44 protein-coding genes and 1 pseudogene are annotated in these 52,927 nt (G+C 41.3%); 12 read left to right on the top strand and 33 right to left on the bottom strand.

Features of this window, described 5'->3' with window-relative positions; genetic code table 11:
• Positions 1 to 158: 158 nt before the first annotated feature.
• On the bottom strand, positions 159 to 860 hold the full coding sequence (locus RMY32_RS11065) for an ATP-dependent Zn protease (protein WP_322715203.1): 702 nt from the start codon (positions 858 to 860) through the stop codon (positions 159 to 161).
• A gap of 224 nt (positions 861 to 1,084) precedes the next feature.
• Between RMY32_RS11065 and RMY32_RS11060 the strand changes: the two genes are divergently transcribed.
• Complete coding sequence (locus tag RMY32_RS11060) at positions 1,085 to 1,300, top strand: DUF2945 domain-containing protein (RefSeq protein ID WP_094348753.1); 216 nt, start codon at positions 1,085 to 1,087, stop codon at positions 1,298 to 1,300.
• 9 nt (positions 1,301 to 1,309) lie between these two features.
• Positions 1,310 to 1,564 (top strand): DUF3140 domain-containing protein, encoded by a 255-nt coding sequence (locus RMY32_RS11055; protein WP_322715202.1) that lies wholly within the window; start codon positions 1,310 to 1,312, stop codon positions 1,562 to 1,564.
• Positions 1,565 to 1,642: 78 nt separating this feature from the next.
• Here RMY32_RS11055 and RMY32_RS11050 read toward each other — a convergent pair whose 3' ends face one another.
• The 4 genes from RMY32_RS11050 to RMY32_RS11035 all read right to left on the bottom strand — a co-directional run bounded on the left by RMY32_RS11050 (position 1,643) and on the right by RMY32_RS11035 (position 7,122).
• Complete coding sequence (locus RMY32_RS11050) at positions 1,643 to 1,807, bottom strand: hypothetical protein (RefSeq protein WP_322715201.1); 165 nt, start codon at positions 1,805 to 1,807, stop codon at positions 1,643 to 1,645.
• Positions 1,808 to 1,997: 190 nt separating this feature from the next.
• Positions 1,998 to 2,129 (bottom strand): hypothetical protein, encoded by a 132-nt coding sequence (locus RMY32_RS11045; protein ID WP_409882730.1) that lies wholly within the window; start codon positions 2,127 to 2,129, stop codon positions 1,998 to 2,000.
• A gap of 52 nt (positions 2,130 to 2,181) precedes the next feature.
• Entirely contained in the window at positions 2,182 to 4,470 is a 2,289-nt protein-coding gene (locus tag RMY32_RS11040) for an FUSC family protein (protein WP_322715199.1), read from the bottom strand.
• A 108-nt stretch (positions 4,471 to 4,578) separates the two neighbouring features.
• A complete protein-coding gene (locus RMY32_RS11035) occupies positions 4,579 to 7,122 on the bottom strand; it encodes a dynamin family protein (protein ID WP_322715198.1) in 2,544 nt (847 codons plus the stop codon).
• Positions 7,123 to 7,163: 41 nt separating this feature from the next.
• Between RMY32_RS11035 and RMY32_RS11030 the strand changes: the two genes are divergently transcribed.
• Both RMY32_RS11030 and RMY32_RS11025 read left to right on the top strand, forming a co-directional pair.
• Complete coding sequence (locus RMY32_RS11030) at positions 7,164 to 7,634, top strand: hypothetical protein (RefSeq protein ID WP_322715197.1); 471 nt, start codon at positions 7,164 to 7,166, stop codon at positions 7,632 to 7,634.
• Between the two features lie 804 nt (positions 7,635 to 8,438).
• Entirely contained in the window at positions 8,439 to 11,969 is a 3,531-nt protein-coding gene (locus tag RMY32_RS11025; protein ID WP_322715195.1) for an NB-ARC domain-containing protein, read from the top strand.
• Between the two features lie 434 nt (positions 11,970 to 12,403).
• Here RMY32_RS11025 and hemL read toward each other — a convergent pair whose 3' ends face one another.
• From hemL to RMY32_RS10945, 16 genes and pseudogenes are all read right to left on the bottom strand, one after another.
• On the bottom strand, positions 12,404 to 13,702 hold the full coding sequence (gene hemL / locus RMY32_RS11020; RefSeq protein ID WP_409882726.1) for a glutamate-1-semialdehyde 2,1-aminomutase: 1,299 nt from the start codon (positions 13,700 to 13,702) through the stop codon (positions 12,404 to 12,406).
• A gap of 152 nt (positions 13,703 to 13,854) precedes the next feature.
• Complete coding sequence (locus tag RMY32_RS11015; protein ID WP_322715194.1) at positions 13,855 to 14,427, bottom strand: heme-binding protein; 573 nt, start codon at positions 14,425 to 14,427, stop codon at positions 13,855 to 13,857.
• A gap of 37 nt (positions 14,428 to 14,464) precedes the next feature.
• Entirely contained in the window at positions 14,465 to 15,208 is a 744-nt protein-coding gene (locus RMY32_RS11010) for a DevA family ABC transporter ATP-binding protein (protein ID WP_322715193.1), read from the bottom strand.
• Between the two features lie 84 nt (positions 15,209 to 15,292).
• Positions 15,293 to 16,468 carry an ABC transporter permease DevC gene (gene devC, locus RMY32_RS11005; RefSeq protein WP_322715192.1) on the bottom strand — a complete coding sequence of 392 codons (1,176 nt, stop codon included), beginning with the start codon at positions 16,466 to 16,468 and terminating at the stop codon, positions 15,293 to 15,295.
• 148 nt (positions 16,469 to 16,616) lie between these two features.
• Entirely contained in the window at positions 16,617 to 17,810 is a 1,194-nt protein-coding gene (locus tag RMY32_RS11000; RefSeq protein WP_322715191.1) for an ABC exporter membrane fusion protein, read from the bottom strand.
• 266 nt (positions 17,811 to 18,076) lie between these two features.
• Positions 18,077 to 19,114 (bottom strand): oxygen-dependent coproporphyrinogen oxidase, encoded by a 1,038-nt coding sequence (gene hemF, locus RMY32_RS10995; protein WP_322715190.1) that lies wholly within the window; start codon positions 19,112 to 19,114, stop codon positions 18,077 to 18,079.
• A 337-nt stretch (positions 19,115 to 19,451) separates the two neighbouring features.
• The gene (locus RMY32_RS10990; protein WP_322715189.1) at positions 19,452 to 20,363 is read right to left on the bottom strand and encodes an alpha/beta hydrolase; all 912 of its coding nucleotides are present in this window, start codon (positions 20,361 to 20,363) and stop codon (positions 19,452 to 19,454) included.
• A gap of 48 nt (positions 20,364 to 20,411) precedes the next feature.
• Positions 20,412 to 21,404, bottom strand: coding sequence for a porphobilinogen synthase (hemB, locus tag RMY32_RS10985; RefSeq protein WP_322715188.1), 993 nt, complete (start codon positions 21,402 to 21,404; stop codon positions 20,412 to 20,414).
• A 122-nt stretch (positions 21,405 to 21,526) separates the two neighbouring features.
• Positions 21,527 to 22,513 carry a hydroxymethylbilane synthase gene (hemC, locus tag RMY32_RS10980; RefSeq protein WP_322715186.1) on the bottom strand — a complete coding sequence of 329 codons (987 nt, stop codon included), beginning with the start codon at positions 22,511 to 22,513 and terminating at the stop codon, positions 21,527 to 21,529.
• A gap of 5 nt (positions 22,514 to 22,518) precedes the next feature.
• Positions 22,519 to 23,571 carry a uroporphyrinogen decarboxylase gene (hemE, locus tag RMY32_RS10975; RefSeq protein ID WP_322715185.1) on the bottom strand — a complete coding sequence of 351 codons (1,053 nt, stop codon included), beginning with the start codon at positions 23,569 to 23,571 and terminating at the stop codon, positions 22,519 to 22,521.
• A 242-nt stretch (positions 23,572 to 23,813) separates the two neighbouring features.
• Positions 23,814 to 24,878: an aromatic ring-hydroxylating dioxygenase subunit alpha gene (locus RMY32_RS10970; protein WP_322715183.1), complete on the bottom strand. Its 1,065-nt coding sequence runs from the start codon at positions 24,876 to 24,878 to the stop codon at positions 23,814 to 23,816.
• Between the two features lie 40 nt (positions 24,879 to 24,918).
• Positions 24,919 to 26,343 (bottom strand): glutamyl-tRNA reductase, encoded by a 1,425-nt coding sequence (locus tag RMY32_RS10965; protein WP_322715182.1) that lies wholly within the window; start codon positions 26,341 to 26,343, stop codon positions 24,919 to 24,921.
• A 97-nt stretch (positions 26,344 to 26,440) separates the two neighbouring features.
• Positions 26,441 to 27,874: an FAD-binding protein gene (locus tag RMY32_RS10960; RefSeq protein WP_322715181.1), complete on the bottom strand. Its 1,434-nt coding sequence runs from the start codon at positions 27,872 to 27,874 to the stop codon at positions 26,441 to 26,443.
• A gap of 5 nt (positions 27,875 to 27,879) precedes the next feature.
• Positions 27,880 to 28,506, bottom strand: a complete 627-nt coding sequence (locus RMY32_RS10955; RefSeq protein ID WP_322715180.1) for an L-2-amino-thiazoline-4-carboxylic acid hydrolase — start codon at positions 28,504 to 28,506, stop codon at positions 27,880 to 27,882.
• 788 nt (positions 28,507 to 29,294) lie between these two features.
• Positions 29,295 to 30,299, bottom strand: coding sequence for an oxygen-dependent coproporphyrinogen oxidase (hemF, locus tag RMY32_RS10950; protein ID WP_322715179.1), 1,005 nt, complete (start codon positions 30,297 to 30,299; stop codon positions 29,295 to 29,297).
• A 641-nt stretch (positions 30,300 to 30,940) separates the two neighbouring features.
• A pseudogene (locus RMY32_RS10945) lies at positions 30,941 to 31,630 on the bottom strand (ISAzo13-like element transposase-related protein); the annotation flags it as partial.
• Positions 31,631 to 31,929: 299 nt separating this feature from the next.
• Here RMY32_RS10945 and RMY32_RS10940 point away from each other — a divergent pair.
• The 4 genes from RMY32_RS10940 to RMY32_RS10925 all read left to right on the top strand — a co-directional run bounded on the left by RMY32_RS10940 (position 31,930) and on the right by RMY32_RS10925 (position 34,632).
• On the top strand, positions 31,930 to 32,247 hold the full coding sequence (locus RMY32_RS10940) for a hypothetical protein (protein WP_409882720.1): 318 nt from the start codon (positions 31,930 to 31,932) through the stop codon (positions 32,245 to 32,247).
• On the top strand, positions 32,244 to 33,077 hold the full coding sequence (locus RMY32_RS10935) for a hypothetical protein (protein ID WP_322715175.1): 834 nt from the start codon (positions 32,244 to 32,246) through the stop codon (positions 33,075 to 33,077). Before RMY32_RS10940 ends, RMY32_RS10935 begins: the two co-directional genes overlap by 4 nt.
• A gap of 193 nt (positions 33,078 to 33,270) precedes the next feature.
• On the top strand, positions 33,271 to 33,453 hold the full coding sequence (locus tag RMY32_RS10930; RefSeq protein WP_322715172.1) for a hypothetical protein: 183 nt from the start codon (positions 33,271 to 33,273) through the stop codon (positions 33,451 to 33,453).
• Positions 33,454 to 33,786: 333 nt separating this feature from the next.
• Positions 33,787 to 34,632, top strand: a complete 846-nt coding sequence (locus RMY32_RS10925; protein ID WP_322715170.1) for a DNA/RNA non-specific endonuclease — start codon at positions 33,787 to 33,789, stop codon at positions 34,630 to 34,632.
• A gap of 66 nt (positions 34,633 to 34,698) precedes the next feature.
• On the opposite strand, the gene RMY32_RS10920 is transcribed toward RMY32_RS10925, so the two are convergent.
• The 4 genes from RMY32_RS10920 to RMY32_RS10905 all read right to left on the bottom strand — a co-directional run bounded on the left by RMY32_RS10920 (position 34,699) and on the right by RMY32_RS10905 (position 38,599).
• Positions 34,699 to 35,100 carry a nuclease A inhibitor family protein gene (locus RMY32_RS10920; protein ID WP_322715169.1) on the bottom strand — a complete coding sequence of 134 codons (402 nt, stop codon included), beginning with the start codon at positions 35,098 to 35,100 and terminating at the stop codon, positions 34,699 to 34,701.
• 12 nt (positions 35,101 to 35,112) lie between these two features.
• Positions 35,113 to 35,967: a formyltetrahydrofolate deformylase gene (gene purU, locus RMY32_RS10915; RefSeq protein ID WP_322715168.1), complete on the bottom strand. Its 855-nt coding sequence runs from the start codon at positions 35,965 to 35,967 to the stop codon at positions 35,113 to 35,115.
• 96 nt (positions 35,968 to 36,063) lie between these two features.
• Positions 36,064 to 36,690, bottom strand: coding sequence for a DUF4340 domain-containing protein (locus tag RMY32_RS10910; RefSeq protein WP_322715167.1), 627 nt, complete (start codon positions 36,688 to 36,690; stop codon positions 36,064 to 36,066).
• Positions 36,691 to 36,811: 121 nt separating this feature from the next.
• A complete protein-coding gene (locus RMY32_RS10905; protein WP_322715204.1) occupies positions 36,812 to 38,599 on the bottom strand; it encodes a GldG family protein in 1,788 nt (595 codons plus the stop codon).
• A gap of 141 nt (positions 38,600 to 38,740) precedes the next feature.
• Here RMY32_RS10905 and RMY32_RS10900 point away from each other — a divergent pair, with 141 nt between their 5' ends.
• Complete coding sequence (locus RMY32_RS10900) at positions 38,741 to 39,115, top strand: four helix bundle protein (protein WP_322715165.1); 375 nt, start codon at positions 38,741 to 38,743, stop codon at positions 39,113 to 39,115.
• A 25-nt stretch (positions 39,116 to 39,140) separates the two neighbouring features.
• On the opposite strand, the gene RMY32_RS10895 is transcribed toward RMY32_RS10900, so the two are convergent.
• The 3 genes from RMY32_RS10895 to RMY32_RS10885 form a co-directional block, all read right to left on the bottom strand.
• Entirely contained in the window at positions 39,141 to 39,953 is an 813-nt protein-coding gene (locus tag RMY32_RS10895) for an ABC transporter permease (RefSeq protein ID WP_322715163.1), read from the bottom strand.
• Positions 39,954 to 40,958 (bottom strand): ABC transporter ATP-binding protein, encoded by a 1,005-nt coding sequence (locus RMY32_RS10890; RefSeq protein ID WP_322715162.1) that lies wholly within the window; start codon positions 40,956 to 40,958, stop codon positions 39,954 to 39,956.
• A gap of 374 nt (positions 40,959 to 41,332) precedes the next feature.
• Entirely contained in the window at positions 41,333 to 41,509 is a 177-nt protein-coding gene (locus RMY32_RS10885; protein WP_322715161.1) for a hypothetical protein, read from the bottom strand.
• A gap of 7 nt (positions 41,510 to 41,516) precedes the next feature.
• Between RMY32_RS10885 and RMY32_RS10880 the strand changes: the two genes are divergently transcribed.
• The 3 genes from RMY32_RS10880 to RMY32_RS10870 all read left to right on the top strand — a co-directional run bounded on the left by RMY32_RS10880 (position 41,517) and on the right by RMY32_RS10870 (position 47,339).
• Positions 41,517 to 41,720, top strand: coding sequence for an EAL domain-containing protein (locus RMY32_RS10880; RefSeq protein ID WP_322715160.1), 204 nt, complete (start codon positions 41,517 to 41,519; stop codon positions 41,718 to 41,720).
• Positions 41,721 to 42,055: 335 nt separating this feature from the next.
• Positions 42,056 to 46,294: a PAS domain S-box protein gene (locus tag RMY32_RS10875; RefSeq protein WP_322715159.1), complete on the top strand. Its 4,239-nt coding sequence runs from the start codon at positions 42,056 to 42,058 to the stop codon at positions 46,292 to 46,294.
• Between the two features lie 562 nt (positions 46,295 to 46,856).
• The gene (locus RMY32_RS10870; RefSeq protein ID WP_322715158.1) at positions 46,857 to 47,339 is read left to right on the top strand and encodes a cupin domain-containing protein; all 483 of its coding nucleotides are present in this window, start codon (positions 46,857 to 46,859) and stop codon (positions 47,337 to 47,339) included.
• A gap of 18 nt (positions 47,340 to 47,357) precedes the next feature.
• On the opposite strand, the gene RMY32_RS10865 is transcribed toward RMY32_RS10870, so the two are convergent.
• The 5 genes from RMY32_RS10865 to RMY32_RS10845 all read right to left on the bottom strand — a co-directional run.
• Positions 47,358 to 47,924 (bottom strand): GNAT family N-acetyltransferase, encoded by a 567-nt coding sequence (locus RMY32_RS10865; RefSeq protein WP_322715157.1) that lies wholly within the window; start codon positions 47,922 to 47,924, stop codon positions 47,358 to 47,360.
• Positions 47,925 to 48,274: 350 nt separating this feature from the next.
• Positions 48,275 to 48,520 (bottom strand): ChaB family protein, encoded by a 246-nt coding sequence (locus RMY32_RS10860; RefSeq protein WP_322715156.1) that lies wholly within the window; start codon positions 48,518 to 48,520, stop codon positions 48,275 to 48,277.
• Positions 48,521 to 48,634: 114 nt separating this feature from the next.
• A complete protein-coding gene (locus tag RMY32_RS10855; RefSeq protein WP_322715155.1) occupies positions 48,635 to 49,300 on the bottom strand; it encodes a DUF1345 domain-containing protein in 666 nt (221 codons plus the stop codon).
• Between the two features lie 268 nt (positions 49,301 to 49,568).
• Positions 49,569 to 49,958: a DUF1499 domain-containing protein gene (locus RMY32_RS10850; RefSeq protein ID WP_322715154.1), complete on the bottom strand. Its 390-nt coding sequence runs from the start codon at positions 49,956 to 49,958 to the stop codon at positions 49,569 to 49,571.
• A gap of 292 nt (positions 49,959 to 50,250) precedes the next feature.
• A partial coding sequence (locus RMY32_RS10845) for a putative Ig domain-containing protein (protein ID WP_322715153.1) occupies positions 50,251 to 52,927 on the bottom strand: 2,677 nt, incomplete at its 5' end.

Genomic DNA, 52,927 nt, shown 5'->3' with positions numbered 1-52,927 from the left:
ATTGTTAAAAAGCGTACTTCAGCCTCACCTAAAACAGCATAGAAATCTGCTTGATTTCTTACCTTTGACATTTTTGGCATTGGTTAAACTCAACTCAGCATCCCTGAGTCATTTTCTGCTTCTTAGTCTAAAGTACAGTTACTACAAACTCTTCATTACTAGCTTGATATAACTTCTTGCTTCCCACTCCCTACTCCTAACTCAGCATGACAATCTTCTACCGAAGTACGTTGTCGCATGGCACTAACTAAAGTCTCATAGCTAGACCAATTTTCTTGCAGTAGAGTTTTTGCCTGGAGAGCATGAAACCGCATTTTCTGTTGATAAACTGATTCAGAAAAGCCTAACATTGTCAAGACTCCTATCAGCTTGCTTTTATCATCAGTTCCACCCTCAGCATTATTAAAAACCAGGGTTTCAGCAGCAATACCCGCCATCCAAACAGTGCAGTAGCGGTCTAGCATTTGGGCGCTGATTTTACCTAGTTCTAATTGAGATGCTAATTCGCCATCATCAAAGCTGACACCGCCTTGGCCAGGTTGTCCCTGTTTCCACGCTTCCCAAGCGCTGAGTGTGTAGCCAGTAACGGGAATACCCAACAGGTAAGCAACTAAGAAATGTCCTGCTTCGTGGTGGACGATGCGATCGCGGTGTTCTTTTGAAAAACCAGCAATCCAATCTAAAAAGATAGTACCACCCTTGCCTTGCAAGCTGAAACTATCTAATGTCGCGATGCCTAAGATGGTGAAGGTAGCAAGTGCTGGTACTGTCGGAGATAAATTAAAGAATGGCCCTACCAATACCGATAGGGTCATGAGAAAGATAGATATTGCAACTAAATTTAGGCTAGTTTGGCTCATTGAGAGTTTTCTGACAATCTGCTTAATCTTTCTACATTATGAGACGAGCGCACAGCTTTTGTCTCAAGCTAGTTGTAGCGATCGCCTAATTTTTTCATCTTACACCTAATTAAATTACTGGCTTCAGAATGGATGTTTTCTTTATCACCAGAATGATGGCTGCTTTTCCAGTCGCAGACATAATGTGAGTTTAGTAGATATAAAACATCAAATAGGAAATGAATGTGGCTGAACAATTCAAAAAAGGCGATCGGGTTGAATGGAATACTTCACAAGGTAAGACAACTGGCAAAGTTGTAAAGAAGCTCACTTCTCCTACAGATATTAAAGAACACCATATTGCTGCAAGTGAAGATAACCCTGAATACTTAGTTGAAAGCGATAAGACAGGAAAACAAGCTGCTCACAAGCCTGATGCTCTGAAGAAAGTAGAGGAGTAATGCTTAGTCATGAGTAAAGATGTTAAAGCGGTGATTGACGAGTTTCATCAAGTTGTCAATATGACACCTAAAGGACTAGAGTCTTGGCTAGATACGGACGAGTCACAAACTGTCGGGCAAAAAGATAGCGGCGATGAGTCAATCGGTCATAAATCTGGACGGCGTATCATCCAGCTATTGCAGAAAAAGGATGATTACACCAACGACGATCTTTCGCACATGAAGAAAGTTATTAGTTACGTCCACCGTCATCTTGCACAATAGCCATCGGGTGATTTGGAAGATACACGCTGGTGCTATTCTTTGAAGAATTGGGGACACGACCCACTCAAGTAAAGTACCTCATAATCCGCCATTTAGGTGGGCAAATTCCCGCGATCGCCCTAAGTACAGTTTTGCGTAAAAGCATAGCATTTTTAATGTAAGGGGACGAATTGGCATTGCAGAGGGACGCATTGGCAAATTTGGCGTTGCATAAATGTGGGATGAATTGGCGGGTGAAACCATTGATAATTCGTTCTAAATTGGGCGAAATCATCCCATGATTCAGCAACGCCGCAAATTTAATTAGCTACGAATTAATGAAATGTTATATTAACCCAAGTTGCGGGTTATAAATCCTTGGGCGCATTGCTAAAGCAGCAATACTTGTCGGTTAAGGGGAAAAGGGGAAGGGGAAAAGGGAAAGAAAAAACCTTTAACCTTTACCCTTTAACCTTTTCCCCAAATCCAATTCCGAGTTGAAAATGCTTAACCGAGCAGTATTGGCTAAAGCAGCCAATCGTCCGTCGAAAATAGTGGCTGCGATCGCAGACTCACAAAAAATCAAGAGGTTAACACCCGCGCGGTGCGCAAAACGCAGCACCAGCGTGAAAAGAAAATTATTCTTGCAGACGAGCAATTACACAGTGCATAATTTTAATTTCATTCACAATTCGATCCAGTTCTGTAGAGAGTGGAGTTTGTTCTCGAACGGCTTGTAATGTGGGAGTTAAAGTGTTGGAATTGGTAGCAATCTCTGATAACCGAGCAGTATGTAGCTGTTGGATTTGGTTGTGAATTGCTTCGAGATCGCTATCTAGCGCTGGTAATGGTTGGGGTGACTGTTCCTGTCCAAGGGCATCTGCTAAGTTTTCCAAAACTTGGACAATGGTATCGGCAAGTTGCTTGAGTTCAGTAAATTGGTACTCACCGCTAAATTCCCGCAGATGTTCTGCCAAAGTTGTTACCGAACTGAAAAAGCCACGAATGTATGTCATCAGCGTCATTACAGGTTCGATTTCTCCCTGAATGTGACGAGGTTCGCTGAACAATCGTTGAGCTGCGGCGTTAGCGTTGACGTTCTCTAGTGCTGCTTGGTGGCGTAGCATATTGATAGAATCAGCGATCGCATTATGTTCTGGATGAAGATAGTTAGCTATTACTTGCTGAAAGTAAGCAAGATTAGCTCGAATTGTCTTTTCTAGTTGTGCAGGAAGTTGCTGTCGTTCCCAAGTAGGGAAAAGCAAATAACTACCAAGTAGTGCTAAGACACCCCCAGCAAAGCTATCGAAGATCCGCAATACTCCAACCTCCCAGCCACCTGCACTAATCATGTTGAGTAGCAATATGATGGCCGGAGTGAGCAGTATGATGAATATGCTGTAGCTTAATGATCGCACCGACATCGCCACAAATACTAGCAGCAGGAAACAAACTGCGATCGCCAATTGATTCTTAACTAGTAAAATCAGAGCAATGCCAATAATTCCACCTAAAATAGTACCGATGACTCTTTGGACTGTTGTCTGTGACGTTCCGCCAAAGTTGGGTTTGAGTGCAACTAAAGCTGTGAGCGTTATCCAGTAGCCTCTAGGTAGTTGGAATAGCGAGGCAATTAATTCAGCAAAAGTTACGATCAGTGCGAGGCGCAACGCATGACGAAAGAGGACTGAATCAAAAGTGAAGTTATTTCGCAGCGTATCAATGATTGTAGAACGTTCTGGTTGGGCTGGGGGGGAAATATCTCGTTGAGTAATGCTGTTACGCAGTTTGCCTTGGCTTAAATCTGTAACAATCTCTGCATCAGTATGAATTTGCTCTACTAGCTTTGTCAGACTGGCTGTAATTTTCCCAAGGTTGAGGAGATCGGAATAATCATCTGTTTGAGCATTGATAGTTTGATTGAGGACTTGCGAACGCAGAACTTGCCTTTGGTGTTCTAGTGCTTCAAGACTCCGATCGAGATCCCCTAAGTGAGGTGAGTTTTTTCCTTTGGCAATCGCTTCTGATAACATTTGCAGAGCAATTGCTGACTGTTGTATAACTTGCTGAATTTCTGGTTGTAACCGAGAAAATAATTGATGTTCGGATGCGATCGCTAATAGTTCGTTCAGTGCTACAACAGAATTAACAATTTGATTTACATCCTCGATTAATACGAGTAACTGATTTCCTCGTAAGTTAGCTCCTCTTTGCCTAGTCCAAATAGTTGTCCAGACGCTACGGGCAGATATCAAGTTTTGAATAACTGTATCCTGAGCTTGCAAAAATCGCTGTTCCCACTCCTGACGATCCTTTGGATTTAATGCTCTGTGGCCTATCAAGTCCACAAAATTGCTTAATGAGAAATAACAGTTAGCAACTATCTGCATTGCAGGTACATAAGGACGCACCACCCACAGTCCTAATGACAGGACAGTTGTCCATGTTCCACCAGCCAGACATAGCCCACAATGTTGAATAAGAGTAGGCAAATTAGAAAATGCAGCAAATCTAGCCAGCGCGATCACAAACATGATCGAAGTAATCAAGCTGACAGATGCAGCCACGTTGCCATAGAGATTCGCTAAACCTGCGATAAATATTACCAAGAACGTGGTCGGGACAGCTAACCAGAGATGACTGCTAACCAGACTTGCGATTAGGAACATCACAGTTACTCCAATCGTAGCTGCGATCGTAGCAATTGCTCGCTGACGGTAGGCTCCCTCAACATTTACCATCCCAACAAACCAAGCTGCCATAGTGGCGATCGCACTTTCAGCAGCATAACCTGTAAGGATTCCAATTCCAATCGGGACACCCAGTATAAAAAGGCTACGCAATCCAGAGGAAAGGGCGGGCTTACCTGGCTGGAGTTGAAACTGCTGCAACAACCAACCCAGAGGACGTTTATCTGTAAATGACATTATGAGACTGGCGACTATAACAAAGCGCGATCGCTTCTTAAAGCATTTTAGCCAGATATAACCGGGTGGAGGATGGCTGTAATATGTCTTTTGAGGTCATTGAGTTGTTTAATTTTTGCGTTGGCGAAGCCCGCCGAAGGCATCGCTGGTGCATTTACTGAGAATGACTTCCAGCCCATTCTGTACTTGCTCAAGTTCTTGGCGCTTTTGGTAAATCCACATCTTTTCAGCCTCACGTTGTTCCAGGGTTTCATTGTGAGCTTTTTCCTGCTGTTCGAGGAGATTTTCGTAAAGTGCGATCGCTTTCTCAATGGCTTCATTTACCATCTCAAGCCGTTCAGAAAATACTGAATCTATCATTTTGTCAAGTTGCTTAAAAATATCATCTACAGAATTGACAAACTGTTCACAACCTAAATTAAAAACCTTTTCCCTGACACTTTCCTCTATTATGGCTATTCCTCCACCACCAAGTAATCCAGCACCAAGACCAGCCATAATAGCTAAAATTGGCCCAGCCATAAATACTACTGGTAGTAACGCTGCACCGATCCCAATTGCTCCAAATCCACCCCAAAAACCTTGATTGCTAATTAAATTTAATTCCGTTTGATTTGTGCCTAAAAATGTCCAACTTTTACTGGAGTTATCTCTTAGATAACTCAAATTTTGTAATTCTAAATAAATTAATTCTAATTCTTGACGAATAGCATCATCTAAAATATCTAAATTTGGTTTTAAAATTGTTTGTTTCAGTTGCTCGTTTATCCAAATATCAAGCTCTACTGATAAATCTTTATTAAATTGACTAGCATAGTCTTGTACTAATTTATCTCTACTCCAAATTCCTGAGTGTTTAGAAGTCCATGAAGAAGATTTTAAGGCTAAACTTACCTCTAATTCTTCAATCCATGCATCCCAAGATTGATTAGCTTGCTCAATCACTTGTTCTACTAGTTGATCTGCCAATAGACGGATTCTGACATCGCGCCCACTGGCTTCTCCTATTTTTTCTAAAACTTTATGTTTTTCTGCTTCAGAAATTTGAATTTTTCCATCTAAAGTATTCTGGGATTGATATAGCCCATCTAAACCTTTTTCGATGACTCTATTTATTTGACTAATAGAGTGCTTAATTTTTACTCTTCCACTATCAAAAGTCAGAAACTTCTCAATAGACTCAGTAAAATTTTGGAAGGCTTTCAAATATTCATCTTCAGTTCCCTGCAAAATTGCATCTAGCGCAGCTTGAGCAGAAATAAAATGAACGCGGTTTTCACCTGCAACTATAGGATTTTGACCTTGTACAAATCTTTCGATCCTTTGTTGCACTTGCTCACGTCCTTTTTCGCTACGCACTAAATCTATAAAATTTCCTACTACAAAAAGATTGTTAGCAGGTTCATTTTCTTTACCATGATTTAATTGAGTTCTCACATCCTGGAGTAAATCGCGTTCTACCTGAGTTAGAGAACGGGAGGCATTAGTTAAGAATATAACTGCATCCGTGTCCTTCAGCAGTTTTTGAGTAATGGCAGTGCGGTCAGGGTGTTCGTTTAATCCTGGAGAATCTACAATTTCTACCCCACTACTACATAAGTCTAAATCAGGATGCTCAAAAACAATTTCATCAATTTCATCATGTGCTAGTTCATCACTGAGACATCCAAGTGCTGCATCTTCTGAAATTGTTGCTTTTAGTTGATATTGCTCAAAAGGAATTTCTTCTTCTTGCCCATCTTTATAACGACAGACTACCCGCTTTTGGCTTCCATATTTTAAAACTGTTACTATCCCACTACAAGGAATCTCTCTCGCAGGTTGAATTTCCTCACCTAGTAAGGCATTAAGTAAAGTTGATTTTCCTTGACTAAACTCGCCTAATACTGATAACCGAAAGCGCTGGGATTGTATTTTTTGAGATACTTTCCCTAACTCCTTCATCAAAGTGTGAGGTAAGAAGCCACGATTGGTACAGTCTTGGATTATCTGAAATAACTGATAACAACAATTGTCTATTTGTTTGCGATATTCTTGAAACTTTTTTAATTCTCCGTAAGATACATTTATGTGTGGTTTGGTTATTTTGTTTTTTGATTTAGTAGGTAAAGTGGCTAACATATCACTAGCAGCCTTAACAAATATAGTATCCAATTCTTGAAAACGAGCAGGATTGAGTAAAAAATGTACTTCATCTAAAGCAATAGGCTCCACATTTTCTTGATGAGTAAAACCAGCTTCTAAAATTGCTAAATGTTGTGATTGAATGCCTAAGTGCTTGGCAACTATCTCCAAATATTTTTTCTCGTGAGGATCAATTTCACCATCTGCTGCTGACATTTCGTAGCCAAAGCTAATTAACAACAGCTTTTCTGACTCTGAAAGTTGAGCCGCCAATGCTAATAAGCTATTAACTTGCTTATAAACTTGATTATCTTTTACTCCCTTAATTATCAAATGTGTTAACTTACGCACATCACTTTCTGGATTACTAAATCGATAAAGGGTTGTTAGTAAACGTTGCTTTTCTGACTCTGCTACTATGCCATCTACAAATATCACTCCCAGCAGCACCGTAACTAAATTTGCCAGAAATATTACAGGTGGTGTGAGATTCTTTTGAGTCAGTTTTTGTCCGGTAATCTGCGACAATAGCTCATCTTCAAGATAAAATCTATCAAGATGCTCTCACTGTGATTAATCGCTGTGAATCACATGATGAGCTTGATTTTCTCTTTCCCGAAATTATCCGCATTAAAAATCATTATTTAGCAGTATTGGATTCCTGGCAAAATCATGTTAATTGGATACAATCGCTTCCTTCATCAGAATTAAAACTTTTAAGTAGCGCTGATTTTAATAGTCCAGATACTTACAACTCTACAATCAATTTAGCAGAACCGCCAGAACAATTAGTATATGAGAGTTTAGCCGAAAAATCTCATTTCTATTCGCTTCGTGACCAGTTATTATTTCTATTCGAGCCTGAACTACGTCAAGAATACGAGTTTTATATTAGTGAACACGCTGCAATTACTGGTTATAAAACATTAGTTACATCTAATTTACAACAGGCATCAGACTTAACTATTGGTAATCTTTATTACTATTTTAAGGTGAGAGATAAATCGAAAAATGAGACAGAGTTAGTTTCAGCTAACTAAAACAGCTACAGCAATTCTTGAAATCAGTATTTTTCTAAAGTTCGCGTAGGCGGACTTTTTTATATAGCTGCGACTTTCAGCTACTTAAGCATTATTTACTCAAATACTAATATTATATTACCAATTTGCTCTTTTATTTTATTTTGTGATTAGGCAAATTTTGCTAAACCTGATTCAAGAATTTTTCGTTTTATTCCTGTATCTTGTTGTCCATCTACCCAATTTGTAAATTTATTTACACTAGATACAAATAGAGAACTATGGGGACTGGCAATGCAGATGGTTGAAAACAACTATACATATCGAGAAATACAAACAGTTTTCTCTCATTTATTTACTCTCAAACAGATGCTTGAGTTTTTAGATTAACTATTAAAATTAGCTCAAAAATAATTGAGAAAAGTTCATCTTTCATTAAGATTAAGTCATCATAGTCATCATTTTTATCCCCAGAGACTCGAACAAAAGAAAATCGCGCTCGTCAATTTATTTTTTCTAGCGATCGCATCTTTGCTAGTTTGTTAGTTCAAATGTACTACATTCTGCTCAAGTTTCGGGTGGGTGTCGATAAAATTTGATGTATATCAATCACCATAAAGGTTTGAAGTTTTGCACCGGGAACTAGTCTAAACTCCAGTATTGAGTGGAAAACGTTTTAGTCAATTTTGCGAAGTTTCGGTTAAAAAGAAAAAAGTCATTGTTGACACCATCAAAAAAAACCGAAAACAGTTATAAATATATCTTGGGTGAAAAAGTACTTAAGTTCTGTGCTAAATCTATCTTTGTCTGTAGAGGAATTTGGGTATGCCAAGACGCAAGCGCGGAGTTATACTCACTTCTGTTGGTTTACAGAAGTTTGAGGAAGCAAGGCACAAGTTTGAGTTTCGAGATAATTTTGGCAAGAGATTTACTCTTGAAGAGTTAAGCTACCGCACTAACTTAGATCCTCTAACAATTAGAAAAGTTTTGAATCGTAGGAAGGGAGTTGACAAGCGAACACTTGAGGCTCTCTTTCTTGGTTTTGATAGCTCTCTATGCGAAGGCTACTATTCAACCTCAGATTCCAATGGCCGTCAAGATTGGGGGGAAGCTGTTTCTGTCTTAGCATTTTACGGACGTACAGAAGAACTCAGTACTCTGGATGAGTGGCTGCTGAAGGATTCGTGTCGGTTAGTTACCATTCTCGGAATGGGTGGAGTAGGAAAAACTTCTCTGTCGATTAAATTGGCAGAACTAATGCAAGACAAATTTGATTGTATTGTCTGGCGATCGCTGTATGACGCTCCACCCATTGATACATTCTTGGGTAGCATCATTCAGTTTCTGTCTGACGAGCAAGAAACTGAGGTAGAATTGCCGGAAAGCGTTAGTGATAAGATTTCCCAGTTGCTTAACTACTTTAAGGAAATGCGCTGCTTGGTCGTATTCGATAATGTAGATGCTGTATTACGTGGTGGGAGTCGAGCAGGACAATATAGCCTTGGATACGAGCAGTATGGCGAACTCCTCAAACGAGTAGGTAAATCAGACCACCAGAGTTGCTTGCTACTGACAACGCGAGAAAAACCTAAAGAGATCGCCTCTCTAGAAGGAGAAGCCTTGCCAGTGCGAACTTTGCGATTGGGTGGACTAAAAGAAGGAGAGGGAGAGGAAATTCTTAAGAGTAAGAGGCTTAAGGGTTTAGAAACTCAATTCAGCGCACTGGTTACACGCTATGGAGGCAATGCCTTAGCCTTAAAAATTGTCGCAACTACAATTCAAGATTTATTTGATGGTTATATTTCTGAGTTTTTAAAGGAGGAAACCACCGTATTTGGCGATCTTCGCGACCTATTAGACCAGCAATTTGAGCGTTTATCTGATGAGGGAAAGCATGTAATGTACTGGCTAGCGATTAATCGGGAGCCAGTGAACCTCTCTAAGTTACGAGAAGATTTAGTATCGCCTTTTCCCCAACTGAATTTAGTTGAAACGCTGGAGTCTTTGGGACGGCGATCGCTCATTGAACGACATACAACTTGCTTCACCCTACAGCCTGTCGTGATGGAGTATGTGACAAGTCGCTTGGTTGAGCAAGTTTGTGAGGAGATTGCAAAGCAGGAGTTTTCACTTTTTAGAAGCCATGCTCTGATCAAAGCTACCGCCAAAGACTATATCAGAGAGACTCAAATTCGTCTGATTCTCTATCCCCTGATTAACCGATTAATTCCACTGTTGCAAGGTAAAAAAAACTTGGAATATGAACTGACTCAAATCTTACTCAAGCAGCGAGAGAAGTCACCCTTGGAGCCGGGATATGTAGCAGGTAATATTCTTAACTTACTCAATCAACTAGAAACTAATTTAACAGGCTATGATTTCTCTGGTTTAACCATTTGGCAAGCTGACCTCCGAGATGTAAATTTGCAAAATACGAATTTTGCTTATGCCAATCTAGCGAGGTGTACGTTTACTGAAACCTTTGGCGCTATTCATGCGGTAGCCTTTAGTCCTGATGGAGAACTTTTGGCGGTAGGTGACAGTAATGGAGAAATTCATCTGTACCAAGTTAGCGATGTGCAACCAGTCTTCATCTGCACGCGACACAAGAGTTGGGTAACATCACTGACGTTCAGCCCTGATGGTAAGATTCTCGCTAGCGGTAGCACAGATTACACCATAAAGCTATGGGATGTTAGTACTGGTCAATGCCTTCGCACCTTAGAAGGGCATACAAATGAGGTTTGGTCGGTTGCATTTAGCCAAGATAATTGCACATTAGCAAGTGGCAGCGATGACTGCACCGTGAAGCTATGGAATAGCAGCACTGGAGAATGCTTGAAAACACTCCAGGGACATCTTAGTTGGGTACTCTCTGTTGTCTTTAGGGGAAATACTCAACTGTTGAGTGGTAGTGACGATCGCACCGTTAAATTGTGGGATATCAACACTGGAAAGTGTATGCAAACGTTTGAAAAGCATCATAATAGTGGAATCCGGTCAATTACCCTCAGTCCAGATGGTCAAATACTGGCAACTGGCAGCGAGGATCAAACTATTAAGCTATGGAAGACTCAAACGGCTGAATGTCTCAAAACACTTATAGGGCATTCAAATCGAGTTTTTTCAGTGGACTTCAGTCCCGAAGGCGACATTTTGGCTAGCGGCGGGCACGATCATCATGTAAAGTTATGGGATGTCGATACGGGTGAATGTTTCAAAACGCTTCAAGGACATTTCAGTTGGGTGTTTGCAGTTGCCTTTAGTCCCCAAGGTAAACTTTTGGCTAGTGGCGGCCATGATCAAACCGTGAAGCTATGGAGCGCCGATACAGGTGAATGCCTCAAGACCCTACAAGGATATACCAATCAAATACTCTCTGTTAGCTTTAGTCCTGTTAGTGCTAGTTTGTCAAGCATTGGTCAAATTTTTGCTAGTAGCAGCCGCGATCGCACTGTGAGGTTATGGGATGCCGCAACTGGCGAATGCCTCCAAGTGTTAAAAGGACATTCCAACTCGGTTCATTCAGTTATCTTTAATCATCAAGGAAATATCCTAGTCAGCAGTAGTGTAGATAAAACACTAAAAATATGGGATGTTTCTTCAGGTCAAACCTTAAAAACTTTACAGGGACATCGCGCCGCAGTTTTATCGATTGCCTTTAGTCCCGACAGCCAGACGATCGCAAGTGGCAGTGAGGACTGTACTATAAAATTATGGGATGTTCGTTCGGGTCGAACCTTAAGAACCTTACAGGGACATAACGCTGCGGTTTGGTCAGTTGCCTTCATCTCTCAAGGCGAGATATTGGCAAGTGGCTCCTGGGATCAAACGGTCAAGTTATGGGATATTCACACGGGTAACTGCCTCAGAACGTTGGCAGGACACACGAGTTGGATTTGGGCAATTGCGATCGCCCCTGATGGTAATACCCTGGCAAGTGCTAGTCCAGATCGAACAATCAGGCTGTGGAATTCGCACACGGGTGACTGCCTCAACGTTTTGCAAGCAGACACAAACTGGTTGCAATCGATCGCCTTTAGCCCTGATGGCAGAATACTGGCTAGCACGAGTCACGATCTGACAATTAAGTTGTGGGATGTCTCTACAGGTGAGTGCCTGAAAGTTTTGCACGGACATACAGGCTTGGTTTGGTCAGTTGCTTTTAGTCCAGACAACCAAACCTTAGTTAGTGGCGGTGACGATGAAACGATTAGACTTTGGGATATCGTAGCAGGCAAATGCTTAAAAACCATGAGAGCAAGTAAGCCCTATGAACAAATGAATATTTTCGGAGTTAAAGGTTTAACTGAGGCGACAACTGCCACGTTGACCTCTTTAGGAGCAGTTATCTAAGTTCAAACCATTAGCCCAGTAGTCTGCCAACCCAAAAATGTTAGGTGGAGGTTGGGGAAAGGGTAAAGGGGAAAGGGAAAAGGGTAAGGGATAAAAAACCTTTCCCCCTTATACCGTTTCACTTTAAGATTGATACAAATAGGCAGCAGGGGAGCAGGGGGAAAGAATTAGAGATTGATTATTTGTATCAGACATTTCGTGAAATGGTATTAGCCTCGTTCCCAGCTTGGAGGCTGGGAATGTATTCCCAGAGGCTCTGCCTCTGGTCAAGAAAGAGGAGGCGAAGCCTCCCAGAATGGATTCCCAGCCTGGAGTCTGGGAACCAGTTAGGGCAAGGGCTGTGTCTTAACTTAGTGCCATTCGTTTTAAATCCCTTACCCTTTCCCCTTTCCCCAGCCCTCACCCAGCTTTCGTTGGCTTGCCAGACTACTAGCTCACTGAGACATGACTGTTTGGGCTGCTTGGAGGGTGCGATCAATGTCTGCTTCGGTATGAGCTAAAGAAGTAAATCCGGCTTCAAATTGAGATGGAGCTAAATAAATTCCATGTTCCAACATACCGCGATGGAAGCTAGCAAATTTACTTAAGTCAGACTTCTTAGCATCCTCATAATTGCGAATCGGGACTTCGTTAAAGAAGAAACCAAACATCCCGCTAATCTGACCGCCACAGACAGCATGACCTGTTTGTTTAGCAATTTCCAGTATCCCATTTGTGAGTCGCTTGGTAAGGCGATCGAGATACTCGTAAGTTCCAGGTTGTTGCAACAACTCTAGCGTCTTAATTCCTGCCGTCATTGCCAGTGGATTCCCCGAAAGCGTTCCGGCTTGATACACGTTTCCGGCTGGAGCAACCATCGACATAATTTCTTGGCGACCGCCATAAGCGCCTACGGGCAGACCGCCGCCGATAACCTTACCTAAAGTAGTCAAGTCAGGAATAACACCAAATTTCTCCTGCACCCCGCCGTAAGCGATGCGAAAGCCTGTCATCACTTCATCAAATATTAATAGCGCCCCATGCTCTTGTGTAAGTTTTCGCAAACCTTCAAGAAAACCCGCAGCAGGTGGAATAAAACCTGCATTTCCAACAACTGGTTCTAGAATTACACCAGCAATTTCATCAGGATTTTGCTCGAATAATACTTTTACTGCTTCTAAATCGTTGAAAGGAGCGGTCAGCGTATTGCTAGTTACGGATTTGGGTACGCCAGGAGAATCAGGCAAGCCGAGAGTGGCAATGCCTGAGCCAGCCTTAACGAGAAACATATCGGCGTGCCCGTGGTAACAGCCTTCAAACTTGATTACTTTCTCCCGCCCCGTAAAAGCTCGCATCAGACGAAGCACAGCCATACAAGCTTCCGTGCCGGAGTTGACAAAACGCACCATTTCGATACTGGGAACAGCATCGATTACCATCTGTGCCAGTACATTTTCTAGATAGCAGGGCGCACCAAAGCTAGTTCCTTTTTCCAAGGCATCGTGGAGAGCAGCAATGACTTCAGGATGAGCGTGACCGCAGATAGCAGGCCCCCAACTGCCGACATAATCGATATATTGATTGCCATCCACATCCCAGATGTAAGCATCCTTGACGCGATCGAATACAATCGGCTGTCCGCCAACAGATTTGAAAGCCCGCACGGGAGAACTGACTCCTCCTGGCATTAATTTTTGGGCAGCAGCAAAGATTTCCGCTGATTGGGTGGTTTTTAAGCGAGTCGTTGCAATCATAATTTTTTCTCCTGAGATTTTGACTTGGGTTCTAGAGTTATAGCAACACGCAAGGTGGTTAGGACATCAACAGACGATAAAACTTAGACACAAAAAGGCTTTTCACCCAGTCCCCAGTCCCTTGCTATAAAAGTTAGCTGAAACCAACCGTCTTATTTCAATTCGAGCATGACTTCATTGCGTCTGAATGCGGGCAAGATGAAGGGAGAATCATAGAAAGCATAAATCGGTTTACCTTTTGGCTCGATACCTTGCTGAACCAGAAAAGCAAATAATTTGGCTTCCTTTTCTTGCAATTGTTCATCCCCAGCCGAGCCGGAGAAACGAATTGCCGCAACTTTGTTGCTGGGAACTTCTTTGATAGTAATGCGAGAGTCTTTTGGTTTTGGCAGCGTTGCCAGGGTGTATTCTGAGGGCATCACGAACTGTATCGCCCAAGTGCTTGTAGCAATATTTTCTCCCGCTTCTTGTTGAATGACAGGCGCAGTCATGGCGATTTTTTCACTTGGCTGAGATTGCGTGACGGGCGCGGTCATGGCAATTTTTGTTACAGACGTGTTTTCACCAAATATGTAAGCGGCAAGAATCGAAAAAGCAGCTTTGTTTGCTCGATCTCTTTGGGCTTCAATGAGTGTTTCGGCGACAATTTTTGGCTCGTATTGCCGGATTTCAATATCATCATAGGATTGCAATACGCAATATTTTGGTTCTTCGGTTTGACTCATCAGACTTTCACAAATAACTAAAATTAATCGTATAAAACTAGTTGCCTACTTTTTGTACTAACCGTCCGTCTTCCATCTCGATGATGCGATCGGCAATATCAAGAATTCGATTATCGTGAGTGACTAGTAAAATGGTGCAACCCTGCTCTTTAGCTAAACGCTGCATGATATCTACAACATCGCGACCCGATTTTTTATCGAGAGCAGCAGTAGGTTCGTCGGCAAGAACAATTTTAGGATGACTGACTAGGGCACGAGCGATCGCAACTCGCTGTTTTTGCCCTCCAGAGAGACTGTCTGCATAATAATCGATGCGATCGCCCAAACCAACACTTTTGAGAGTATCCGTCGCCAGTCGATCCATATCTTGCTTTAGATACTCATCATGCAGTTCTAAAGACATTCGGACATTCTGCTTTGCTGTTAAGAAAGTCAATAAATTGTGTGCTTGAAAAATATAACCAATCTGCCGCCGTACTTCCATCAATTGCCGCTTACTAGCCCCACACATTTCCTGTCCCAAAACTTTCAGGTTGCCTTCTTTAGCGGCTCTCAATCCACCTATTAGTGTTAGTAAGGTGGTTTTACCAGAACCAGATGGCCCAGTCATAATTACGATTTCTCCAGAATAAATGTCGAGATTAATATCAAACAAGACTTGCTTGCAGAGTTGTCCCCGACCGAAGTAGTAATCGAGATGGCAAACTGAAATAACTGGTTGTTGGGAAGTATTTTGAACTTGGAGTTTTGAGCTTCGATCGAGACTAATTTCTTGCAGCATGAGAGTTCAACTGTAAATTTGGGTTTTGTTCTAGAAAACTATGAGTTTTGAAATGCAATATTTTGCTAAACTTGAACTCAAAACTTAGAAGATATCAGCTGGATCGGCTGCTCGTAATTTTTGTATGGCAAGCGTTCCCGCTCCAATACACATAACGAAAGTCAAAATTAGCACAGTTACCGCGCGAGCTAGTTTCATTGCAGTCGGTAAAAACGTCACGGATTGAAAAAAAATGTAAAATCCACTTGAGAGCAAAAAACCTGGAATAAAGCCCAAAGCTGCTAAAATAAAAGCTTCTTGAGCGATAACTTTAATTAGATATATATCGCTGTAACCCATTGCTTTTAAAGTTGCATATTCGGGCAAATGATCTGAAACATCAGTATAAAGAATTTGATAAACAATGACTGCTCCAACTAAAAACCCGATTGCAACACCAAGGTTAAAAGTCGGGCCAATAGAGGAGCCTGTAGACCAATATGCACTTTCACGAGCAGTGAATTCAGCGATGTTTAGTACTAGTAAATCATCCGGTAGCTTGGCTCGTAAATCAGCCTGGATCTGCTCAATGGAAGCATTTGATTCTACGTCAATAATACCCAGATCGATGTCGTTTGCTTGGCGTTGGGGAAAGAGTCGTAAAAAGGTAGAATCGCTAACGATTAGATTGCCGTCAGCAGAAAAAGAAGAACCGAGCTTAAATAATCCAACTATTTGAATTTGATAATCGTTAGTTTGGACGATCAGCGGATTCTGTTTTTTCAGCAAAGTAGGAACGTCCCCAAGCTGAGGAACCAATCCAGCTTTATCAAATAACGCTCGATTCAATAACTTCAGTTTATTCAATTGTCGATTGACTTCTGGTAAGTCAAATGCTGGCTGATTTGGATCGATTCCATAGACGAAAAGTTTCCGGCTAGCTCGATTTTCAGGATTTCGCCACGATGCTTGACTCACATATAGCGTCGCTAGGGATTTTACACCGTTAATACCTGCTATTTTATAGAGTTTATTTCTGGAAAAACTTTTGATAGATTGCAAGTTATCAGACAGTTTATTGACTAAAAATAAATCTCCTTTAAGCGTGGTATAGGGAGTAACTTGCGAATCAAATAGTGCATCCCTAACTCCCAGTTGAAAAAACATGAGAAAATCGGCAAAGGCTATTCCTGCTATCGCAACTAACAGACGACTCTTTTGACGGCTCATTTGCCGCCAAGCAAGTGGGGTTTTACGAAATAATTTATCGAATATAGTCAAGTTGCTTCGCTCCAATTCAAAATTATAAATTCAAAATTCAAGCAACATATCGTTGGGTGAAGTGAAGATACGATGAATCGCGTCTCCACAAAATGGTTTGTTTGCTGCATTATTTTTGATAATTAGTATTAATTTTGCTTGTTTGCTTTTATTGTTTGATATTGTTATTCGGTTGAATGGCAACCTGTACTTGCAAGTTAGTTAAGTTTGCAACTCGTTTGCTAGCTTGGGGATCGAGTGCAATTCTCACTTCAACAACTTTGCGATCAAGATTTTCTCCAGGTTCGCCGCTAGTTACTTCTTGTTGGATCACCTGTAGTCCAATCAGCCGAACGGTTCCGCGCAACTCTTGGGAGAAGGACTCGCTGGAAATCTTTACTTGTTGACCTTCACGAACTTTGCCAATATCAGTTTGATATATCTCTGCGATCGCTTCCATCGAACTGGTTTGTCCGAGTTCGGCAATGCCTTTCTCGCCAACGACTTCTCCGGGTTTGGCCTTAATGTCAAGAATCCGACCTGCTATAGGTGCGCGGATATAAACTTCAGCAAGATCGGCTTCAGCTTTTTTGACTGCGGCGATCGCTTTGTTAACCTCGGCCCGAGCTGCTTGCACGTCTACCGGACGTACCTCAGCAATCTTATTTAGGTTGGCCTTAGCTTGCTCGATTTGCTGCCGTAGGGTATCTACACTCTTATTTTGGTTAGCTTTAGCTTCGGTAAGCTGTGCTTGCGCTGTTTCTAGAGCAAGTTGTTTTCGATCTACTTCCACAGCAGAAATCGCGCCGTTTTGGTAAAGCGAGGAATAGCGATTATATTCACTATTAGCAGTTTTAACTTCGGCTTGCCAGCGAGAGATGGTGGCTTCTCTAGTAGCTATTTCGCCCTTTAACTCTTCTTCCAAGCGATCGATTTCAGCTTTTTGGGCAGCAATCTCTCCAGATTTGGCGCCAGCTTGCACCTTGGCTAACTCTGCTTGGGATACTTTGACTTGTGCTTGCGCTTCCAGTAGAGCATTTTGCAGCCGATCGCGCGAATCCATAATGGCGATCGCTTGACCTGCTTTAACGCCACTGCCTCGTTGTACAAGCAATTTGGCTACGCGATCATTGCTTAAGGTAGCAGGTACGGATACTTTAATGACTTCCGTTGCTGGTTCTATCCGTCCTAAAGCGGTAATTTCTTCAATCTTTGGTCTGGGTTGCACAACTTCAACGGGTTTGCCGATTGGTTTTGATTGAGAAATACCGTAGAAAGCGATAATTCCTGTAAGCGCAGTACCAGCAAAAACGACAGCCAGCGTCCATTGCTTTGAAGGTTTTGAGAGCGATTGTAAATTCATGTCAATACTTCAAATTTCAGCGAGGACTTTGGTAATGAAAAGCATAAAACACATATATAGCAAGGGACTGGGGACTGGGGATTGGGTGAAAAGTCTTGTTGTGTCTAAGTTTTATCATCTGTTAATGTCCTAACCACAAAGGCTTGTGCTATAAATTACAGAATTATCCGTAAAATTGTCTTTGGTCATTAGTCATTTGTCCTTTGTTAATACAAATGACTAATGACAAATGACAAATGACATTTCTGATGTTTTGACGGCAAAAGTTAAACTACAAGAGATGTCAGGCTTGCCCAATCTTGAGGCTTTAAGAATACTTCGTACAACTCGGCTTCTGGGGTGTTGGGTTCGGGTTGATAGCCATACTCCCAACGCACTAATGGAGGTAAAGACATCAAAATTGATTCGGTGCGTCCGTTAGTTTGCAATCCGAAAATCGTGCCGCGATCGTAAACTAAATTGAATTCAACGTAGCGTCCGCGCCGATATAATTGAAAATTACGTTGGCGATCGCTGTACTCCATTGACTGCCGCCGCTTGACAATTGGCGTGTAAGCAGGTAGAAAAGCTTTACCACAATCTTGTGCGAATGCAAATAATTCTTCCCAATTGCGGGTTTGTGGTATGTCAACGCGATCGCTGTTATCTGCGGCTGCTCCTTTGGGATCGGGGCCTCGATAAAGCTGACCTTGACCGTCTTGATAGTCAAAAAAGATGCCGCCAATGCCCCGCATTTCTTGACGATGTTTGAGATAAAAATACTCGTCGCACCAAGGTTTAAACACTGGATAATATTCGGGATCGTGCGCGTCACAAGCCTGTTTTAATGTGTAATGAAAATGAGCCGCATCTTCAGCAAACGGATAGTAAGGCGTTAAATCGATGCCGCCGCCAAACCACCAAACCGGGCCAGCTTCAAAGTAGCGATAGTTGAGATGAACGGTTGGCACATAAGGATTGCGCGGATGCAATACCATTGAAGTGCCGGTGGCATAAAACTGATGTCCATTAGCCTCTGGACGTTGTGCCAAAATTGAAGGCGGCAAATGAGAACCCCAGACTTCAGAGAAATTAACTCCACCTTGCTCGAATACTGCACCGTCGCGGATGACGCGCGATCGCCCTCCACCTCCTTCGGGTCGTTCCCATGCATCTTCCTGAAACGTGCCTTCGCCATCTAGCTGTTGCAAACCCTGACAGATTTCGTCTTGCAACTGTTGCATGAACTGGCTGACTCTAGTCTTGGCATCAACTGGGGGTAGAGGTTTGGATTGAGTTGCTGGAGCAGTTAAAGTAGTGTTCATGAGCAATACCTGTTTTTCCTATTTCTTAATAGCGAACATTTTTGTTTAGCCTCCTAACTTTTTAGATCCCCCTAAATCCCCCTTAAAAAGGGGGACTTTAAGAGACTCTTTGCCCCCCTTTTTAAGGGGGGTTGGGGGGATCTAAGACTTTGAAAACACGCCCTAGCCCTTCTTAAAAAGGCTACTGCGTACACAAAAATCTTTTAGAGTTGTTGCGTAACGTGGGGAAGGTTAATTTTTGCAAGTCGATGCATTAAAGTTGCAAGTCGATGCATTAAAGTTGCAGGTCGATGCATTAAAGGTGCAGGTCAAAAAACTAGGGAAGTTTCTCAAAAACTTACTGCGCTAACACAGGCAAATACTTCCGAATTAATCCGATTATGACTTCCGGCACTTCCAGTTCTGGATTCAACCCAACATCTTCTAATTCGATAAATGCTTGGATTGCTTGTGGATTTAGATTTGCAAGGCGACGCCCTACATCAGGCCCTGTAAACTTCGCTTGGCTTCCCCAAATAAAGATGGTAGGTGTTGTCAATCTTGGAATGTATTCTGATAGATCGAAGGATGAGTTACCTTGTAAAAATGACAAAGCAGCATACTCAGCATTTGGCTGCTGCGCCGATTGCACAAAAGCTTCTACAATTTCGGGAGAAAGGCGATTGGGTTGAGCAAACACTCGCTCAAAAAAGTCACGAATGCCAAAGTTGCTGACTTGGCCTGCATAAAGAACGCGATCGAGAATAGGAACACTGGCAATTTGAGCGAAAAAACTATTGCTATAGTATTGCCTAAAGTCTTTAATGCCTGACGGAAGCGTAAGAATGAGTGATTTAAACAGGTCGGGACGTTTGACTGCGGCTCGGATCGCAAATGCTCCAGTTAGGGAAGAAGCAATTATTGTTACAGGGGCTTGGCACGTTTTCTCGATGAACTCAATTAGCATTGCGATGTAGTCGCCTGGAAGATAATTTTGTTCGGGACGATCCGATCGCCCCCAGCCAATCAAGTCGGGTGCTAACACTCTATACTCTGCTGCAAATGCTGGATACACCTTCGACCACGCGTAGGCAGATGCTCCGCCTCCAATACCGTGGAAGAATATCAAAGTTTCGCGTTCGCGTAGCGTGCCCGATAGCGTATCCCCCACTCCATCGGTTGCCCAAAGTTCACCTTGGTTAGTGTAATAAGCCATCTTTCCCAAGCTAATTAAAACGGAGCGTTGAACAAAACCGAGTGGAATGAACATGATAAATTCCTCCTCTACACGAACGACATGAAATCAAAACTAAAAAGTTTAATTGCCAAGTTTTGCTAACCAACGGGCAGCATCTTTGGCATGATAGGTGAGAATCAAGTCAGCGCCAGCCCGTTTAAAGCCGAGCAGCGTTTCCATGACCACCCGTTCTTCGTCAATCCAACCGTTGAGGGCAGCGGCTTTCACCATCGAGTATTCGCCAGAAACGTTGTAAGCAGCAACGGGTAGATTACTTGCTTCCTTGACGCGCCAGATAATATCCATGTAGGCCAAGGCTGGCTTGACCATTAACATATCTGCACCTTCGCTAATGTCGAGTTCGATTTCTTTTAAAGCTTCACGACCGTTACCAAAGTCCATTTGGTAGGTTCTGCGATCGCCAAATTGCGGTATTGAGTCGGCGGCATCGCGGAAAGGCCCGTAGTAAGCTGAGGCATACTTGGCGGCATAAGATAATATCGGCGTATCTTGGTAGCCTGCTTCATCTAAACCCGAACGAATAGCTTGCACAAAACCATCCATCATTCCCGAAGGCGCGATGATATCTACGCCAGCTTTGACTTGGGAAACTGCCGTTTTTTTCAGCAATTCCAGTGTCGGATCGTTGAGAACGCGCCCAGTTAAATCACCTAATTCCAGATAACCGCAGTGTCCGTGACTGGTGTATTCGCACAGGCAGGTATCGGCAATGACGATTAATTCCGGGACTGCTTGTTTGACGGCAGTGGCAGCTTGCTGCACGATGCCGCAATCGTGCCAACCGCCTGTTGCGTCTAAATCCTTGTCTTCAGGAATGCCAAATAAAATAATGGCTGGAATGCCGAGGTCGTAGACTTCCTTGGCTTCTTCCACGATTTTATCTACAGAAAGTTGGTAAACTCCGGGCATGGATTTAATTTCGTTGGCGATCGCCTTACCCGGTACGGCAAAAAGTGGGTAAATTAAATCACTAGTTGTCAGGACATTTTCGCGCACCATCCGCCGCAATTGGGGATGGCTTCTCAGCCGACGCGGACGATGAATTGGAAACATAGTATTAATATGAACATAAACTTCTTGGCATTTGTGGGGAAAAGGTTAAGGGGTAAAGGGGAAAGCGGCATCCAATTTTTCTGTTTCCCCCCTGCGTACACAGCGACAGGATTTGCAACTCCCTAACTGCGCTGGACTGTCTGGAAAATTTCAGTCAAAATCTCTGTAGCTCCTTGTTGCCGCAAGTTATGAGCTAATTGAATACCTAAATTTTCGGTCTCGCTAGCAGTGCCCGTAACCGAATCTTTGACTAGACGTTTGCCATCGACGCTGGCAACTAATCCTGTTAATGTAAGATTATTGTCGTCCAGTTGGGTATTAACACCGATGGGTACTTGGCAACCGCCTTCTAGTTCTCGTAAAAACGCACGTTCGGCTAAAACGCGATCGCGGGTTGGAACGTGTTCGATTGCTTTGAGTAATGACAGCACTTGCAAATCGTCGGCGCGGCATTCAATCCCTAACGCTCCCTGTCCGACGGCATAAAGAGAAAGTTCGGTGGGCAGAATTTGATGAATGCGGTTGCTCATTCCCAATCGTTGCAATCCTGCTGCTGCTAAAATCAGCGCATCGTATTCTCCATCATCCAACTTTGCCAAGCGGGTATTTAAGTTGCCGCGCACGTCTTTAAAGGTAAAGTGGGGGAAGTGATAACGCAACTGTGCGAGGCGGCGCAGGGAAGATGTACCGATGACTGCGCCTTCTGGCAGTGTATCGATTTGCTTATCTTTATATTTTTGATGCACGACTAAAGCATCTGCCGGGTTTTCCCGTTCTGTTACGGCTGCTAAGGCTAACCCCTCTGGCAAGCAAGTCGGCAAATCTTTGAGAGAGTGAACCGCAAAGTCAATCTCTTGGTTGAGCATTCCCAATTCGAGTTCTTTGGTGAATAATCCCTTATCGCCAATCTTGGCTAATGCCACATCTAAGATGTTGTCGCCTTGGGTGGACATAGTGTGGACTTCAAAGGAAATATCAGGAAAGTGCTTTTGGAGTTGTTCTCGAACCCAGTAAGTTTGTACGAGTGCGAGTTGGCTTTTACGAGAACCGATGCGGATGGTGCGAACGGGAGTCGAGATGTTAGATGAAGCGGGTTGAACTGAAGTCATAACTTTTAGTTAAGATCGTTTGACGAGTAGCTGAGTTGTTTGACTGTCTCGAAAAAGAAAGCAACATTCTCTTCGGGAGTGTTTTGTAAAATCCCGTGACCGAGATTGAGGATGTGCTTCTGGTTCCCCGCTTTGCGGATCGTGTCGAGAATGCGATCGCGAATCAGTTCTTTAGTACCAAACAACACGCACGGATCGATATTTCCTTGGACTCCAATATTTGCACCAAGTCGCTGCCGCGCTACTGCCATATCTACAGTCCAGTCCACGCTGACGATATCAACACCCGATTGCGCCATTAACTCTAGGATTCCAGCACTGTTGTTGATATACAAAATCAACGGTGTATCCGGGTGCGTTGCTTTAACCTGTTGCACGACTCGTTGCAGGTAAGGTAGAGAAAACGTCTGGAAATCTTCAGGACTGAGTTGTCCCGCCCAAGAGTCAAATAGTTGCACGACTTGGGCACCAGCATCAATTTGGTAGCGGGCGTAAACTGCGATCGCATCTGCCAGTTTCCCTAAAAATTGATGCAGCATCGCAGGTTCGCAGAAAGCCATCTTTTTGATAATGGCGTAGTCTTTCGAGCTTTTGCCTTCAATTGCATAGGCAGCTAGCGTCCAAGGTGCGCCCACAAAGCCTAAAACCGTAGCTTGAGTGTTCACTTCTTGGCGTAGCGTCCTCAAGATTTGCTGCACGAAGGGTAAAGAAGCTTCGGGGTCAAGGACAGTCAGTGCCTCTATTTGTGCTGGCGTGCGAATTGGGCGCTCGAATATTGGCCCTTTACTTTCTAGAATGTCAAATGAGATACCCATACCAGGCAACGGCGTGAGGATATCGGAAAACATAATCACTCCGTCGGGTTGGAAGGCGCGGAAAGGTTGCAGTGAGATTTCCACGGCTAAGTCAGGGTTTTCGGAGCGATCGCGGAACGAAGGATACTTCTGACGCAAATCTCGATAAACTTTCATGTAGCGACCTGCTTGGCGCATCACCCATACAGGAGGGCGATCAAGTACCTCACCTCGTGCAGCTTGCAGTAATGTATAATTCCCCATGTATTTCTCTCTGGATTTAATAATTTGAGCTGAAGCTAAAAATTATGGCCTTGCATCAATGCAGAATGAATTGAGATTGTTAGCCAAGGTGCGAAGAAAAATTCATCCCAGAATTCAAAACGAACTCTATATTTATTAGGAAACTTCAAGAAATAAATTATCCAATCTTGTGGGGTGGGCATCCTGCCCGCCCTATGGACTGGGCTATCGTGTCGCCCACCCCACAATAAATAATCAGTTCCTTAGTTCTTCAATAAGACAGAAGAAGGTTGGATTAAATTTCCGTTCGAGTTGTTTGATTGGTTCTGATAAGGTTTCATACCCCATCCCATCGCCAAACATTTTTGCCGAAGTTTGCGATAAGCAAGAGATAAATTATCGCAAGGAACGTGAACTTCGTCTGACAACTTATCTGGAACTGCCATCGGATATTCGGACTCAACCACTCCCTTATCTTCCATCACAACTTTGTAAGCTGCCCGTTGAAATATGCCATCAGCCCAAGGGAAAGTTAAAAAACTGCGAAACTGAATTCGCTTGGTAATTGTGGTGCGATCGTCAATAGGAACGTGAACAGTAAAATTAACCAGCTTGCCACGACCGAAGTCAACCACTAAGCGCGTGATATTGGGCATATAAAAGCCCAGAGTCACTTTTACATTAGCTTTCAATGGGCGAAAGACAAAGGCGAAAATGTCTTTTGCTTTGGTGTAATCTCTGACATTAACTTTGGCGTGACCCTCCCATTCCCCGATATTCAGTTCGTAATCTTCCATTTTTTGCTCTAATGCAAACCCATTGCCGAAGGACTTGGAATGAATAATAGATACGTGAGACATATCCATATCATTTTCTAGAGTCCGGGTGTAGTGAGCGTTGAGTTCGTATTCAAAGAAAATTTTCTGTAGGCTTCGGTCTTCATATTCTGGCAAAGGTGGAATTGGCGGACGTTCTTTTTCCGGTAAGTCCCCATAAAATAGCCAGATAAAACCGTATTTTTCCTGTATTGGATAACTATCTACGCGAGCATTCTTAGGAATAGGAATTCCGAGTTGATTAGCAGGAATGTTAATACATCTTCCATCTGCTTGAAACTTCCAGGCATGATAGGGACAATGGATACAGTCATCTTTTACCCAACCGAGAGATAAGGCAGCACCACGATGGGGACAACGATCTTGGAGAGCGATTAGTTGTCCTTTAGCGTTACGGTAGAAGACAAATTTCTGATTTAATATCCGAACTTGCTTGGGCTTTGTAGTAACGGCGGCGCTAAACTCACAAGCGTACCAGAAGTTTTTTAACATGCTTGCTTCCTGCTATTGCTATTAAGAATCATGGATTTTCTTAAGTTACGCTCTGAGCAATAACTTCCTCAACTTTTGCATGGACTTCAATACTTTCAAGTCTCATTTGAGCAACTTTGATGTTTTTTGCTGCTATCTCGACGGTGCTGATTGATAGAGAGGATGTTTGGGCAACAACATTAGATTGCACCTCTGGCGTATCCAAATTAAACACCACTTGTAGAACCTGAAGGACAAGACGTTGAGCTTCTAAATCCCGCTGTGTCCGCAGTTGCACCATCGGTTCGTGGAGAATTTTGTTGATAATCCTTTGAGTTAGGGCTTCCACAGCTTCTTGATGTTTTTTAGCAAAATCAGACCCCATACGCGACAAAGCTTTTTCTAACTCTTGTTCGCGAATTTTTTCCATTTTTTCGCGTAAACAGCTAATAATGGAAACAGTTTCTCGCGATCGCAACCAACTTTGAAATGCGTCTAAATCCTCTTGGATTAATGCTTGCGCCTCTATTGCCATTTGCCTACGACTTTCTTGATTCTGGGCAACAACGGTTTTTAAATCATCAACATTAAACACTTGCACATGAGGTAACTCATTAACGTCGGCATCAACGTTACGAGGCACTGAAATATCAACCAGCATCAAAGGCTGTTCGGGTTGCAATGCAGCTTTGAGTTTGGCTCTATCAAGCAAGGGTTCAACTGAAGCAGTGCTGGTAAAAACCAAGTCGGAAGCTGCCACTAATGACATCAATTCAGAAAGCGGATAATATTGCACTCCAGCATCACTAAATTGATTCGCCAATTCCTGAGCGCGTTCGAGGGAACGATTGACAATGGAAATTTGAGTTGCGCCTTTAGCAATTAGATGCTGCACGAGTCGCCGAGCCATGTTACCAGCGCCGACAATTGTCACTCGACAAGCCGATAACTTTTCTACTTTGATTTGGGCTAATTCTACTGCCGCAGAGCTAACCGAAACCGCACCCGTACCGATTGATGTCTGCGTTCTCACCCGCTTGGCAGTGGTAACGGCTTGCTTAAATAACTGATTGAGGATGCGTTCGCCCTGATTGTGTTGCTGAACCAGTTGATAGGCGTGTTTGACTTGAGCAAGAATTTGTCCTTCTCCCAACACCAAGCTATCCAAACCAGAAGCAACTTGCATCAAATGTTTAACGGCTTCTTGCTGTAACAGAGTAAATAAGTATTGATGTAAATCTGCAAAAGGCAGTTTACTGTACTCGCAAAGAAACTCCGTCACCTCTTGAGCTGCCCGATCTATCTTGTTGACAACTACGTAAATTTCTAAACGATTGCAAGTGCTAAGAATGGCAGCTTCTTCAATGTGAGAGTATTTACACAGCTGGGCGATCGCGTTTTCAATTCGCTCTTCTGGAATACTCAGTTTTTCCCGAATTTCAACCGGAGCTGTTTTATGACTAAGACCTACAAGTGCGATATTCATGTTTCCTCTTTTGAAGTTTGTCTTCTTCTAGAGCCTCGGTCAAGTAATATGGATGGTGAATCAGAGTTGATTTTAAACAAGATGATTGAGAAATGACTTATACTGCGATCGCAGATTTCGTAGCAACTTCCTTAACAAGTTGGTTTTTCGGTTGGGCAATTTGTTCGTATTCAAAAAAGCCAGAGTTAAATATTCCTTTGGGATCGTACTTTCTTTTCATTTGATTAACTTTTGGCCAGTAATCGCCAAATTGGCTTTGCCACTGTTGAATAGTAAAATCTATCCAGCAAGTTAAATATCTTTTTCCACCCATTTCTAAACTCAGGTTACTCAGCTTTTTCAATTCAGCCAAGATGGGTTGAACTTGCGATTTCGGAATGCTGGGATAAATTCCAAACCCAATAATCAGTTCTTCCTCTTGCGGTAAACGAAACATCGGCTTGGTGTTATTGCGATTTACCAAGCAAAAACAGCCCATTTGTGCTTTACTAATATCGAGAAAAGAAGGCAACTGTTTGAGAGCCGTTTCCATGTAATCTTTAGCAGATGAGGCTGGAAGAAAAACATCCATCCAAGGGTGAGCAATATCCTTGCTATCTACTTGAATCATGGGTTCGATGAATTTTTCAAATTCCAAGTCTTCAGTATGGATATGACGGTAAAAATTTAAGCTAGCAAGGATTTCTTTGTCATCAATAACCTCAAGAGAACTTGCTTCAACAGTAATTCGCAACGTGTAAAACCATTGAATCAAAGGTTGCATTATCCCTGTAGCTCTGGATACTCCTTGCAAACAGGGAACTGGGAAAGATACAAGATGATCGACTCTTTGTTCGCTGACTAAAACCCGTTTGTCATCTAAAAGAGCATCTAGATTGTCATAAAACAATAAATAGGTGCGGGTTTGAGAAGGGTAAACTTTGAGTTTGTGCTGAACTTGGGTAATAATTCCAAACTGACCGTAACCGCAAAGTACGTGATTAAAAAGTTCGCTGTTTTTTTCAGGCGTACACCAGAGAATCTCGCCTTCTGCTGTTACCACTTCTAAACCAAGACAATTATCAGCTTGATTTCCGTAACGAAAAGAGGCTGCACCTATACCACCCGCAGAATGAGTTCCTCCTAAAGAAACACCAAAATAATTGGTTAATACGGGAGGAACTAAACCATCAGGAATACAAGCATCGATTACTTGATTCCAAGAAGTCCCCGCATCAGCTTTAAACCAAAGTTGCTCTTTTTGGATATCTCGAATTTTATCGAGATTCCTCATATTTAAAACGATTCCATCTTGGTTTAAAGACTGACCGCCTAACGAATGTCCCGCAGCGCGTGAAGAAACTACTAATCCTTTTTGAGCGGCATATTTAACAGTTTGGGCAATATCGTTAGCGTTTTCGGGAGTAACAACAACTTGGGGAGACTTTTGGAGTATACCACCAAAATCTTGTGAAACTTCTGTCAAAATTTCTGAAGCGTTGCTGACTTCACCTGCAATCAAATGCTTCAGGTCTTGAATGATGCCATTCATAAAAGTTACGATCCTTTAGAAAGAGACGTTTTTAAAAGGTTCATCCCAATCTGCAAGATTTTAGGAGTCAAGCGAATCAAATCGAGAATATGAGAGAACAAGCTGGGTGATTTTTGTGGTTTTACTTCTAACCCTTTGGCAGGTCTTTCATATTTGAACATACAAACGCAGTCACCATCTGCTTGCTTACTAATAATTGCAGCTTTCATCCCAGGAAATGCTCTCCTGGTTGCTTCTTGTTCCATCTCGCAAATAACTCGGCAAGGACTTTCAAGCCCATATTCTTTGGCAATTGAAAGCACCGGGCAAACTCGTTGAATTTCTAGTGCAGCATCTTTTCCTGCTTGAGAAATATCTACGACTTGCATTTTGAAGCCCATGATCCGAAAAATCGGAATTGCATCGGTAAAGCCTTTGGCTATGGTGGTGTTATCAATGAAAGCACCCATGAACGCCTTTTGATGAGCAGGGTAGGCTAACATCATTTGTTCAAAAGCTGCATCTTCTCCAATTTCATCTGTTAGCTTTTTGTAGGCTGCAAATCGATTCCTAAACATACTCACTGCTTTGGAAGAATCCATTTGCATCACATCATTCATGGTAATGTCGCCAATACCTATAACGTTGTCCATTGACACTTCTCCGTATTTTTTTACTAATTTGAATGACCTGGAAAAACGAGGTAATCAACGGCTAATTGCTGCTAGATTGCAGAGAGCGATCGCCATCAACTCTTTTGCTCATAAATTCTTCCAATTGACTACATAAACTTGTCAATCAAATCTTTGGTATCCTGCTCAAAGATGGAGTTTATTATCCTGACTAATTCGGGGCTAGCATGTCCTTGGTGATTCAGGACTAGCATGAAATGAACTCCATAAGTATAGTAAAACAAGCGTCAACGCTAGATATCTGCTAAAAAACATACACAGGAATACAATGTCAACTTCCCGCAGCTGCTCAATCGAGAAATAACTCAACCATTGAACTTGTAAAAAATTGCTAATTTCAGTTTTGAAGTTGGCAAGTTCAGTTAAATTAGACCAGCGAAATGATTTGTGAATTTTTAGCCAAATACTTGTCGGCAATTTTTCCATAAATACCTTGTTCCTTCCAGTTTAGAGGCTATCTCTAAAGAAATGTGAAGAGTAAAATTTAGGCGTTTCTCATACCATTTCACTCAATTATTGATAAGTAGAAGGCAGGAGTTAGAAGGTAAAATCCTCAACAGTAAAAGGTTTCGCTGGATTGGATTTTACATTTAATTATGTCCGTTTACTTACAAATTACTTTTCTTACTTTCCCTGCGCCTGCTCAAGAAGAATGTCATTTCTATCAATCTTCAGGTGAAACGGTATTAAGATTTGGGTAGCCAACATTTTTTATCGGCTGCTGTTATCAAATCTGCTGTTGACCGCCTTTACACCCACTCTTGGGGATTTCTTAGTACCTCTAGAAGCTTTGCTTCTTCGCTATCAGCAATAGGTTGGTCGTTATAGTTCCAAAACGCTTCTCCGGGCATACAATTGAGGACGCTTTGCGTACTTACAATCCCACTTGTTAGTCCGAATCGAACACCTCTATCATGCAGGAGAATAAATTCGGCATAACGTCCGCGTCTGATGCGCTGCCAATATTTTTGCTCTTCCGTAAACTCCATATCCTTACGTTGTTTGACAATAGGAAAATAGGCAGGAATGAAAGCTTCAGAACAAGTTTTTACAAAGGAAAGTAGAGTTTCGGCATCGGAATGTTGTAAATTGTCAAAGAAAATTCCACCTACACCTCTACACTCACTGCGATGAGGAAGATAAAAGTATTCATCACACCACTTTTTCAAGCGTGGATAGAGTTCTGCATCGTGCTGGTCGCAAGCTGCTTTATGTATTTGATGAAAATGAACTGCGTCTTCTTCAAATAAGTAAATTGGTGTTAAATCACCTCCACCGCCAAACCACCAAGAACCAAGTTCAGTGCCATCACCCAACTGGAAGTACCGATAGTTAACGTGTGCTGTCGGCACCATTGGATTAAATGCATTAATCACAACACTGGTACTCGTAGCGAAGAAAGAAGTACCTTTTTCATCTGGTGCTATAGTTGTTGGGTCAGCCATCACAACATCCGATCCTCGAAAGGTGACACCAGGAGGTAACTCACCCTTCATTGATACGTAGTTGATACCTACTTTTTCAAATACATTGCCGTCCCGCAGCGACTTGTCGATATAGATGGCACCGTTACTGTTTTCACCTTGTACCCATTGACCTATTTCATCTCTTGTCCAGTGTTGTTCGTGAAGTTTACTTCCATCTATTTCCTCAATAGCTTGGCAAACATTCTCGAACATATCTAATAAAAAACTTTCAACTCTATTACTAATTGGTGGTTGCTTGACTGCTGGGTTTTCAAGAATTTGAACCATGACGATGACCTCGTTGTGACTAAATAATTATTTCCGAAGAAATTTTGGAATCTATAAAAATTGGCAGTTACTTCTCAAGTTTTCAGCTTGGAGTTTCATTGATTAAGTATGTTTGCTTCGTAGCAAAAATCTGGAAAGAAAAGAGCTAGCGTTTCGCGTGAATTACTTTTAGGTTTCGCATTACCTAAATCTTTTCGTAATCTATCTTTTTCCGTTAGCCAGATTTTTACTAGTGAAGATATAGAATTTTAGGAAAATTATAAAAAAATTATTAAGAAGTAATTGCCTAGCTTGCAGAAGAAAAACAGGGTAACTTCAATAACTGTAACTAGTCACACTTAAAATCAATTGTTTGGTAAAATTTTACCTTAACTAAACAATAAGTTATTTTTAGCTAATTTTTAACTTCAACATAATCAATATCTCATTCTTTAGATAGAAGACAAAACATTGTTGCCAATGAGCTACGCTTGTACTAATTTTTTCGCTTTTTCAATATTTAAGAAATTCCAGAAAATAAAACATACAATTTGCTAGAATAATAATTATTTAAACAGGCGAGATACACTGTATTTTTGGTAAATAGACCTGCCTTGAAAATAAAGACTGGGACTAGGAAAGTAATTAGTGAAAATTATTCAATATAAAAATAGCTCTGGAACAAACATACCGTAAGGAGTCATGCTTGTTTTTGGGTAAAATCATGGTCATCATTTGCCATTAGCACTCGATTTTTACCATCACGAGTAAATGAGCAAATATTAACTTAAATGTAAAATATCTGGTTTATCTAAAGCTTATTTTATTGATGTACAATAGTTATTTGCTCAAAAGTTACGTCATTTTTGGGTATTTTTTTTAGGTTGTATTTTGGCAGTTTTCTTGAGGCAATATCCTAAATCATTTAACTTGACACGAATTGTTTCCGAAGTTGGTAATTCTCGCTCGTCATAACCAAACTTATCAATTAATTGATGTCTCACTTCAGCCGCAGAAAGACGTGTATACATTCTTTCGTCTTTAAAGTCTGGGTCTATTTGCCTTTGCGAATCGACAATTTTTTTGATATCTTCTAAAAGATTTGGGAGTTTTGCTTCTGCTTTACTACGTCCTCTACTTCGATAGTTATCCACGCAAGTGATACTAGTAGTTAATTCTTTAATTCCTTTACTAATAGTGACGCGATTCCATCCTAACTCTCGCTCCGCTAGAGACTGTCCTCCGTGTCCTAATGCCACTACTGTTTGTGCTATAAATTTACGTTTTTCTGCACCTTTTAATTGCTGTGCGGTTTCCTTCAATAACTTTTTTAGTGAATCCGTTAATTGTATTGGCATCTCTGTTCACCCAAAAATCCAATCATCATTGAATTTACTACAAAAAGGGAGGGAGAGACTGCGATCGCCAATCTCTCCCTCTTTTTTCAGAATGATTATTATATTTGTATATTTTATTTTCTGGAATTTCTAGAGAAATACCTGTAGTGTTGTCACTACTAAATAACTTTTTTCTTAACTTCACTAGTCTTTACTGGCGAAATTTTTCAGAAAACTTACCCTAGATCACAAAGGACTTTTGAACTTTCGTTTTTGTAACCTGGATGTATAAGGAGGAGCAAGAGGCATATACGGTGATTAAAGGTAGTATGCCGAAAGCGCTTAAGTTTCGGTTTAAAGCGCTCTGTGCACAATATGGATTAAAGATGAGTGAAGTCTTGGAAGTATTAATCAGCGAATGGGTAAAGGCTGATGGCCCAACTTCTTCTTTCATGACTAACACCTTAGATGAAGACCGAGACAATATCACGCATATCAAGGCATACATTCCCTCCTCCCTGAAGATACAATTTAAAGTTCTTTGTGCTCAAAGAGAGGTTATGCAACGCTTTATCCTCTATAACCTTATTCGTGAATGGGTAGAAACAACCCATGAAAGAAATTTGCCATGAATCTATTATTCCGTTCAACTAACATCGACAAACCTAACAAAAGTAAGGAATTAAGTCTAAAGAGCAGTAATCCCTTTATTCAACTGATATTTAACAGGGATACTATATCTGAGACTCGCAAGCTTCTAGATAGAGCTATAGTATCTGCTGCCAAAGATACATTACCAAACTGCAAGCCACCTGCCTTAACTCCCACTCATTGGATCTGGCAACTTGCTGCTTCCTACCATTTAACTCACTCTACTGGGCTATTAATGGAAGAAGCAGCTCGGCGCTTTGCTAGATTGGGACGCTGGAGTTTAGCACAGTGGGCAGCAGAAAAAGCTCGTGAAGAACAAGGTCACGATCGCCTCGCCTTGCTTGATATTCAGTCGATGGGATATGATGCGGAAGCTGTAGTCAAAGCACTCCTCCCTCCGAGTGCTATGGCTTTGCTGAGTTTCTTCACTCAGAGCGTACAAGCCGCAGATCCAATTAGTTGCGTTGGGTATTGCTATACGATGGAACGTCTAGCAATGAATATTAAAGCAGAGCATATCCAACTGGTGGAAGCGATACTACCACCTAATACCTATGCTACTCGCTGCCTGCGAATGCACAGTTGTTTAGGTAGTGACGTAAAGCATGTGGAGGAGACAGTTCAAATAGTGGCAGCACTAACTTCAGAGGAGCGCACTAACATAACTGTCGCCTGCTATGAAACTGCACTGTTGTACTTCAACTCGCTTAAGGAGAAGTATATATCAGAAGTGGAATTACAGCAGATATTGAATCAGTTCAAGTTAGACGCTTGTAGTAAAAATAATTCTATTCCTGAAAACATTTGCTAGTGCAAATATCGCTGAACAATGATTAATTTGTTGGCGTTGCAGAGAAAGCGGGATGATTTAGCAAATTATAAAATCTCTTTGCCTGCTTCCCCTGTACAAGAACTGCTTGCCAGAATTTATCCACTTGTTGTGGAACGCCAATTTGTTTAACCAATTCTTAATCGCATACTTCAAACAATCTGAGGAAAACACAATGAACGTCGCAATCACAAGCATTGGGCAGCAACTTTTCAGCTGGAAATCTTTCGGTTACTTCTTGAAGCACAACTTCAAGACTTGGTTTCAAGTTCCGAATGACGACGAAATTGAACTGGAAGACTTTTTGAAAAATCAATTCGGCCAAGGACTATTTTTTAATATTCCTTCCTCTTTCTAAGCTCTCGTGAGGGTTAAGATAAAGCGTATTTTGTCAATCAGTCAAAATACTCTCTAGCCTTCGTAGAGCGAAAATAGCGATCGCTTGGGCGCGGGCATTCCGCGCCATCACTCAATTCTTAAAGCAAATAATATATAAGTTTTTCATCTTATTTAGATGATTATCTAATTTCAGATCGTCACCTAAATAATTACTAGATGTTAACGCACTATTTACAGTTTTTTAACCTTTCTTTATACAACCATAGCTATATTGCGATTGGTAAGTTTTACTGAATTTCTGTAACTTTAACAGAGACAATTGTAGTTTGTTTAAACAAGTAAATAGTAACAAATGAAGAAGTCTGATTTTCTCAGGGCTATTCTACCTATTGCTGTACCAACAGCAATATCTTTCACTCTGCTTAATTATCAACAAAAGCCATTAACAGCCCAACCCTCAAGCGTTCATCTAAGAATGGGCAATCCTAGTAATGCTGGCAGTAGTTACAGTAATCTTTTGTTGAGCAAATCTCAATACGCAGTTTCTTACAATTGCTATAGAGGGACACCAAATTGGGTAAGTTGGCAGCTAAACACATCATGGCTAGGAAGCGCACCTCGCCAAGATGATTTTCGTGCAGATACTACATTACCTTCAAGCTGCTACCGAGTCACTTCTTCCGATTATACTGGTAGCGGTTTTGATAGGGGACACATGACTGCTTCAGCAGATAGGACAAATACAATTACCAATAACTCTGCTACTTTTTTAATGACGAATATAATTCCTCAGTCACCTGATAATAATCAGGGGCCTTGGGCTGCACTAGAAAACTATTCTAGAGACTTAGTAAACCAGGGGAAAGAACTCTATATTATTTCAGGCTCCTATGGCACTGGTGGAACTGGGTCGAATGGAACAAAAAACACAATTGCTAATGGTAACGTTACAGTTCCGACTAGAACATGGAAGGTTATTGTAGTATTAAATTCATCAAATTCTGACGCTAGCAGTGTCAATAATAACACAAGAGTAATTGCAGTGAATATGCCTAATTCACAGGGAATTAGAAATAATAATTGGACAAACTACAGAGTTAGTGTTGATTCCATTGAAACGAACACTGGTTACAATTTGCTCTCTAATGTTTCTTCGTCTGTTCAAAGTGTAATTGAGTCTAGAGTTGACAATTTGTAAGGATACTTACTTCACTTAAAACTTAAAGCCTGTCTGTAAATTATAGATAGGCTGATGTTTGATTCGTTAGGTTTCTACAACTTTTGTCGAAATTCCGCCTAAATCTTTATCTGAAGTTTTACCAACAATATAGACATCAATACTTATCGTACCTATGCGATAAACCTTGATATTAGTGAGGCGATCTCTTAATTTTTTGACAAGTGATTTAAACTTTGGCACATTTTGTTGTTGTATTTCATTGTGCCATTCTTTTTCTTGGGCACAGTTCCGAAAAAAATAATCTAGTTCTACTTCTTCAACTGGTGTTTCTTGAGGATGTCCTGTTAACTGGAGAAGTTTTTGATTTGTCAAAGGTTCTTGCGCTTGATTAGACCACAAAAAAGCTTCAAAAGGATACTCTGATTCACTTATCATTAACAAACCATCGAAGGCTTGTTTAAGTTTTTCCGTAATCTCGTTAGTCATAAAGATATAAAATCACTCAAATACTACTGTTCTATTCCCATATACTAATACACGATTTTGTAAATGCGATCGCACTGCTCTTGCTAATACAACTCTCTCCAAATCTTTGCCTTTTCTTACCAAATCATCAACTTCATCACGGTGACTTACTCGCACTACATCTTGTTCAATAATTGGGCCTGCATCTAAATCAGCAGTAGCATAATGAGCAGTTGCACCAATAATTTTCACACCACGTTCAAAAGCTCGGTGATAAGGATTAGCTCCGATAAAAGCTGGTAAAAATGAGTGGTGTATATTAATAATTTGTGGAAATTGATTAATAAAATTTGCACTAACAATCTGCATATATTTCGCCAATACAACTAAATCTATTTTGTACTGGCGGAGTAATTCTAGTTGTTGGATTTCTTGTTCTGATTTATTATCTTTAGTGATGGGGATGTGCTGAAAGTCAATATTAAATTGTTCTGCCACTACCTTTAAATTGGAATGGTTACTAATAATTAAAGGAATTTCAGCAACAAATTCTTTAGCACGTTGTCGCCAAATTAAATCAAATAGACAATGGTCTTGCCGACTTACCCAAATAGCAATACGTGGTACTGTATCAGAAAAACGTAATTCCCATTTAGCACCTAGAGGTTGTGCGATCGCATTGAATGCCGGGGCAATAAATTCTCGCGGTAAATTGAACCCATCTAATTGCCATTCAATCCGGGTGAGGAATAACCCAGCAGCAAAATCTGTATGCTGATCTGCATGGATAATATTACCACCGTTAGAATAGATGAAATTGGCAAATTTAGCCACCAGTCCTCTTCGATCGGGGCAGGAAATCAGCAATGTTGCTGTGGGATTTGTCATGGTAACTTAGAAAAACTAGTGAGATTTGAAGTAGAGTAGCACAGATGTGCTAACCCATTGTGCGTTACCGAAACATACCACAGAAACCGTAATTGCTTATTTACTATTTGTCGGAGTTGGTAAAGGGGTGCTGAGTCCAGGTAGCTTCTGACTATTATCTACAGGTTGTTTCCACTCTGATAGTTCCCGATTTACGGCATTGGCAAAATCTGTAGATACTAACAGCATATTTATATTTCCATCGGATTTAGCAGTAGGGTCAGCTTGAGCATACAATAAACGACCGTTAAAGTTAGATTTACCCAAAATCAACTGATGGCTTTGTCGGTTTTTCAGGGTGATATTAATAGTTGCTTGGGGTGGATCTAAGGCAAATTCTCCAAGCTGTTTTGCTGGAGTTGATAAAGTACGCTCGCTATTACCCTTGACCAACAAATCCATTAAATAAGAAACAATAGCATCATTTGCTGGGCCCGATATGGGAGATTTGATTAACCACTTGGGTTTACTAGAAGATTCAGGGTTGCGTTCCAGATTCAGGGTGAGTTTTTTTGTCTTGACTGTCAAAGACTGCACATCATCTTCTCCAAAAGAGAAAATTTTCTGCTTTTGCTCCTTGATTTCTTCGCGCACAGTTGCACCCCGAATTTCATGGAAGTAAACAAAACCACCTAAACCTAGCGCTAGCAGTATCAAAATTAAAGTTGTTCGTGGCAATTTCATTTTTTAGTCATTTGTCATTTGTCATTTGTCATTGGGCATGGGAAAAACTCTTCTTCAGTCTCTACTTGTCACTCCTAACTCCTAACTTTTGTACAGACGCGATTAATCGCGTCTGTACTTCTTACCGTCGTTTCCACCAAATAATAACTGCGATCGCAATTCCAATTAAGGGTAAAACTAACAGAGATGACAATATTAAAAGATTAGCTTGTGTGGTTGTCAGGGTTATCCGCCGATTTTTCGGTTCTTTGGGACGAATGGAAAGGGGTTGCCGATCTTGTTGACTCAGCCAAGTAACTGAGTTGAGGAATACATCTCCATTTAATTGCTGTTGAAACAAACCATCGGTGGCGAAATCGGAATTTCCTAAAACTACTAACCGTGACTCGGTAGCTGTTTGAGATGAGGCAGCAGGGGAAGGAGGGGAAGGAGGGGCAGGGGAGGTAGGGGGAGTAGGGGGAGCAGGGGAGGCAGGGGAGGCAGGGGAAGTAGGGGGAGTGGGGGAAGCTTTGCTTTGAGTGGTTGGTGATGGTAAGGCTTGCGGAGTCTTGGGGGAAGGGGAAGGAGTCGGGCTAGTCTTGCTTTGAGTTGTTGGTGATGGTAGAGGTGAAGGTGTGGGTGAAACTTGGGGAGTGGAAGTAGATTTGGGTGTTTGTTTTCTTGTTAAAGCAACGCCCAAGGTTAAAGGGCCTTTCAGGTCTTTATCTGCATTAAACTCTAATTTTTCGCTTTGGAGGTCGCTTTCTGCCCAACTGCTGGGGTAGGGTTTGGTTCGTAGCAGTGGAGTAGCCTGAACACCAGGCACAGAGCTAATTTCCAGTGGTCGGGCAATCGGATAAAAAGAATTGCCGTTACCGAAATCTTTGGTAATTGGATGTTGTCCATATTCTGTGACTAAGGGCGCAGCAGGGCCAAGTCCCACGACGCTTTCGCCAGAGACATCGACTGCTAAACGATTATCCAGACGAACACCCCACTCTTGTAACAAGCTGTTAAGTTTGGGATCGGTATTAGGATCGATCATCAGCAGTAAATTACCACCGCGATTAAGGTAGTCTTGCAAAGCTTTGACTTCACCCTCAAACAGTCCTCGTTTGGGGCCAGCTACTATTACGACAGCCGCATCTTGAGGAACTTTGGAAGTTTCGCCTAAATTCAGAGGTGATGTTGTGAAATTTTTATCGCCTAATCCCTGAACTGCTTGTGATATCGCATCTTTACCAGGTGAAAGTTGGCGTTCGCCATGACCTTGGAGTAAGTAAACTTTGGCTGTGGTTGAATTTGTTAGTTGTTGCAGGCGACTAGTTAATCTAATTTCTGACAAGCGCTCATTTTCATTTATTGTTTGTACTAATTGCCGTTTATCCCCAGATTCTAAATAAACTTCTCCATAATCTTTGACGCCAAACTTTTCTGCAAGTCCTGGTCTAGCTTGGGGGTCGATATACTCGTATTTAAATTTTGAGCTTTGGCGTTGATAATTTTCTAGTAGTTCTCGGTCTTGGGGATTTTGGTTAATATCAAATACCCATACTTTAACTGGCTGTGGTAAAACTCTTACTAATTCACGTGACTGGGGTGCAAGGGTAAATAATTGAGCCTCTGTTAAGTCTGCCCGTAAGTGATAGCGAGTTCCCAAAAAGTTAATCAATCCCAAAATTGCTAATATTGCCAGAGTTGCCACTAGGGCATTAGTCCCAGCTTGGGTAGAACGACGATTCCACCAGTTACTCTGGTAACTTTGCCATATTATCCCCAACCCACTGATGACAATTCCTGCAATCAGAAATACTAATGGAATTAATCCCCACTGTTCAGAGATTAACCCAGCTGTTAAGCCGACAGTAATTAGGAATGGGCCTAACCAAAACAGATATTTCCACAGTTTCTTTTTTGCAACTATCTTCATATTTGTCATTTGTCATTGGTCATTGGTCATTGGTCATTTGTCATTAGTCATTGATCATTGGTCATTTGTCTAAAAATAGTGACAAGTAAAAATATATGGAGGAAAATTGAGTAACTAAAAGTAAGTAAGATAACTGAATAAATGGCGACAAAGCGTTTCCAAGAATTACAGGTTTATCAATTATCAGAAGAATTAGCAGATGACATTTGGAAAATTGTTGAAGGATGGAATTTTTTTGCAAAAGATACAATTGGTAAACAGATTGTACGTTCGGCAGATAGTATTGGTGCCAATATAGCAGAAGGTGTAGGAAGAGGTAGTTTTCAAGAAAATAGACGTTTTATAAGGATAGCGAGAGGTTCTTTGAATGAAACTCAACATTGGTTAAGACGAGCTTACACTCGTAAACTTTTAACTAGCGAACAGATAAATACAATCAAAATCATCATTAACGAACTAGCACCCAAATTAAACTCATACCTAAACTCAATTGGCAATGTACCAAATGACAAATGACAAATGACAAATGACAAATGAATGACTATTGCCTTTGAAAACGCAGTGCATCAATTGATTGAGCTGTGAGAAAGATGCCCAAAAAAATATAACTGGCAAATAAAATTAAAGCGCTAGTATCAAAAATGCCTTGGATTAATGTGTTGTAATGTTTCAGCAACGATAGATAACCTAAAGCTTCACCTACGGGGCCAGGGACAATTTTGGCGATTAAATCAATCAATAACAATAATAAGATTACTGCAAAGGTAAGAACGGCAGACAAAATTGTGCTGTCTGTTAATGAAGAAATAAACATTCCTACAGATAAAATTGCTGCTGCTAGTAAGATTAATCCAATATGACCCAGTAAGGGAATTGAGATTGTCATTGGTGGATTTGAGCCGCTGATGGCGATCGCTTCCAACACTAGCATGGGTACAACCATTGTGATAAAAAATGTTATCACGCCTAATAATTTACCTACAGCTACCGCCCAATTGGTGATTGGTGAAGTGGCTAATAGTTCTAATGTGCCCCGCTTCCGTTCTTCGGCATAAAGTCCCATCGAAAGTATGGGCAGAATAAACAACAATAGCCATCCCATACGATCCAAAAATGCCCGAACAAATTCGTAGGGGACATCTATCGGTGGTACTGGTACTCCTAGTTGTTGCCCTTGTGCATCTATTGCCGCGACTCCTACCAAAATGCCGTCTGGGCCTAGCAAAATCATCACGAAGAATAACCCAGCGATGAACCAAAATATGCCTGCGATCGCATAAGCTAGGGGCGATACAAAATAACTCTGTAACTCTCGGCGATAAATGGCAATAATATTACTCAGCACTATACCCATTTACGCTGCCTCTCCTTCGTTGTCTGCTGCTAAGTCTACATCAGGATCGAAATTTTTTTCTTCTGTGGTTAGTTGCAAGAATACGTCTTCTAAGGTAGCGTTAACCCGCCGCAGTTCATGTAAACCAAATCCCGCACGCACTAATGTTGTGGCAATATCGCGTCCTGGTTCTTTTCCCGGTTGCGATATCACCCGCAGGTAAGCGCGATTTGACTGGGGTTGATGACCTCCACCTGTCGGAATTGATTCTATCAGGCTCACACCCGCGACTTTTTGCAATACCTGTTTCGCTAAGGCGGCTTCTCCTTCTATTTCTAATTCATACCCAGAACCACCTGTCAACTGAGTCATCAGGTTTTCTGGTGTATTAGTTGCCACTACCTTACCGCGATTGATGATGGCAACGCGGCTGCAAGTCATGCTCACTTCTGGCAGAATGTGCGTGGAAAGAATAATTGTGTGAGTACCAGCGAGGCTTTTGATTAAATTCCGCACCTCAATTATTTGCCGGGGATCGAGTCCGACGGTGGGTTCATCCAAAATGATCGCTGGGGGATCGTGGACGATCGCTTGAGCAATTCCGACACGTTGGCGGTATCCTTTGGAGAGTTTGCGAATAATTACTCGCCGCTTATCTTCTAAGTTGCAGCGTTCGATGGCGGCTGTCACCTTATTGGGGCGATCGCCTGCTGAAACTCCCTTAATTCGGGCGACAAAATGCAAAAATCCCTCCACCGTCATGTCTGGATATAACGGCGGTGTTTCCGGTAAATAACCAATGCGTTGGCGCACAGCTAGGGAATTCTCATGGACATCATAACCAGCAATCCGGGCATTTCCATTGGTTGCCGGTAAATAACCAGCCAGAATCCGCATGGTTGTGGTTTTTCCAGCGCCATTGGGGCCCAACAACCCTAAAATCTCCCCAGGCTCGACGCTAAAGGTGACATCAGTAATTGCTGGGGTAGAGCCGTATATTTTACTCAGATGTTCAACTTCAATCATGCGTATAGTGGCGATCGCAAATTTATAGAATACCCAATAATCTTAGATCGCAATATTGAGTATAGGGGACTGGCACAAAGATTAGCTGACAATGGGTAAAGTTCCTGAAAAACCTCTTTAGGCACTTCCAAATAAAAAACATCCCAAATTTTCTTGTGGGATGGGTGTCCTCACGTGTCTCATATATAGCAGAATTCAGAAGTAAAACAGGCTTTATATCTGGATAACAGACGCGAGCTTGTGTACCTCATCAACTTGAAATCTGCTCTAATACCAATTCTCTAAAATGAGACAACACATTCAACGCCCGAAACCCAGGCCATATCTGACTTTCTTAATTACGAATTACGAATTTGTATAAGATGCCATTGGTGTCAAATTAAGCCATCAGCCCCTAATAAGCCATTTTCATACTCTGCATAGAAACGAGATAAACCAGAGAATAATGGAAAATCGGGCTTTTTTAGATTTGTGTGTACACCATAGCCAATCTGTACAACGAGCAGTGTCGAGTTAATTGAGCAAGTATCTTGAAAGAAACTATTTCTCATTTTTCTTTTGAGCAATCAACTCGGATTAGCCGTTATTGCCGAAGGTATTGAAACATCACAACAACTTCAATGGTTACAGAAACTTGGATGTGAATTTGGTCAAGGTTATGTGTTCTCTAAACCTCTAAAATATGAGACAGCAGAAATACTTCTAGCAACTCAAACCACATATTTATCCTCTGGTGAATACGGCAACAGATGCACTAATTAAAAAATTAGTTGGATGATAAAAATAGGCGATCTCACAACTACAGCCAAGATTTTCTGTTTTTCTCTATCCTTAACCAGATATTATTCGATAATTTTTGTTATAAGTTAACTGGTATTTGTATTTAGTATTTTAAATTAGCTAAATAGTGTTATTTATCTTGATGGTTCGAGCTAAATTTTCATTCCACATATCAGATAACTAAAACCTTGACCTCTGGCAAAAGAGACTTTTGGACTCAGCAAAAATCTATCTATAGATAAATTACTAAAAATCAAAAACTAGCTTAGGGTATGTACAGCCTCAACAATGAGTATTAGTTTTTCCAAAAACTTTTCATGCCCCATATTGATTATCCTCAGTTACGGCGTTATGTCCTTGTTGTATTAATTGTCGCACTAGCATTAGTGCTAATGTTAATGCTAGACCCTTGGTTAAACATGAGTGGAACTCCTTTTCTACTATTTTTTAGCGCTGTAATGTTGAGTGCTTGGTATGGTGGTTTGAAGTCAGGGTTGTTAGCAACTTCATTGTCTGCATTACTGAGCAATTATTTCTTTCTCCCTCCAGCTTATCAGCTGAATTTTGATTTATCTAATTCTGTGCGAATTGGGTTATTTGCATTCCAAGGATTGCTCTTTAGCATTTTATGTGAAGCATTAAAAACTGCTAAAAGAGGGGCAGATGAAAATCTCCAAAAGCTGAGAGTTAGTGAAGAAAGATTTCGATTAGCCCTAAATAGTTCAGATATCGTGGTCTTTCAGCAGGATCGCGATTTGCGATATCAGTGGATTCATAATCCTCAAAGTCCAGAAACTGCTGAGGAAATGTTAGGTAAGTCTGATGATGAATTATTTACCGCCTCAGTAGCAGCACAATTGCAGGCAATTAAGCAAAATGTAATAAAAACTGGTGTTGCAACCCGCCAAGAGGTTTATTTGACAATTGGTCAAGAAAATCGTTACTACGATTTACTAGTTGAACCGCTAAGGGATGCAGACAATAACATTTTAGGTATCAGCTGTGCAGGTGTGAATATTACTGAGCGCAAGCAGGCTGAGGAAAGACTACGCTATATTGCCCAAATTAGTAGTGTACTCTCTACTTCGTTAGATTATGAACAAACTTTACAACAGATCGCCAAAATTTCAGTTCCTCAGCTAGCTGATTGGTGTAGCGTTGATATTTTAAATAAAGATGGTTCCATTCGCCGCCTACCCATTGCCCATGCAGACCCATCGAAAGCGGAGTTGGCACGTAAACTTCAAGAGTATGTGACAGATTACAAGAGTGCAAGTGCAATTACTAGAGTACTGCAAACTGGACAAAGTGAATTGATCTCAGAGGTATCTGACTCGTTATTAGTAGCAACTACTCAGAATCAGGAACACTTAGAACTTGTTCGGCAATTGGGGATGAAGTCTGTAATGATTGTGCCGTTAATCGCAAAAGGGCGCATACTCGGCTGTATTACCTTTGTCAGCACTCAATCAGACCGTCGCTACGATCGCACTGACCTAACTTTAGCAACAGATATTACTCATCGTGCTGCCTTAGCAGTGGAAAATGCTCAACTTTATCGAGACATCCACCAAGCTTTAGTCCATTATGCTGAATCTCTATCTCTTCTAGATGCGCTGCTAGAAGCAGCTCCTATTGCTGTATGCTTTTTGGATCGAGAACTGCAATATATCCGCATTAATCAAGTTTTCGCTGACATTAACGGTTTAACTATAGAAGAACATTTAGGACGCAAATTTAGGGAAGCCTTGCCAGCAATGGCGGCTGAGTTAGAGCCACAGTTACAGCACGTGTTAGATACTGGAGAACCCCTGCTGAATATGGAAATCAGGGGTGAGACAAGAGGACAGCCAAGACGTTACGGTTACTGGCTGGGCAACTATTACCCAGTTCATAACGCAATGGGTGAAACGGTAGGAATTGGGATTATTTTGGCAGATGTTACCGCAGCAAAGCAAACAGAAGTTGCTTTGCGAGAAAGTGAAGAAAGGTTTCGGGCAATGTTCAATCAGGCAACTGTCGGTATTACTTTAGTAGCGTTGGATGGACGATTTCTGCAAATTAATCCTGCCCTATGCGAAATTACTGGATATAGCCATGAAGAGTTAATGCAAATGAACTTTCAGGAAATTACCCACCCTGACGATTTAGAAGTTGATTTGGAAAATGCTCGGCGAGTTTTAGCAAAAGAAATTAGTGGATATTCCTTAGAGAAGCGCTACATCCGCAAAGATGGTTCTATCGTTTGGGTAAATCTAACTTCATCAGCAGTTTGGAATGCGAAGGGACAACCAATGTATGCATTAGGGATTATTGAAGATATTAGCCATCGCAAACGAGTTGAAGCCACACAAAACTTTTTAGTCGAAGCTAGTACCTTACTAGCTGCCTCATTGGATTATGAAATAACTTTAGAAAATGTAGCTAATCTAGCAGTTCCAACTTTAGCCGATTTGTGCATTGTAGATGTTTTCCAGGAAGATTGGTCAAGTAAACAAATTGCGATCGCAATTGCCGATTCCACAAAACTGAATATTTTAGACGAAATCCGACGGCGTTATCGACCCAAAACCAAAGAGCTTGTACGGCAGCTACGCTTAGGAATATCTGTCTTTTATCCCGAATTATCTGACTCACATCTTTTACAGATGTCTGAAGACGACGAACATCTGCAATTACTGCAAAGTTTGGGTATTCGTTCTCTAATGGTGATTCCAGTTCGTTCTCGCGGGCAATTATTTGGAGCAATCTCTTTTTTTACCGCCGAGTCAGGTAGATACTATCAACAAACAGACTTGGCTTTAGCAGAAGATATTGCTCGGCGGGCAGCGACAGCCATTGACAACGCCAGACTCTACCAGGAAACTGAACGGTCTGTCAATCGCACCGTACTTTTACAAAGAATAACTGCTGCCTTCTCGGAAGCCTTAACTCCCCAACAAGTAGCTAATGTAGTGGTGAACCAAGGCATTGCCGCCTTGGAAGCTACTGGTGGTTCCGTTGTCTTACTTACTGAGGGAAATACTACCCTAAATGTTGTGCAAGCAATTGGCTATCCGCAAACGCTCATCAATACTTTGACAACTTTTCCGATCGCAGCACCTAACCAAATAGCAGAAACAGTCAGAACTGGGCAGCCGATTTTTTTAGAAAATTTAGCAGCCATGATTGCTAGATATCCCAAATTAGCAGATGTTGTGACTGTTATGGCGAATAATGCCTGGGCTTCCATTCCCTTGGTGGTAGAAGGTAAAGTAATTGGCGCACTGGGATTAAGCTTTACTACTGGACAAATATTTAATGAAGAAGACCGGGGATTTATGTTGACACTGGGACAACAGTGTGCCCAAGCGATCGCCCGCGCTCAACTTTACGAAGCTGAAAAGACTGCCAGGGCTGAAGCCGAGACAGCCAACCGAATTAAAGATGAATTTCTCGCTGTCCTTTCCCACGAACTCCGAACTCCCTTGAATCCAATTTTAGGATGGGCAAAGTTACTTAGAACCCGCAAGTTCGACGAAGCTACTAAAATCCGAGCATTGGAAACAATCGAGCGGAATGCCAGGTTACAAACCGAATTGATTGGAGATTTACTTGATGTTTCGCGGATTTTGCAAGGTAAGGTTAGGTTAAATCTCCATGCAGTGGATTTGAAAATAGCGATCGCATCTGCATTAGAAACGGTGCGTTTAGCAGCAGAAGCCAAATCGATTCAAATTCAAACGGTGTTAAGTAATGATATCGGCAAAGTTCTCGGCGATGGCGATCGCTTGCAACAAGTGATGTGGAATCTCCTCTCCAATGCCGTTAAATTCACACCCACGAATGGACTTGTACAAGTGCGTCTCGATCAAGTTGGTTTAGATGCCCAAATCCAGGTAATTGATACAGGTAAAGGAATTAACCCAGAATTTTTGCCCTACGTCTTTGATTACTTCCGGCAAGCAGATGCTAAGACAACCAGAGTATTTGGCGGATTGGGATTGGGACTGGCAATTGTGCGCCATCTGGTAGAACTTCACGGTGGCACAGTTCAGGCAGAGAGTCCCAGAGAAGGACAAGGAGCTACCTTCACAGTTAAACTACCTTTGCTGAAAAATTCTGAGTTGCGAGTTAGCAGTAGCGAGGCTTCTCAAACAGAACTCAGTACTGAAGAGACATTACTGGCTGGAGTACAAATCCTGCTTGTAGACGATCAAGCCGATGTGCGAGAGTTTTTTAGCTTTGCGTTGGAACAATATGGCGCGACGGTAACGGCAGTCGAATCAGCAGATGAAGCACTGCAAACATTAATGCAATCAAACCCAGATATCCTCTTAAGCGATATTGGAATGCCCTTCATGGATGGGTATATGTTGCTACGTGAAGTGAGAAAATTACCACCAGAGCAAGGCGGACAAATTCCGGCGATCGCTTTGACTGCTTATGCAGGAGAAATTAACTACAATCAAGCAATGGCAGCAGGATTTCAAAAACATCTACCTAAACCCGTCGATCCAGCGGATTTAGCCGCAGCGATCGTTAGTCTCATTGGGCACACTTCACCTTCTGAGTAAATAAACTCTTCAATTTCTCCTCTTTGCTTTAGAAATTAAATATATATTTTTTATTTTTCTTTAGAAATTTGCAAATGGCAAATTGATGTTATAAATTAATGCTCAGGTTTTAATCAGAGATTTATTTACCAATGAAAACCCAACAGTTCAGTTCAACAACCCTAGAAAATAGACCTACCAAGACGAAAAAACAGTCTTTTCCTGGTAGGAGCATTGGTACTCCCAAAGTACCATTTCGTAAATGCCATAAAATAGTCCAACAACATGAGTTACTTAGTGACTGGGAACACGCAAGTTAATTTAGTAACGTACTTACGATCTAAATTGATGTACTACTCTCGGTATCCAGTCAGACATTAAATGCTACCAATTTTCTGTGAAGTTGCACTTAATAACGAAGTGATGATCTAATCCCATCCACAAATAGAAGCGTAGTTTACCGCCGTAGGCATCGCTTCTGCTGAGATGGAACCCTTGAACCTGTTTTAACTTCTGTCTTAATTCATCTTTAGCCCCCTCGTTTATTCACCATCAAATTTTCTTAACACCTTGGTATCAAGAAATGGAAAAGTATTTAGTCACCAAAGAAGAGATTGAGTCTTATGAAGGACTAGAAAAAACACATTTTCTCAACTCCAATGCTCGCAGACTAAATAAGTCTTTAGGGGATTTGACAGGTTTAAAAAATATCGGTTTCCACATCATTGAAGTAGAACCTGGACGTGAATCAACGGAGCTTCACATGCACTATCACGAAGAAGAGTGCGTATACATTCTTGAGGGAGAAGCTGAAGCCACAATTGGAGAAAGTGTTTATCCAGTTAAAGCAGGAGATTTTATTGGATATCGCGCTGGTGGTAAGCCGCATAATCTAAAAAACACGGGCAATTCTATATTCAAATGTATAGTAGTTGGTCAAAGGCTAGAGCATGATATCGGTGATTATCCAAATTTGCACAAGCGTATATATCGGAGCAAAGGTTTAAAGTGGAATCTGGTCGATATGGAAAATATAGCTGAACCAGTAGCAGGTAAGAAGGTATAACAGGTAGAATGCATTTCCTCATGATTTCTTTGGCTCTATTGCCATGAGCCAACAATCTGAGTATTCTCCTTCATGCAGTTCATGTGCCGGCAATAGCTTTACTTTCACAAAACCACATTTTTCATAACAGCGAATAGCACGATAATTGTCAACGTGCGGATCTATAACAATTTTCTGAGCTTGACACTGTTCAAAAAGATAGTTGATAAATACTGACAGCATTTTTGTACCAATTCCCTTGTTCCAATAGTCGGTTTCGCCGATGAACAAGTCAATCGCATAGATACGATCGGTTTGGTCGAGATGATACAATTGTCTATCAGTTTCCGATAAGTCATTAAGTGTACAATACTGCAAATAACCAATGGGAATATTTTGATAGTAGAGGAGGCAAGGAATAACCGCCTCATCTCCCCTAACCATCGGTTTGTACGTTTCTATAATTCTTTCTAAAGGAAAAAAATTATCTCTTCCTTCATAAAATTCTAAAACTTTTGCATTAGTTAACCACTTTGCCATCAACTCATAATCATACATTTCATCTTGCATGAGACGAATAGATATTTCGTCTTTTTGAATCAGCATATCTTGTATAAATAGAATATTTTTTATAGCACCTATTAATATATAGCAATCCTATTTGATTCCTGATTACTCGTAAGGATCGGGGACTATGGGACTGGGGACTGGGGACTAGGGACTGGGAAGATAGGAATAAAGGTGTACTGAGTTTTTTCAGAAATCAAATATGAGTCCTATAAGTCATTGTTTTTTCAGAAATCAAATATGAGTCCTATAAGTCATTAAAAATATCTATATTTTAACATAATTTGTGAAAAAAAGAGGAATTTTCTCTCTATTTTATCAGAATAAAATTCCCCTTAAACCCTTATAAGACCTTTGAGATTAGATAGTTATCCACAGGTGAGATTTACTTAGTTCCCACCAGATACAACAGCTTTATTATGTATCGCAGTGTCTTCAGGCTTTCTCTGCCATTTACCATCATTGCCTGGTTCGTATTCATTTTTTACACTATTCCAGGCAATATCACGCGCACCTTCTTCACTCGAACCATCACTTTCAGCAGCATTAAATGCCGTAATAAAAATCTGTTGTGCGTGTTCAGCCAGTTGTCCTTTGATATCTTCCGCTAATTCATCTATTTTGTTATAAGGCATGAACTCACTCCGAATTATCTTAACTTGAGTCTATGCTAAAGAACTGGTAATCTAATTTCCTCCTTCTCTAAGTAGAGACCAAATAATCATACTTTTGGCTGAGTCAAACAATTTTTAAATCAGCGATGCAATAATATTAATACTCATAGCTAAAATGGTGGTATTGAAAAAGAAAGATAATATGCCATGTAACAGAGTCAAGCGTCTCATATCGGGTGATGTTGTCTGCACATCTGAAACTTGACTAGTCATGCCGACTACAAATGAATAATATAAAAATTCCCAGTAGTCTGGATAGTCGTTATGAGGAAAATCTAAACCTCTAGTGATTTCTTCATTATGATTACGATTAATATATTTGTAATAACTGTGCGCATATTGCACTGCAAACATCGTATGCACTAATAACCAGGAACCGACAATGGTCATAATTGAAAGTACAACGTGTAGGGTAAGCTGAATTATTGACAATCCTTTTTTATCAAGTAAAAATCCAATAGCTAAAACACTGGCACAAGCCGCAGCGATTACCAGCATAAATATAGCCAAATGCCCTTCATATTCACTCTCAGCATAACGGCGAATTTTTTCTGGGTTAGCCTTAATCATTTTCCACCACGTTATCGCCAAGAAAAAGTCAATAGCGGAGTTCCAAGCGCAGAGAATGCGAGTAGGTAAGTGCAGAGAATGCGGCAGGATTACTGAAACTAATACAGCGAGTCCGACAGCAATAATTAATCGGGGTCGAGAGTCAAAGTTTTTAAATAAATTAAGTTTCACAAATATTGCGATCGCAGAGTTTAACTAATTCGTAATTCATAATTTTCGGTGAAACACTACACCACATTACACAATCGTCATTCCAGATTTTACTAGGGTCTGAATCCACATAAGTAAATGGACAAAAATATTTACAACCATTGCAAACTCAGGGAATCACCCAATACTCGAGAATGCCTCACTTGCAATGACATTGTGTAATTAATTTTGTCCAACTACTTCTTTATCTTCCCAGTCTTTAATCTCCAGCCCTTAGTTCAATTAAAAATTATTGGAACTTGGCTCTAATCGTCTCTATGCGTTTACGATTAACACCCAAATCGCTTTGACCTAAACGTGAAGCTGAACGCACATGGATAAGATTTGCAGTCCGGTCTAGATAGAATTCTACATCATCGACAAATCCCAGTAAAGCACTTTTAAATTCTGCATATAAATAATCTTTACTTTCAGTAATGATTTTGGTTCTTGGTAAAGACTCAATAATCTGTTTAAGATTAGTAATCGCTTGTTCTGGAGTAGATGTAAAAATCAGTGGTGCAATTTGATGAGATGCATCTCTACTCTGACTAGAAACGCAATTGGGGGAATTAGGGCAAGATGCTAATTTACCGTTACTAATACCTAAATTATTTGGTCGTTTGCCAGCAAAAACCATAATTATGTCTCCGGGTGAGTGAATAAATATACTCTCACACATTTGTTTGAATCACTGTAATATTTTGGCGTAATCGCATCTTCTAGCAAATGACAGATTCACTAAAACATCGGTGATGCGATCGCTCTTTATGATTCAATACGCTTGGGTTAGCGCCAAAAACCGAACATTTTCATAACTTTGTTGGGTTGCGCCTTGCTTTACCCAACCTACAATTTTTCATAAAAAAACCTGTATTCTTTGCTCAATAAAGCTTACAGGCTATATTACACCTATATCAAGTTACTTCAGACTAGGCGATACTCAAATTAACTCGGACAATCAAATCGTTGTAATCTCGATCGCCGCCATTAGCCAAATCCTCAAAGCCAAAAGCGTTATTCCCTAATAGGCGAATATGATCTGCTTTGTCAGTGTTAGCACCCAAGAAGGAGAAGTAAACTGCCGGATCGTTATTGGTATTGCTATCAAGAATTGCATCAGTCCCGGCATTAACGATGATAAATGGGACGAAAATAGCACCAGGTTGGAAATTACCTGTAAAACTTGCTGTACCTTCGTTAGCTACACTCAAATCAATACCAGCGACACGGTGACTAATAGCTGCCTGAGTATAACCCGCCTGCCCAAGCAGCACATCTGCTGTACCATCGCCATTGGTATCGATGCCACCATTCTCATCAGTTATCTGATAAAAGCCGACAAAGTTGTTAAAAGCTGCTTCTCTATGAACTACAAATTCGGCTTTCACCAATTGTTTTACATCCCGTAAATCAATTAGTTCGGGTTCATATTTTCCTTGAAGACCAGTACCTAGAGGTGGATTTTGCTCTGTTGCTGCAATTTTGACAACCAAATTCTGGAAGTTGAGAGAGAACCCTGTATCGTCCACATTCGTATCTGAGGAAAAAAGCACCTGAGAAAACGGGGTTTGTCTAGATAGCACCGCCTGAGTAGTGCTGCTACGGATTAAATAAAATCTTAGGTTGCTCTCAGAATCGAATTCCAGTAGCCTGCTGAGGTCAGTGGGATTAAAACCATTGGGTAATTTGGCAAGAGATGAAAGAAGCACTGTTGCCCGTTGGAGAGCTAGTTCGGTGTAATTTGCAGCACCAGGGGCTACGCCATTAATCCTACCTTCTGCATCGTCAACGACAAATACACCCAGTTCATTGACTTCTTCAGAAGTGTTGCTTTTAATCTTGACTGAGAGTTTGGCTTTTTCCCCGTTAACTTGATTTTTGATCGTAAAGATATCACCTGTAATTCTTGTGAGTAGGCTGATTGATTTAGTCTCAGCAGTAATTCCTTGAGCAACGGTGAGTGCAAATACATCACTGACTTCAGCCCCAACCGAATCTTTGGCAGTAACTTTGATGTTCAAGCTACCCAAATTATTATTCGTAGGAACGCCGCTGAAAGTACGCTTATTAGGATTGAAGCTTAACCAACTAGGTAGTAGATCGCCATTGTCTAAGGTAGCAGTGTAGGTTAGGGTATCTTCAATATCTACATCGCTAAAGGTGTTTTCAGGGATAGTGAAGTTAAAGGTAGTTTCTGCCGTAACTTTTTGGTCAGCGATCGCCTGTTCTACAATTGGTGGATTGTTAGCTTTAGCAATTGTGAGTGCAAATACATCACTAATTTCTGCAAGAGCCGGATCTGTGGCGGTGACTTTAATGTTCAAGCTACCCACATTATCATTCGTAGGAGTGCCGCTGAAGGTAAGCTCGTTAGCATTGAAGCTTAACCAACTAGGTAGTGGATCGCCATTGTCTAAGGTAGCAGTGTAGGTTAGGGTATCTTCAAGATCCACATCGCTAAAAGTGTTTTCAGGAATGGTGAAGTTAAAAGTAGTTTTTGCTGTGGCCTTTTGGTCAGCGATCGCCCGATCTACAATTGGCGCACTATTGAACTTAGCAACTGTCAATACAAACACATCACTGACTTCATCCCCAGAAATATCCTTGACAGTGACTTTGATATTCTGATTACCCAAATTCTCCATCGTTGGAGTACCACTAAAGTTCCGGGTAGCAGAATTAAAAGTTAGCCAACTGGGCAGTGGATCGCCGTTTTCGAGAGTAGCAGTGTAGGTGAGGCTATCGCCAGCATCAATATCAATGAAGGTATTTTCTGGGATCGTAAAATTGAACTGCGTATTTATGAGTACCTTTCGATTAGCGATCGCCTCAACTAACTCTGGTGCATCGTTAACGTTCTTAACAGTAAGTGCAAAATCATCACTGACTTCAACCCCAAAAATATCCCTAGCAGTAACTTTAATGTTGAAGTTACTCACATCTGCATTTAAGGGAGTGCCATTAAAGGTTTTGGTAGCAGCATTGAAGGTTAACCAACTCGGTAGAGAGTCGCCGTTTTCGAGAGTGGCGGTGTAAGTGAGGCTATCGCCAGCATCGACATCAATGAAGGTGTCTTCTGAGAAAGTGAAATTGAAAACCGTGTCTTCTATTGCTTCTTGGTTTGCAATTTCGTTCATCACCTCTGGCGCATCGTTGGTGTTGTTAACAGTGAGTGTAAACACATCACTGATTTGAGCAAGAGCTAAATCCGTGGCAGTAACTTTAATGTTTAAGCTACCCACGTTTGCATTTAAGGGAGTGCCACTGAAGGTTTTGGTTGCAGCATTGAAGGTTAACCAACTCGGTAGAGAGTCGCCGTTTTCGAGAGTGGCAGTGTAGGTGAGAGTGTCGCCAGCATCAACATCCTTAAAGGTGTTGTCTGGGATAGTAAAGGTGAAAAGTGTGTCTTCTATTGCTTGTTGAGGAGCGATCGCCTGAAATACCTCTGGCGCATCGTTGACGTTATTAACGGTGAGTACAAAAACATCATTCGCTTGGGCGCCAGCAGTATCTTTAGCAGTAACTTTAATGTTGAGGCTGCCGACATTTGCATTTAAGGGAGTGCCACTGAAGGTTTTGGTCGCAGCATTAAAACTCAGCCAACTG

The sequence above is a fragment of the Nostoc sp. ChiSLP03a genome (genome assembly GCF_034531215.2).
GTDB lineage: Bacteria > Cyanobacteriota > Cyanobacteriia > Cyanobacteriales > Nostocaceae > Nostoc.
Note: the sequence above shows the minus strand (reverse complement) of the source record. Positions and strands in the feature narration are given on the sequence as shown.

Bases quoted from the DNA above. Each gene is read 5' to 3' on its own strand.
- RMY32_RS11065 (WP_322715203.1), bottom strand. From the start codon at position 860: ATGAGCCAAACTAGCCTAAATTTAGTTGCAATATCTATCTTTCTCATG.
- RMY32_RS11055 (WP_322715202.1), top strand. From the start codon at position 1,310: ATGAGTAAAGATGTTAAAGCGGTGATTGACGAGTTTCATCAAGTTGTC.
- RMY32_RS11050 (WP_322715201.1), bottom strand. From the start codon at position 1,807: ATGGTTTCACCCGCCAATTCATCCCACATTTATGCAACGCCAAATTTG.
- RMY32_RS11040 (WP_322715199.1), bottom strand. From the start codon at position 4,470: ATGTCATTTACAGATAAACGTCCTCTGGGTTGGTTGTTGCAGCAGTTT.
- RMY32_RS11025 (WP_322715195.1), top strand. From the start codon at position 8,439: ATGCCAAGACGCAAGCGCGGAGTTATACTCACTTCTGTTGGTTTACAG.
- hemL (WP_409882726.1), bottom strand. From the start codon at position 13,702: ATGATTGCAACGACTCGCTTAAAAACCACCCAATCAGCGGAAATCTTT.
- RMY32_RS11015 (WP_322715194.1), bottom strand. From the start codon at position 14,427: ATGAGTCAAACCGAAGAACCAAAATATTGCGTATTGCAATCCTATGAT.
- RMY32_RS11010 (WP_322715193.1), bottom strand. From the start codon at position 15,208: ATGCTGCAAGAAATTAGTCTCGATCGAAGCTCAAAACTCCAAGTTCAA.
- RMY32_RS11000 (WP_322715191.1), bottom strand. From the start codon at position 17,810: ATGAATTTACAATCGCTCTCAAAACCTTCAAAGCAATGGACGCTGGCT.
- hemF (WP_322715190.1), bottom strand. From the start codon at position 19,114: ATGAACACTACTTTAACTGCTCCAGCAACTCAATCCAAACCTCTACCC.
- RMY32_RS10990 (WP_322715189.1), bottom strand. From the start codon at position 20,363: ATGTTCATTCCACTCGGTTTTGTTCAACGCTCCGTTTTAATTAGCTTG.
- hemB (WP_322715188.1), bottom strand. From the start codon at position 21,404: ATGTTTCCAATTCATCGTCCGCGTCGGCTGAGAAGCCATCCCCAATTG.
- hemC (WP_322715186.1), bottom strand. From the start codon at position 22,513: ATGACTTCAGTTCAACCCGCTTCATCTAACATCTCGACTCCCGTTCGC.
- hemE (WP_322715185.1), bottom strand. From the start codon at position 23,571: ATGGGGAATTATACATTACTGCAAGCTGCACGAGGTGAGGTACTTGAT.
- RMY32_RS10970 (WP_322715183.1), bottom strand. From the start codon at position 24,878: ATGTTAAAAAACTTCTGGTACGCTTGTGAGTTTAGCGCCGCCGTTACT.
- RMY32_RS10965 (WP_322715182.1), bottom strand. From the start codon at position 26,343: ATGAATATCGCACTTGTAGGTCTTAGTCATAAAACAGCTCCGGTTGAA.
- RMY32_RS10960 (WP_322715181.1), bottom strand. From the start codon at position 27,874: ATGAATGGCATCATTCAAGACCTGAAGCATTTGATTGCAGGTGAAGTC.
- RMY32_RS10955 (WP_322715180.1), bottom strand. From the start codon at position 28,506: ATGGACAACGTTATAGGTATTGGCGACATTACCATGAATGATGTGATG.
- hemF (WP_322715179.1), bottom strand. From the start codon at position 30,299: ATGGTTCAAATTCTTGAAAACCCAGCAGTCAAGCAACCACCAATTAGT.
- RMY32_RS10935 (WP_322715175.1), top strand. From the start codon at position 32,244: ATGAATCTATTATTCCGTTCAACTAACATCGACAAACCTAACAAAAGT.
- RMY32_RS10930 (WP_322715172.1), top strand. From the start codon at position 33,271: ATGAACGTCGCAATCACAAGCATTGGGCAGCAACTTTTCAGCTGGAAA.
- RMY32_RS10925 (WP_322715170.1), top strand. From the start codon at position 33,787: ATGAAGAAGTCTGATTTTCTCAGGGCTATTCTACCTATTGCTGTACCA.
- RMY32_RS10920 (WP_322715169.1), bottom strand. From the start codon at position 35,100: ATGACTAACGAGATTACGGAAAAACTTAAACAAGCCTTCGATGGTTTG.
- purU (WP_322715168.1), bottom strand. From the start codon at position 35,967: ATGACAAATCCCACAGCAACATTGCTGATTTCCTGCCCCGATCGAAGA.
- RMY32_RS10910 (WP_322715167.1), bottom strand. From the start codon at position 36,690: ATGAAATTGCCACGAACAACTTTAATTTTGATACTGCTAGCGCTAGGT.
- RMY32_RS10905 (WP_322715204.1), bottom strand. From the start codon at position 38,599: ATGAAGATAGTTGCAAAAAAGAAACTGTGGAAATATCTGTTTTGGTTA.
- RMY32_RS10900 (WP_322715165.1), top strand. From the start codon at position 38,741: ATGGCGACAAAGCGTTTCCAAGAATTACAGGTTTATCAATTATCAGAA.
- RMY32_RS10895 (WP_322715163.1), bottom strand. From the start codon at position 39,953: ATGGGTATAGTGCTGAGTAATATTATTGCCATTTATCGCCGAGAGTTA.
- RMY32_RS10890 (WP_322715162.1), bottom strand. From the start codon at position 40,958: ATGATTGAAGTTGAACATCTGAGTAAAATATACGGCTCTACCCCAGCA.
- RMY32_RS10885 (WP_322715161.1), bottom strand. From the start codon at position 41,509: ATGAGAAATAGTTTCTTTCAAGATACTTGCTCAATTAACTCGACACTG.
- RMY32_RS10875 (WP_322715159.1), top strand. From the start codon at position 42,056: ATGCCCCATATTGATTATCCTCAGTTACGGCGTTATGTCCTTGTTGTA.
- RMY32_RS10870 (WP_322715158.1), top strand. From the start codon at position 46,857: ATGGAAAAGTATTTAGTCACCAAAGAAGAGATTGAGTCTTATGAAGGA.
- RMY32_RS10865 (WP_322715157.1), bottom strand. From the start codon at position 47,924: ATGCTGATTCAAAAAGACGAAATATCTATTCGTCTCATGCAAGATGAA.
- RMY32_RS10860 (WP_322715156.1), bottom strand. From the start codon at position 48,520: ATGCCTTATAACAAAATAGATGAATTAGCGGAAGATATCAAAGGACAA.
- RMY32_RS10850 (WP_322715154.1), bottom strand. From the start codon at position 49,958: ATGGTTTTTGCTGGCAAACGACCAAATAATTTAGGTATTAGTAACGGT.